Below are 42,856 nucleotides of genomic sequence, written 5' to 3' on the forward strand. Positions count from 1 at the left end.
CGAGGCGCACGTGAAGGCACTGCTGGGGCTTCCCTTCGGCGACTGAGGGGCGTTCAGTCCGGCAAGGAAGCGTATTGTCGCAATCCGATGCGCGGATGTCGTCATGGCAACGCGCTTCGCGCCATTTGTGGTACGCTTCAGGGAAATTTGTTTCCTATAGTGAACCTGCCAATGCCCGCCCCCACCGATCAGCAGACCGCGCTGCGCATCGCATCCGGCCGCAAGCCCTTCGTGGAACCGCTGCGACTCGGCGAACGTCTCAAGGAGCTTCGCCTGGCCAACCAGTGGACGCTGGAGGATGTCAGCCAGCGCACCGGGCTGGCCCGTTCGACCCTGTCCAAGATCGAAAACAATCAGATATCACCGACCTTCACCGCCGTACAGAAGCTGATCAACGGCCTAGGCATCGATCTGCCACAGCTGCTCACCCCGCCTCGCGCCCAGCCTCGCACCATGGGGCGTCGTGACCTGACACGTCAGGGTAAAGGCGAGCACCATCCCACACCTACCTACGAGCATGAACTGCTCAGCTGCGAGATGGCCCAGAAACGCATGATCCCATTCAAGACCATCGTCCGGGCACGCAGCTTCGACGAGTTCAGCGAGTGGGTCCGTCATGACGGTGAAGAATTCCTGATGGTGCTGGAAGGCAATATCTGTCTCTACACCGAGTTCTACGAACCGCTGCAGCTCTCCCAGGGCGACAGCATCTACTTCGATAGCGATATGGGGCATGCGCTGGTGTCACTTAGCGAGGCGGATGCCGCGGTGTTGTCGGTCTGTACCCCCGGAGATGCCACCTGAGCTCAGCTGCGCTGGCGGTCGCCCGGGCGCCTCGTGGGCATGGCATCAAGTTCGAGTCTAGACCCGGCATTGATCGCCTGGAAGTGGCGCCCTTTGGCGCGGGCGATCAGCATCACGCCGAAGCGCTCGGCCAGTTCCAGCCCCTTCTGGGTGACGCCGGAGCGTGATACCAGAACACTGATCCCCATCTGGGCGACCTTGAGCACCATCTCTGAGGTCAGTCTTCCAGTGGTATAGAAAATATCGCCGCCCAAGGTTTCGCTGGTTTCCAGCCATTGGCGCCCGGCCAGCGTATCCACCGCGTTATGCCGTCCGACGTCCTCGACGAAGTCCAGCACGTCGGCCTGCCGGCAGAGTGCACAGCCATGGACCGCCCCCGCGCTGCGATAGGTCTCGTTGTAGTCGCCCAACCGTTCGAGCAGCGTATAGAGTACCGATTGCGACAATTGCGTATCGGGCAACTTCTTAAGCGAGGTCGAATCCAGCAGCCGGCCGAACACCGTGCCCTGGCCACAGCCGGTGGTCACGGTGCGCTGCCCCAGCCGGGCCTCCATGTCGTCCGGCAACCGCCGGGTCACCACGGCGGCTGCCTCCACCTCCCAATCGACCTGTACCACCTCGAGATCCTCGGCGCTCTGGAGTAGCCCCTGGTTGCGCAGATACCCCACCACCAACGCCTCCGGGTCGGCACCCAGCGTCATCAGGGTGACGATTTCACGCTTGTTGAGATAAAGGGTCAGGGAGCGCTCGGCCGCAATGGCTTGCCGTTTGTACTCGCCGAACTCATTGAGCACATCGACTTCCAACGTAGTGGGCAGGCGTGCCTGGCTAAGATTGGTGAGGGTCATCTCTTTTCAACCTTGTTCCACTTCTCTGTGTATTACGCGGGAAATGGCATGATCGCATCCCTGGCAGGGACTGTCTGTAGCAGCGAACCGATACCCGGGCAGTCATGTCAGTCCGCCCATGCCGCCCACTTTTGTTATCCTTGACTGCATTCATGATCACTCCAGCTCAGTCCGCTTGCAGGGAGATACACCATGCAGCACCTCGATGAGGCCACTCGTACCGAACTTGAAGCCACTGCCTTTCGACGCTTGCTCAAGCACCTCGTCGAGCACAAGGAAGTGCAGAACATCGACCTGATGATTCTGGCCGATTTCTGCCGCAACTGCCTCTCCAAGTGGCTGGTGTCGGCGGCCGAGGAGCGGGGCGCCGAACTCGACTACGAAACGGCCCGGAAGTATGTCTACGGTATGCCTTACGATGAATGGAAAGCCAACTACCAGCAGAAGGCTTCGCCGGGACAGATGGCAACGTTCGAGGCCCAACAAACCCGTAAACGGGAGCAACAAGGTTCATGAGCGAATCAATGATACCTCTGACGATAGCGGTGCTGACCATTTCCGATACCCGGGACCTGAATAGTGACCGAAGCGGAGCCCTGCTGGCCGAGCGCCTGAAACTTGCCGGACACCGTCTTGCCGATCGTCGGATCGTGATCGATGACATCTACCGTATCCGTGCCGTCGTCTCCGAGTGGATTGCCGACCCGGACATTCAGGTCATCCTGACCACCGGTGGCACCGGATTCACAGGGCGCGACTCGACGCCTGAAGCCGTATCGGTGCTGCTGGACAAGCGCATTGAAGGGTTTGGCGAACAATTCCGCCAGCTTTCCTCCCTGGAAATCGGTAGCTCCACGATCCAGAGTCGCTGCCTGGGTGGTCTGGCCAATGCCACTGTGGTCTTCTGCCTGCCCGGCTCCAGCGGCGCTTGTCGCACCGCGTGGGATGGCCTGCTGGCAGAGCAGCTCGACAGCCGACACAAGCCTTGCAACTTCGCGAACCTGGTCATACCCGGCCGAGGCCAGCATGGCTGAGCTGCAGCCCGCTGCTCGACGATGTCTTTCCACTACCGCAAGAGGGAGTGAGCTGAGCACATGCCGCGGGGCGGCTGCCAGGTCAAAGCGGCCGGGTGGCTCAGGGGCGATTGAACGACCGCCTCTAGCAGGTATCGGCTATCTCGAGCTCGGCGTTCACGGCGGGCCAGAGGTGCTGAAAGTCCTTCTCCAGGGCGGCATAATCCGCCGCCAGCCACGGCACCAGCTCCGCCAAACGGTTCGGCCCCGATAGCCGCTGGCCGATACCGCGCACCGCCCGGCAGGTAAATTCGAAGTCGGCATAGCGATGCAGCCAGTCCTGCTCCACCAGCACCGGCATCATTAGCGCCAGGCGCGCGGGGGCAGGACGCTGCTGCAGCAAGCGATAACAGCGCAGTACCAGCCGGGACTCGATCACGTCGAGTTGCAGTTGGCGCGCTACAAAGTGATCCCAGATCAGGTCGAGTGCGATACCTGTATAGCGTCGAAGCGTCTGCGGCGCCCGGCCCCGTGCCAAATGAATGACAGGGTGGCCATCGACGAAAGCATCGACCCGGCGATGGTGCCGGATGCCGCTGGCGACCTCGTGGTGCCACACCGCCAGGTCGCTGCCCTTGACCCCATCGGCAATCAGGTTGCCGTAGAGAAATTCGTCACTGCCACCCCGAGCCAGCCAGGCATGGGCCAGAAAGTTCATGCAGCCTCCTTCATCGAGCGCAGCCTTTCATTAGAGGCAATTCGCAGGCTTCGGTAGTCCTGCCAGTCGTGCTGCCACCTTGGCAGGGCTTTCCGGGAAGAGGCGCATAAGATGAAGCGAACGCCCCTTCTCGCTGCCCAGCGACTGCCCTACGGCCTTGACCAGGGGGCGCATGGCCGGCGAGGCCTCGTAGCGGGCATAGAAGTCGCGCAATACCATGAGGACCTCCCAGTGCTCGTCGGTCAGCTCACGCCCCTCCTCTACTGCCATGGCGCTGGCAACGGCCGGTGTCCAGTCATCGAGCTCGACCAGATAGCCCTCCGGATCGAGGGCAATGCGATGCCCGCCCACCCACAGATAGCGATCGACTCCCGTAGAGGGCATCAGAACCAACTCACTGTCTTGTCGGCTTCTTCGGTAAGTGCCACGAAGCCATCGACATCCACTACCTGTACACTGGCATCGCAGTGGCCATCCAGCCCATGGGCAACCAGGTCCTCACGCAAGGCAAACAGCCGGCCGCTGATGACTTCAAAATGACGTGCCTGAGACACAAGCGCACCCTGGACGCCATCCTCGACCAGGAGCAGCCGATCTTCCGGCCCCATACTGGCCAGTGCCTCACGGTAGACCAGACTCGAGCTGGGGGAGCGATTGAGAATGTGCAGGATCATGATCGACCTCGCGATTATCGTCGTGTCACCGATGGCGTCAAAATGTCAGTACCAGCCGGTGCCCGGCTATCAGCGCCGCTATCGATGGCGGCTCGAGGGGGATTGCCGGCAGCTGGAGCGAATCGGTAGACAAGCCCAGGCGGGCGAGTGACGTCGCGTCCAGGAACAGCGACTCGATATCGTACATGGCCAGCATGTCCAGCGTGGCGGAAGTGCCCTTCTGCCCCAGTGGCCCCTGTCCCTGCCCCTTCAGCAGGGCAAGCACCCCATCGCCCTGGAACAGCAGGCTGACCGCCTGGCCGAAGGCCGCCGCCACCAAGGCGGCATCGAGTCCTTCACGCAGCCAGCTGCTGCCGTGAGGCGGGTGTCGCAGGATGACCAGCACGTCTCCATCCGGGACGTTCGCTGCTTGCATCGATTCCTCCTCAGGGGGCAAAGGTTACCAGGCGGTCGACGCCCAATCCCAGGTCGATCAGTTGGCCCAGACCCGTCAGTTCGAAAGGGGGCTCGACGCTATGGCCCGACTTGCCGTGACGGGTGGCTTCGCGCTCATCGAGCAACCCCCGCCGCAGGGCAGCGGCGATGCAGACTTGAAGCTGAGTACCGTGCTCCTCGTTCAGACTCACCCAGGCATCCACCAGATGGGGCTCATCCTGAGGCGGCGCCGCAAGCCTTGCGGCGTTATAGACACCATCATGATAGAAGAATACGCACTCCAGGCGATGCCCGCGAGCCAGTAGGGCCCCGGCAAAGCGCAATGCGGAATGTGACGCCTGGCTGCTGTAGGGTGCGCCCTGAACGAGTAATGCGTAGCGCATTTTGGACGGCTCCTGCCCTATCTAACGAGCAGGCCCCGCCTGAGCGGGGCCTGCGGATTACCCTGTCAAAGCTGAAGTCAGTCGTTGCTCATGATACCAAGCAGCATAAGCAGGCTGACGAAGAGGTTGTAGATCGAGACGTAGAGCGTGATGGTGGCGAGGATATAGTTGGTTTCCCCGGCACGGTGCACGATCTCGCTGGTCTGGTAGAGGATCGCCGCCGAGGCGAACAGCACGAAACCGGCCGATACCATCAGCATCAGGGTCGGGATCTGGAAGATCAGACCCGCCACCATGGCCAGGATCAGTACGATTGCACCCGCCATCAGGAAATTGGCGAGGAAACTGAAATCCTTCTTGGTGATCAGCGCAACGGCCGACAGACCAATGAAGGTCAGACCCGTCATGGCCAGTGCATTCATGATCAGCGCGGCGCCATTGGGCAGTGCCAGGTAGGCGCTGAGGATCGGACCAAGTGTGAAGCCCATGAAGCCGGTGAAGGCGAAGGTGGCCAATAGGCCGGCGGCTGAGTTCGCCGTCTTGTGCACCAGAAACATCAGGCCGTAGGCGCCGATGAAGAAAACCAGGATGTTCATCCGCTCGACGCCCATGGCCATGGCGGCTCCGGCAGTCACAGCGGAGAACAGCAGAGTCATGGCCAGCAGGCCGTAGGTGTTGCGCAGCACCTTGTTGGTACTGACTACCTGTGACGAATGCTGTGCCACATGCGTTTCGTTATAGGCCATTGATCCAGAGCTCCCTGTAGTTGATCTGAGTGATCTTGGCAGTTGACAAAGAATGCCGTCGGTTGGTTCCCGACGCAACCCCTTAGTTCTGAAAGCCTCAACGCACCATCATCGCAGAATTTTAGCCGACAAGCAGCTGATTCGCGATCTTTCGGGTACTGGTGCAGATCGTTGCATCATCGCTCACCTCACCTGCATCCAACCAGTGGATTTCACTGGCATCGTTGCCGGCCACTCCCGTTCCACCAAGCCAGCGGCATCGTACCACCACGATAACGTAATGGCTCAGCAGCCTGCCATCGGCGTCATGCTGCCAATCTTCAACTGCGGTTAATACATGGAGCGGTTCGGCCTCAATAGCGGTTTCCTCCCACAATTCTCGAGTCGCGGCAGCCATCAGTGATTCACCGGGTTTGATGCGGCCACCTGGCAGGGCAAGCATGCCGGCATTAGGTGAATACCTGCGCCGTACCAAAAGCACCCTTCCCACATGCAGCAACGCCGCGGATACCGCCACGCGCGGCGTAATGACTGCTCTTCTCCGTGGCATCGTCATGCCCGCCTCCTGAAGTCGATTCAATGGAACCCCTTGACCTCATGAGGATAACTGGTAATATTCGCCCCCGTGAGCCGGAGGGATGGCAGAGCGGTTGAATGCACCGGTCTTGAAAACCGGCGTAGGGTCAAACCTACCCAGGGTTCGAATCCCTGTCCCTCCGCCACTTTACCTTTCAAATCAGCGCGTTATACACGTCGCTTCTTTCCCAGCAAGTCCTCCAAAACACTATCCGGTTTATCGGCGTGACGTAAACGTGAGTCGAGCCACAGCCTCGCGAGCGTGACCTCTCTGCCCAGGCGGCGGGTGTTGCCCCAAAGGTAGGAGCATACGATGGACGTAACTCTAGAGAATATCACCCGTGAGAACTTCGAGGCCGTTATTGCGCTGGAGGTGGCTTCATCACAGCGTGACTATGTCGCTGACAACCTGTACTCCATTGCCGAATCGAGTTTCCATCCGACCTATCAGCCTCGTGCCATCTTTTACGACGGTAAAGTGGTCGGCTTTCTCATGTACGAATCTTTCCACCCCCACGACCGGCCGCCTGCCTACAATATCTTCCGTCTCATGGTCGACCGACGCCAGCAGGGAAGAGGCATCGGGCACAGGGCCATGCAGTGTGTGCTGGACGAGATCAGGGCACAAGGCCCTTTCGAGAGGATCGCGATCTGCTATGTGCCCACCAACCAGGTCGCCCGGAACTTCTACGCCAGCCTTGGCTTTCAAGAGACGGGCCTGAGCGAGGAGACCGGCGAAGTCATCGCCGAGATACGGGGGTAACAGAAACGCTTCTTCGGCAGCCCTTACCAAAGGTTGCGCAATGCGGCCGAACTATGGCGGGCAAGGGATAGCGACACCGCTTGCCTGCCGGGAATCCGCCCTAGAAAATCAGCATCAAAAGACCGATAACGACTACCAGTCCAATAAGAAAGATGATTCCGGCAGTGCTGGCCAGGAATTTCAACATAACAACCTCCGTGTTTGCCTGCAGCATAATAGGTGGTCTCGCATGGATTCAATGCGGCTGACAATATGTATGTAATAGTCAAGCCACTACATGATTATACAAAGAATCACACTATTATTACGTTAATGGCATTTCATTTACATTATTACACTTTTAGCGAGTCGGTAAACGAGGACTCAGTAAGGAGAACCGTAGTCGCTATTGCATCGGAATTGCAAGCCGGAATTGCAAGCCGGAAATGCAAGCCGGCCAGAATCATTTTTCCGTCATTCGCGCTACGCTGACGTCAAAACGTGCGCAACTATGGCATCATAGAATTATATTCTTGAGCAGGGTATCGCAAGCAAATGGCACCTAAGGCGACGATTCACAAGACTCAGTTGCAGATCGCTGACATGGACCGGCAGTATTATGCAGACCATTCCTTCACCGTGGCCCGCCATCCGTCGGAAACCGATGAACGAATGATGGTTCGAATACTGGCATTCGCGCGTCATGCAGACGAGTCGCTGGCATTTGGCCGAGGCCTCAGTACCGATGATGAGCCCGACCTCTGGGTGAAGGATCTGACCGGTGCCATCGAACACTGGATTCAACTGGGCCAGCTTGATGAGAAGGATATTCGCAAGGCATGCGGCCGGGCTCGCCAGGTCACGCTCTATACCTATAGTGGCCATGGGGCATCGCTCTGGTGGGAGCAGAACGCCAGCAAACTTGCCACCCTGAGCAACCTATCGGTATTCGATGTCGACGTCGCATCGGTTCAATCATTGGCTGCGCTTGCGGCTAAAAACATGTCGCTGAATTGTACCATTCAGGATGGCATGCTCTGGCTGGCCAGTCCGGATCAGTCGGTGGAAGTGACGCTGAGTGAACGCCAGCGAGCGACATGAATGAAGCCTGCTCCGCTTTTTAGGACAGTCGTTAATAGAGCCTCAGGCCGACTCGCGTCACCTTGTTGCCTTCCATTTCGCTGACCACCCAGTGAATGCCGTGCCAGTCCACGTCATCACCAACGACCGGGTGCCCACCCACCCTCAAGGAGACGAATTCCGCCAGTGTCATGTCGCTCTCGCCGGGACTCAGGGTCAAGCCATAGACGCTGGCGATATCACGCATCAACGCGTCACCGTCGAAGGTGAAGGTACCGAAGAAGGCACGCTCCTGCTTGAGCTTGGCATCGCCACTGAACAGCCTGTTCAACGCCGGGAGATCGTCGCTACGCCCGATAACGCAGATCACATCTCCTAGTTTGAGCCGGGTACTGCCCTTGGGGTGGAGCATCGCGTGCTGGCGAAACAGAGCCGAGATGACAGCACCAGAAGGAAAGCGCAACAGCCGTATCGGAACGTCGTCAAGCTCCTGGTTATCGACCTTGTAGACGAACATCTCGTAGTCGTTCTCGGGCAGGATACCCAGCGGGCCACGATGGTTCGGTGTCACACCCAGCGGGATCTCGACTCGCATCCAGCGTGCCATCAACGGTAGCGTTCCCCCCTGGATGAGCAGTGACATCAAGACCACGGCAAAGGCGACATTGAAGTAGAGTGCCGCGTTCTCGACCCCACCAATCACCGGAAAGATCGCCAGCACTATAGGCACGGCCCCTCGCAATCCCACCCAGGAGATGAAACCGATCTCTCGCCAGCGAAACTTGAAGAATGGCTTGACGGTAATCAGCACCGCCAGGGGGCGAGCCACGAAGATCAATGCCAGGGCCACCAGTGACGCCGGCAGCGCATACTCCAGCAGGCCACTGGGGCTGACGAGCAAACCAAGAATGAGGAAGAGCCCGATTTGACTCAACCAGGCAAGCCCATCATGAACGGGAAGAATGAAATTTAGATGGCGGCCTGGCTGATTGCCTATCATTAGGCCGGTCAGGTAAATCGCCAGAAAGCCACTTCCACCGAGGAGGCTGGTCAGGCCGAAGATAAAAAGGCCCAGCGCCAGGGCCAGCAAGGCGTAAAGCCCCGGCGCCAGGTCCAGCCATCTCAACAGCTTCCCGCTCAGCCAGCCGGCACCCAAGCCTATTACCATCGCCAAGCCAAACTGAGTAACCAGGAACAGCAGGGTGGACGACAGGCCCCTGATATCGCCCACCAACACCTCGACCAGCAGCAGGGTGAGGAAGATCGCCATGGGGTCGTTGGTGCCAGACTCGATCTCCAGGGTGGCACTGACACGCTCATTGAGGTGAACGCCACGCCCGCTGAGCATGGAGAAAACAGCAGCCGCATCGGTGGAACCCACGATCGCTCCTACCAGCAGGCCCTGAACCAGGGTGAGGTCGAATACCCACATGGCGATGATGCCAACCAGGGCGCTGGTAACGAACACGCCGAGCGTCGCCAGCGACAAGGCTGGCTTGAAGCCTACCCGGAAGGTCTTGAGACGCGTGCGAAGTCCACCATCCAGCAAGATCATGGCCAAGGCCAGATGACCGATAAGAAAGGCCAGGGAGTAATCGTCGAACTGGATGCCAAGCACACCTTCCTCGCCCGCCAACATCCCCAGCCCCAGGAAGATCAACAGCAGGGGCAGCCCCACCATGGAGGAGAGACGGCTGGCCAGCACGCTGAGAGCAATCAGAAAACCGCTCAACAGAAAAAGGGTATTGATGGTATCCATAGCAGCCTCGAGACGCGGAGCCCGTCATTATGACACGCCGGGGAGGGATGGGCAGAGCACGCTACCGCTGGCCTTCGGTCGTGCAGCAAGGCTAAACTGGCTCTCCACCGATTGATTGCCATCGCTGCTGGAGACGTATCCCTCCCATGGCTAGACCCTATCGATGGCCAGCAGCATGCGTTCTGGTCACAATGGTCGTGTTGCTTGTCTTCACACCAAAATTACTATTCGCCGACTCCCCTTTGGTTCCATCCGAAGCACTGGTCGCCCCTCCATTGACGCTGGCAACCGAGGTCATCCCCCCTCCTCCAGCATTCTATCGGGCCGAAACCCAGGCTCAGGATGAGCTGATTCCGCTTGTCCAGCTTCCGCCGCAGGTTGAAGGGCCCTCGTTCATCGAGTTGCTGCTGCCGGCGCACACCGCGCCTGTCGCCGAAGCGCAAGGCGCCGACATCCCCTCCGTCGCCAGCACGCCTGCGGAACCCATCGTTCCGCCCCCCATGATCCCCCTCGAGATAACTCTCGACTGGTATCTGAATCCCCAGCATGCCGCCCTGCTGGTGGCAAGGGAGAAGGGGATGTTCGTTCGCCGAGGACTGGATGTCACCCTGGTCAGCCCGGCAGACCCTACTGTACCGACCAAGCTGCTGGCCGCCGGTAGAACCGACCTGGCACTGGGCCGGCAACCGCAACTGCATCTGCTGGCAGGAAAGGGGCTACCTCTAATTCGTGTCGCCACGCTCATCGGCACCCCGATGGCAGGGCTGTTGATGCGCAACCCCCTGGCCAACCCAAACGGCGAGATTAACCTGGACGATGTGCACTTTGGTTATACCGACCTAGACGGTCGCGATATCTTGCTCTCCCGACTGCTGGCAAATGTGCTCACGCTTGAGAAGGGGCTGGAACTGGTCGACGCACGTAACGTCCACTATTCGGCGCTGGATATTTTGCGAGAGGGAGTCGTCGATGGCGTGATGATCAATCACCGCTTCCTGTTGCCACGCCAATTGGCGGATGAGGGCGTCGCCTCACACTTTCTAAGCGTCGAAGAGCATGGCATCCCCATCCATGATGGCCTGATCCTGATGGCCAACCGGGACAAGCTGAACGGCAAGCGCGAGGCCATTCGTTCTCTCGTGGCTGCCATAGAGGAGGCAACCCTCTGGATATTCAACCATCCGGAGCAGGCCTGGGAGTTGCTCGCGGCGGCGGAACCGGCACTGGACGACCCGGCAACACAGGATGCCTGGGGTCACGTATTCCCACGCCTCTCGCTACAGCCCGCCGCCGTAGACCACGGGCGCTATCGCGGTTTCGAGCAATACCTGCTTGACGCCGGCGTGCTCGATTCGATCACCCCTCTGGAACGCCTCGCCATCGACCTTGGCGCGCTCACGCCCTGATTCGCTGACTCTCGATGAGTCAGGCCTCAAGCGCCTCGAGAAAATCGTTCACCGACGCCTGGAAGGCGTCAGGCTGTTCAGCATGCAACCAATGTCCTGCCCCTTCCAGGGTCTTGATTTCAGCCAGAGGCAACACCTCTCGAAGCGCCGGCAACATATCGTCGGTGACGTAGTGGGAGTTTCCTCCACGCAACACCAGCGCTGGCCCATCAAAGGCACCCTGGCCTGCCGGTGTCTGCATGATGTCCTCATATCCAGCCTCGATCTGATCGAGGCCAATACGCAGCTCGAGCTCGCCAGCCTCGCCACGCTTAAGGTTGGTCGCCAGGAACAGGCGCGTGGCGCGATCCTCGACGTGCTCTGCCAACAGTGCATCGGCTTCACGGCGGTTGGCTGGCCGTCCCGCCTTCAGCTGGCGAAGTCCGGCGAAGACGGCATCGTGGCCATGGCCATAGGCCTGGGGCGCGATATCGGCGACGATCAGTGAAGCGACGCGTTCGGGGACCATCCTAGCGAGCGTGACGACCACCTTGCCACCCATGGAGTGACCCAGCAGATGGGCTCGCTCTATTCCGAGCCGGTCCATCAGGGCCAGGAGATCATGGGCCATCTCGCCGTAGCTCATGCCATGGACATGGGGCGAGCGGCCGTGATTGCGCAGATCCACTGCCACCACCCGGCGGCGCTCCTGCCACTGCTTGACGTGGGAGCGCCAGTTGTCGGCGCTGCCCAGCAGGCCATGCACAACGAACAGCGGCGGACCTTCACCACCGGTATCCACATAGGTGAGTTTGACAGACATCGTGCCTCCATTATCATTTACAAGTCACGAGCGCTGCGGTGCCAGATCCTGTTAGCCGGTTAAGGTGACCAGCCGGCGGTTTAGCCAGGCAAGCAGAACGCCGTAAAGCGGAAGGAAGAAAGCAGGCTGATTCCGAGCTTGATCACATAGTCGACAGTGGCAATCTCGACCCAGTTGGCTGCCATGCAAGGATCGGTGCTGCGGTGAAGTGCCATGGCAAAAAAAGAGGGCCGCGGTATCGACCAGGAACCCGAACATTGGTTGGTCCTTTTTGACGACCCCGGCGCACGGTGTCGTTTCATAGCAGAGCGAGGGGTGATGGAACCCACGTAAGGCATGGATTATACGTAGGATGACGCGCAGAGGCCAATTTGCCGACACCAATGACGACGCCACCCGGTGGGTGGCGTCGTCACACTACAGCGGCTTGGCCCAGATTGGATAATCCGACTGGAGGCTTCAGACTTGGCGCGCCTCATGAGCAGCACCTACCGAGCGGTCCTTCATCGCATCGTGGACATCTTGCAGGCTCGCCGGGTCGTCGATGGTCGAGGGAACCCCGTACTCCTTGCCATCGGCAATATTACGCAGCAACTTACGCAATATCTTGCCGGAGCGCGTCTTGGGCAACCGGTTGACAACCAATACCTGCTTGAAGCAAGCAATGGGACCGATCTTCTCGCGCACCAGGGCAATCAGCTCTTTTTCCAACGCCAGTTCATCGCCTTCGAAGCCATCCTTGGGAATCACCAGCCCCACCGGCACCTGCCCCTTTAGTGCGTCATGGATACCAATAACTGCGCATTCGGCGACGGCCTTGTGGGCACCCACGACCTCTTCCATCTCTCCGGTGGAAAGGCGATGCCCGGCGATATTGATGACATCATCGGTGCGCCCCATGATGAAGAGATAGCCGTCCTCGTCGAAATAGCCTCCATCACCGGTCAGGTAGTAGCCGGGGAACGCGGCCATATAGGCACTATGGAAGCGCTGCGGGTCTCCCCAGACGCCGACCAGGCACCCTGGCGGCATGGGCTGCTTGATCACCACGCTCCCCTGCTCCATAGGTTTGGCCTGCTCGCCCTCACGGTCGAGAACCTGAACGTCAAATCCGGGGACCGGCACCGTGGCACTTCCGGCCTTGGTGGGCATCGGATCCAGGCCGTGCAGGTTGGCGGCGATGGGCCAGCCGGTCTCCGTCTGCCACCAGTGGTCGATCACGGGGACTTCCAGGAGGTCGTCGAGCCAGTGGAATGTGGGGGGGTCCAGCCGCTCGCCGGCCAGGAACAATGCCTTGAGACAGGAAATATCGTACTGCTCGAGCAGCTTACCGTCCGGGTCTTCCTTTTTGATGGCACGAAACGCCGTAGGAGCGGTAAAGAAGCTCTTCACGCCATATTCGCTGATCAATCGCCAGAAAGCACCGGCATCCGGGGTGTTGACCGGCTTGCCTTCGTAGACCACGGTCGTACAGCCTCGCAACAGTGGGGCATAGACAATGTAGGAGTGCCCCACCACCCATCCCACATCCGATGCCGAAAAGAACACCTCCCCGGGGGCCACGTCGTATATCGCCTCCATGGAGTAGTGGAGTGCGACCGCATAGCCGCCGGTGTCACGCACGACTCCCTTGGGCTTGCCAGTGGTACCGGAGGTATAAAGCACGTAAAGCGGATCACTACCCTTAACCGGCACACACGCCGCAGGCTCTGCTGTTGCAACCAGTTCGGCCCAGTCGTGGTCGCCTTTGCCAAGCACGGCAAGCTGCTGTTCACGCTGAAACACCACGCAGGCGTCCGGCTTGTGCTCGCTCTGTTCAATGGCGGCATCAATGATCGGCTTGTAGGAAATGACTCGGCCCACCTCGATCCCGCAAGAAGCCGCCACGACGACCTTTGGCCGGGCATCGTCGATGCGCACCGCCAGTTCGTGAGGCGCGAAGCCGCCGAACACAACGGAGTGCACCGCACCCAGCCGCGCGCAGGCATACATCGCCATAAGTGCCTCGGGCACCATGGGCATATAGATAACCACCCGGTCGCCCTTCTCGACCCCCAGGTTCTTGAGCGCCCCGGCGAATAGCGCAACTTGATCGCGCATCTCACGGTAGCTCAGGGTTCGCTTGCTATTGGTTACTGGCGAATCCCACAGGATAGCTGGCTGTTCACCCCGTCCCTGCTCGACGTGATGGTCCAGAGCCGCATGACAGATATTCAACTCACCATCGGCGAACCAGCGGGCATGCTGCTGGTCATCATAGGTGAGAATGGCGGTGGGCGGCGTAAACCAGGGTATGCGTCGAGCCTGCTCGGTCCAGAAGGCTTCGGGCTGTTCGATGGAGCGGCTGAATTCGGTTTTGTAGCTTGTCATGAGCGTCCTGTTCGACACGAGGTTGGCTGCGATTGTTGACACTTTAGAGAGTTCTCCGGGAATTTCCTTCATACCATCGGCTAATCAGGCGAAGAAAAGTGGCAAACCTGAACCCATTGTTGACAATAACAAGACCTTTACCGCTTCGAGATCAAGCTTCGTTGATTCGACGTTTGACGGCTAATGGGCCACTATCAATGATAACTAAATGAGCGATACCATAACCACGAAGGGCAGTGTCACACCCCTGCCTGCTGCCGCAGCCCGCTGTCAAGCTGTTGCCGCAGGCTGAGGTAGCCGCCCGAAGCATCCGGACCTGGCCTTCATCGCAGCCGGCAAGCCAATACGGGGAGATCGACATGAGCATCTCGAACAGCAACGCATCCCGCCTGCTCGAAGCCGGAGATGTCGCCATCGACCAGGCCACCGCTCTTCTGAAGGCGCTGGCCAATGACAACCGATTGCGCATTCTATGCCTGCTCGATGACTCGGAACTGTCGGTGACCGAGCTCAATCAGCGCCTATCGCTGAGCCAGTCGGCCCTTTCGCAACACCTCGCCATTCTGCGCCGGGAAGGTCTGGTGACGACCCGGCGAGCCTCCCAGACCATCTATTACTCCCTTGAGGGTGAACAGGCGCGAGAACTGATCGAGACACTGATCAAGCTACAGAAACGATAACCGGTTCTGCCGGCTCAACGCTTCTCCCAGCGGCCGGCATCGAGCCGTTCCATTAGTCGCTCGATGCCACCCTCGATCCCTTTCGATATGCCCATTCCCAGCCGCTCACCCATGGGATGGCGTGTTTCCAGACACATCTTGATCACACGCGCCTCCTCCATGCGAGATACCAGGTATGCCTCGCTGGTACCCAGGGCATCGATCAACCCCTTGTCGAGAGCATCCCGGCCATACCAGGTTTCGCCGGTAGCAACGGCCTCGATATCCAGCCGCGGGCGACGCTCGGCGACATGGGACTTGAATAACTGATGGATGTTTTCCAGATCAGCCTTGAACTTCTTCCTGCCCTCTTCGGTATTTTCGCCGAAGACCGTCAGGGTTCTCTTGTACTCGCCGGCAGTCAGCAGTTCGATATCGATATCATGCCGTTTGAGCAACCTATGCAGGTTGGGCAGCTGTGCCACTACGCCGATAGACCCCAGGACCGCAAAGGGCGCCGCACGAAGCTGGTCAGCAGCGCATGCCATCAGATAGCCACCGCTGGCAGCCACCTTATCGACACAAACCGTGGTCGACAGGCCGGCATCCTTTAGCCGATCCATCTGGGCGGCGGCAAGACCATAGGCATGCACCAGGCCGCCGGGCGATTCCAGCCGCACCACTACCTCGTCCCCTTCCGTTGCAGCGGCAATAACAGCCGATATCTCTTCAGCTAGCTGCCCCACCCCCGATGCCTTGATGTCGCCGTGGAAATCCAGCACCCAGACCGTCTTTCGCAGCGCGTCCGGCTCCTTGCGCCCCTGGCGTCCCTGCACCTTGTCATCACGCCTGAAAGCCTTTAGCAGGCGCTTGCGAGCACCCGGTTCGCTTGCGGCAATGGCCAGCCGTCGACGCCGGGACTCCTGGCACTGATTCAGCTCCTCAATACGCAAACGCCGGCGATTGTCGCCATCCCGTCTTACCCGCGCGAAGATGACCACCACAAGCCCCACAAGGAATATCAATACCGCCAGTTGGGCTGTGAAGCGCCCGATATCCATCAGCCACTCGTTCACGTTGCTTTCTCCGCTTCCTGTAGATCAACTCATCCTGACGCCGGCTGACGTCCGGTACAATGCCCTTGATTAAAACGCATGTTTGAAATACTCTCGATGCGTAGCCTTGCAACCTCTCGACCCGATCACAAAGGAAATCATCGCATGTCCAGTAACACACTCGACAAGCTGCAAGACCGTTTCGACCCTCAGGCCGCCAAGGGCATGGATGACGTCTTCCAATTTCATTTCAGTGACAACGGCAGCCACTACCTGGTCATCAAGGATGGCAACCTGGCCATTGAAGAGGGCGAACACGACGATCCCTCGGTCAGCCTGAGCATGAGTTCTGACACCCTGAAGGGCGTGATGAACGGTGAGATCAATGGCATGACCGCCTTCATGACCGGCAAGCTCAAGGCGACCGGCAACGTCATGCTGGCGACGAAGCTGACAAGCCTGTTCCCGGCTCGCTGACCCGATGCACCACGGCAAGGCGATGTGGGTCGCCGCTTTGCGCCCCACGCTGCATTCAGTGAGGGCTATCCTTCACCTCGGCGAGATGCGTCTCGATCAGGGCGCGTGAAATGGAGTAAGGAGGCGGCAGTTGCGGCAAGCGCTGTGGCATGAACCAGGCAGCATCGGCTATTTCGACACCGTCGATGCGGATTCGGCGGCTCGCGGCCTCGGCGAAGAAACCCAGCATAAGGGCATGGGGAAACGGCCAGGCCTGACTGCGGTAGTAGCGTATCCGTCCAACCGTCAGGCCTACCTCCTCGAAGATTTCCCGATGCACGGCCTCCTCGGCAGATTCACCCGGCTCGATGAAACCGGCAAGCGTGGAGAAGCGGCCGGGCGTGTAGCGCGGGCTCCTGGCCAACAGCATGGCATTGCCATGCGTCACCAGAGTGATGATGCAGGGGGATATCCTGGGGTAGTTACGCAACCCACAGGCGTCACAATGCATGGCAAATTCACCATCCAACCGTACCGAGCCGGCCCCGCAGCGGCCGCAGTAGCGATGGTCACGAAGCCAGGCTGATACCTGCAGGGCCGTGGAAATCAGCGGAAACCAGGACTCGGTCAGCCTGGCCAGCCAACTCCTTCCATCCGGCCAGTCGTCACAGCCTTGTGTTTCCACAGCCAGCGCCACCGGCTCGTCGTGCCAGTAGCACAGCGGTTGCATCGCCGACGTCCAAGCTTGTTCGGGCTGCAGGGGTGTCGCATCCGGTCCGGGTGCGATACGTCCAGCGGCAATCCGAATCACTCGGCCACTGGTCGCTTCGAGGGGAAGCTCGCGACGCAGCATCAGCTCGGCTCTACTGCCGGCCCACTCGCTTCGGCGAGTGTGTCCCAGTGACAGCAGCCCGCTGCCTGGCGGATCTGCTCGAGTTTTCCCTGGTGGGCACTCAATTCATCCGCAGTGGGGTGCAAGACGCTCAGGCTGCCCGGCGCCAACGACAGTCGACGAATCGACAATTCGCCGGCCATGGCGTCATCGCTGCGTCGCTCCTCGGCATCCAGAGTCAGTGCTGTCTGGCCGCCGGTCATGGCCAGATACACTTCCGCCAGAATCTCGGCATCGAGCAGGGCACCATGGAGAACTCGGCGACCGTTGTCGATCTCGTAGCGTTTGCATAGCGCATCGAGGTTGTTGCGCTGCCCCGGATGACGGTCGCGGGCCAACCGCAAGGTGTCCAGGATGGAGCAATGCTCCGCTACCGGGCCCAGGCGTGGCTCACGACGCTGGGCGTGAAGCAGCATGAATTCGTGGTCGATGAATCCCACGTCGAAGGCCGCGTTATGGATCACCAGTTCGGCTCCGCAAACGAAGTCCCAGAACGCGCCGGCAATCTCGGCGAAGACCGGCTTGTCGTTGAGATCGTCATTGGTAATACCGTGCACAGCGATGGCTTCGGCCTCGATCTCGCGCTGCGGGTTGATGTATTGATGGTAGGTCTGGCCGGTAAGGCGGCGGTTGACCAGTTCTACGGCACCGATCTCTATCAGCCGATGGCCTTCCTTGGGATCGATACCGGTTGTTTCCGTATCCAGAACAATCTGACGCATGACACTTGACTCACGATTATTTGATGACGATGCCTGGCTTCGAGCGATGGGCATCGATGGCGGCATTGGCCAACGCGTCGGCACGCTCGTTACCGGGGTGGCCGCTATGGCCCTTAACCCAGTGCCACTGCATCTGGTGGCGGTTAGCCTCCGCCAGCAATTCTCGCCACAGCTCGGCATTCTTGACCGGCTGACGATTGGCGGTCTTCCAACCGCGCTTAATCCAGCCGTGGATCCACTCGGTAATGCCCTTGCGCAGGTATTCGGAGTCGGTCCAGAGGTCTACTCTGCATGGCTGCTTGAGCTCTCGCAGCGACATGATGGCTGCCATCAGCTCCATGCGATTGTTAGTGGTATTCGGTTCGAAGCCATTGAGGGTCTTTTCGTGCCGACCGCTGCTTAGCAGCGCCCCCCACCCTCCCGGCCCCGGGTTTCCCCGGCATGCCCCATCGGTGTATATGGTGACGCTGGGTAACGAATTGCCCTGTTCGGTATCACTCAACCTCGGCGGTCCTCTTGCTGGAATCTTCTACTGCGGGACGCCCGACCCGGGAAGCATGACCCAGCGAATTACCGCCCAATGCCCCACCGAGGCGAAGGAGGGGTCGCTGAACCTGAGCCAGTTTTGATCTGCGTCGCGCGCGAATGATGTAACTGTCCCCCAGAGGCACGTTATGCCGTCGCCCCAGGGTCTCCAGTGTGGCATTGCCCGGCATACTTCCTGGGAGATGAAAGCCGCAGTAGTCTACCCGTTCGATTCGAAAATCCACAAATGCCAGCCAGTCGCGCAATTTTGCCGGTGTCCGCCATTGCCCGCGCCATGGTAGTCGGCGCCGACGACTTGGGGAGATGCGTGACATCCCAGCCAAACCAAGCGGGGCCCAGCCGAAAATGATCAGGCAGCCATCGTCACCTGTGAGCCGCGCGGCCTCATGCAACAGCCGGTGGGGATTCGGCACGACTTCCAGCAGATGGTGAATGATTACCAGTTGCAGACTTTCATCGGGCAGTGCCATTGCATCGGGTGGGCAGACCAGGGTGGACGGCTGCTCGGCCAGATCTGCGGTCGGCGCCCAACGCATACTGTGACGAATGGGCGACATGTCGGCCAGGGTGGGACCCATGCCGAGCTCCAGACTGTGCAGACCATGTAGACGCTCACAGACAGGCCCCAGGCAGGCGCGTTCGGCACGCCAGTGAGCGACGCCATCGGGACTCGACCAGTAGCGGCGCCCTTCGTGGAACAGTTGAGCTAGAGCCAGCAGGTCCTGTGGGTTTGACATCGACTACAACACCCTCCATTATCACCGGTTTTGCAGGCGATTTATAGAAAAATGGCAGCGATTGGCCGCCATGGCAATGGCTCTCGGCTCCACTACTAGCATCGATATGCAGTGCAACGAAACGATGTGTATCGATGGTGCGGCTCGCGAAGGAACAGCTCTGCACCCTGAAAACACCGGTTGACGACGCGACGAGGACGTTAAGCCTATGCTGAGCGTGACACCGATTCCCGCATTTGGCGACAACTATATATGGCTAATGCGCCAAGACACGAGCCCCGATGTCTGCATAGTGGACCCCGGCGATGCTGCCCCGGTCATTCAGATATTGGAGCGGGATAATTTGAATCTCGCCTGTGTTCTCATTACCCATCATCATCATGATCACGTCGGCGGCCTTGCCGAACTGATCGAACGTTACTCGCCTCACGTCATCGGCCCCCGCAATCCACAGATAGCAGGGATCGATGAGCGCGTCGGCGAAAATGACACCTGCCGTGTCATGGGGCGCCTATTCGACGTCGTGGAGGTGCCGGGGCACACTCTGGACCATATCGCCTTCTTCACCCCTGGCATCCCTCCCATGCTGTTCTGTGGCGACACCCTGTTTTCGGCCGGTTGTGGCCGGCTGTTTGAAGGCACGCCGGAACAGATGCTTCACGCCCTGCAGGCTCTCTGCAAGTTGCCCGACGACACCCTGATCTTCGCCGCCCACGAATATACCCAAGCCAATCTGGCGTTTGCCAGTGCCGCCGACCCGAACAATCCCGACGTGGCGGCGGCACTCAAGGAGACCCAGCGCGCCAGGGAACTCGATCGGCCGACCCTGCCCAGCAACCTGGGCCGCGAGAAGCGGATCAACCCCTTTCTGCGCTTTGCCGACCCCGAGGTGCGCGCTACCGCCTCGCGGCATGGCGATACCGATAGCGACCAGGCCACCTTTGCCACTCTGCGGGCCTGGAAAGACAATTTCTGATTTTCGACACATCCCATGGAAGCCTGGCGGCACCCCGTCACGCCGCCACAGCGACCTGAAGGAGAACGCATGACTTACCTTACAGCTCGACGAAGGACCTTAGGCCTCGTCAGCAGCCTTGCCCTGTTCGGAGCCCTGGCTGCCGGCGCACAAAGTCAGGCTGCCCCCCATCCTGGTGTCAGTAACACGCTTTCGACGACCCATTTCTGGAATGATCTCCAACTGGATTTTCTTCCTGGCAACACCTGGGAGCGGTTGCGAGACAATCTGCAATGGCAGGATCGAAGCCATGATGCGCGCGTCCAGCACTGGATCGATCACTATCGCGCCAATCCGCACAACGTGATCGCGATCATCGAGCGCGCTCGCCCTTGGATGGCCTGGATCAACGAAAAAGTGGAAATCCGTGGCCTGCCGGGTGAAATAGCCTTGATCCCCTTCGTGGAGAGTTCGTTTGACCCCACGGCGCGCAGCCATCGCGGCGCTGCCGGACTCTGGCAGTTCATGCCCGGCACGGGTGATGCCCTGGGCCTGAGCCGTCGCAATGGCTACGACGGTCGTCTCGATGTCGTTGCCTCGACCGAAGCCGCCCTTGACTATATCGAGCTACAGGCCGATCAGTGGTATGAGGGTGACCTCGAGCTCTCCCTTGCTGCCTACAACGCCGGAGCCGGCACCGTGAACCGTGCGCGGCATGCTGCCAACGCCCGTGGGGAGCCCACGGACTACTGGCATCTCCAATTGCCCAATGAAACTATGCACTATCTGCCAAAACTCAATGCCATCGCTGCCATCGTCGCCGACCCCGACGCACACGGCATCGACTTGCCAGACATCGATGACGCACCGGCCTTCGCCAAGGTAGCGGTCGAGGCACCGATCAACCTTGGTCAGCTCGCCACCATGACAGGCGTGGACCGGGCTGAACTGTCGGCCCTCAACCCCGGGCTGACCAATGGCAGCGCCAACCCCGCCACTGGTGAAGTGGTACTGGTACCGATCGAGTATGAAGAAGTTGTCCTGGCCCACTTGACGACCCCGGCATCCGCGTACCCCGACACCGGAGTGGAGCAGCATGTCGTTGCCCGGGGAGACAGCCTCTCGTCCATTGCCGCCCTGCATGGCAGCAGCGTGGAAGAGATCCGCCGACATAACGGGCTCAACGGGGATTTGATTCATGAAGGGCAGCGCCTGGAGATTCCCCGGCGGAGCCTGGCCTCACGCTGATACCTATATCATGAAATACGACTGTAGAGGTTTACAAGAACCGGAAGGCCTGAGACCTTAAGGCGGCACCCTGCCTGTCGGGGCATGTTTCAGCAAGGATGTCATCGATGCGGTTCGTCTATCGTTACCTCTTCTTAACTGCCATCGCCATGGGCTGGGTTCCGTCGACACTCGCCAACGAGCACGACGCGATTCGCACGGTTCATGGCCTTGCTCTCTACGACGAACCGGCCTTGGGTAAGGACTTTACCCATTTCCCCTACGTCAATCCCCATGCGCCCAAGGGGGGAAGCTTGACCAGGGCTGCCGTAGGCAGCAGCTTCGATTCGACCAATCCGTTCATCATCCGCGGCACGCCCGCCATCGGCATCGGCGAAATCTACGACACACTACTGGTGGAAAACGTCGATGAGCCATTCAGCGTCTACGGCCTGCTGGCCCGAGGCATGCGCCTCGACCCAGACCGTTTCTGGATCGAATTCGACCTGCGCCCCGAGGCGCGCTTCCACGATGGCAAGCCCATCACTGCAGAGGACGTGGTCTTCAGCTTCAAACTGCTGGTAGAGGAAGGCAACCCATTCTACCGAGGCTATTACGCCGATGTGGAGAGCGTCGAAGCGTTGGACCACGATACTGTGCGCTTCGAGTTCGCCACCAACCACTCCCGCGAGCTGCCCCTGATCGTCGGCCAGTTGCCGATCCTGCCAAAGCACTATTGGGAGGAGCACGACTTCAGCGCTCCGACCCTGGCACGCCATCCGGGTTCCGGCCCCTACCGTCTCGCTGACGTCGAACCCGGCCGCCGCATCGTCTACGAGCGAGTAGCGGACTATTGGGGCGCCCAACTACCCGTCAATCGCGGACGGCACAATATCGATCGACTGATCTACGATTACTACCGAGATCGGGATATCGCCTGGGAGGCCTTCAAGGCAGGCATCATGGACTATCGTACCGATGCCCGGGCCGCCACCTGGGCCATCGGCTACGACTTTCCCGCCTACAATGACGGCTTGGTGAAACGGATCAGTGTGCCGGACGGCCAGCCTTCACGTATGCAGGCCTTCGTCTTCAACCTGCGACAGGAAAAGTTTCAGGACGCTCGAGTACGTGAAGCCCTCAACCTCACCTTCGATTTCCCTTGGCTCAACGCTAACATCTTCTACGACTCGTACCGTCGAACAGAGAGCTACTTCCAGAACTCCGAGATGGCGGCCGAAGGGCTGCCGAGTGAGGCGGAACTCGCCCTGCTCGACCCGCATCGTGACGCCTTGCCCGAGCGAGTCTTCGATAGTGAGCTGCCCATCGATCACCCGACAGAGCTGCGCGAGCGCCTGCGACAGGCCTACGAACTGCTGCTGGAGGCGGGCTATGAGGTTCGGGATGGCGTCCTGGTGGACGGCGAAAGCGGTCGCCCGTTGTCCGTCGAGGTCATGCTGTTCGACAGCGGTTTGGAGCGGGTCGTACAACCTATGCTGCGCAACATGTCACGCCTCGGCATTCAGGGCGGCCTACGTATCGTCGACATCAACCAGTACCTCAACCGCCTGAGAAGCTTCGACTTCGAGATCATCACCGGCCAGTTCCCTCAATCAAACAACCCCGGCAACGAACAGCGCGAATTCTGGACCAGCGACTTCGCCGAGAGTCCCCAAAGCCGTAACCTGATGGGGTTGCAAAGCCCGGTGGTCGATGACCTGGTCGGGCGCCTGATTCGAACTGACAGTCGGCACGAGCTCAATACGGCTGCTCGCGCACTGGACCGAGTCCTGCGATGGAACTTCATTACCATTCCACATTACCATTCCGGCGAGACGCGAATTGCCATCTGGGACAAGTTCGGCTACCCCGAACCTTTCCCCAAGTACGGATTCGACCTGTCTGCCTGGTGGGTTGAAAGTGAGCGAGAAGAAGAGATCAATCGTCGTCTTCGCCGCCGATAGGCCGTGCGGGTACCTCAGTTAATGCTGCTTTCACAAGGATGAACCCATCGTGAGCCGCTACATCCTGCGCCGACTGCTGCTGATGATCCCTACCATGATTGGGATCATGCTGCTCAACTTCATCATCGTCCAGGCCGCACCTGGCGGCCCTATCGATCAGATGATGGCGCGTTTCGAAGGCATGGACGCCATGTCCAGTACCCGCCTGGATACTGGAGGCGGCGACGTTGTGGTCCGCGACGAATCCCGCGGCGCACGCGGTGTGGACCCACGTTTTATCGAGCAACTCGAGCAACAATTCGGTTTCGACAAGCCGGCCCATATCCGCTTTCTAGGCATGATGCGCGACTACGCCACCTTTGATTTTGGCAATAGCTTCTTCCGTGACCGGCCTGTCGTCGAACTGATGATCGAGCGGCTGCCAGTATCGATATCGCTTGGCCTCTGGACCACTCTTCTCGTGTATCTGATATCGATTCCCCTCGGCATACGCAAAGCACTGCATCACGGTTCACGCTTCGATGTCTGGACCTCGGGGCTGGTAATCGTGGGCTACGCCATCCCTGGATTCCTGTTTGCCATCCTGCTCATCGTGCTGTTTGCCGGAGGTAGCTACTGGGACTGGTTCCCACTGCGCGGCCTCACTTCGCCAGACTTCCACGAACTCTCGACATGGGGCAAGATCAAGGATTACTTCTGGCACATTACCCTGCCGGTGGTGGCCATGACCATCGGCAGCTTTGCCACCCTGACCATGCTGACCAAGAACAGTTTCCTCGACGAGATCCACAAGCAGTACGTACTTACCGCCCGCGCCAAGGGTGCCAGCGACCGCCGCACCCTCTATGGACATGTGTTTCGCAATGCCATGCTGATCATCATTGCCGGCCTGCCCGGGGCCCTCATTACGATCTTTTTCACCGGTTCGCTGCTGATCGAGGTGATTTTTTCGCTGGAGGGCCTGGGGCTGCTGGGGTTCGAGGCGGTGATGCAGCGTGACTACCCGGTGATCTTCGGCACGCTTTTCCTCTATACCCTGATCGGGCTGATCCTCAAGCTGATTTCCGACCTCACCTATGTCTGGGTGGATCCACGCATCGATTTCGAGACTCGGGAGTCCTGAACCAATGGCCTTTGCGTTCACCTCAAAGCTCTCCCCTATCGCTCGTCGACGCATCAGCGTTTTCCGCCACAACCGCCGGGCGCGGGTGTCGCTGTGGATCTTTCTGATCCTGTTTGGCCTCAGCCTCATCGCCGAGTTGATTGCCAACGACAAGCCCATCGTGATGAAGTTCGATGGGCAGTGGTATGCGCCTTTGATGGTTGATTATCCGGAGACCGAGTTCGGCGGTTTTCTGCCGACACGGACCGACTACCACGACCCGTTCATACAGGCGCAGATCGAGGACCATGGCTGGGTGCTCTGGCCACCGATCCCCTTCTCCTACCAGACCCTGGACATGCAAATGATGCGCCCCTCGCCTTCTCCGCCCGACAGGCGCCACTGGCTGGGCACCGATGACCAAGGGCGCGATGTTCTGGCCCGGGTCATCTATGGCTTCCGTTTATCGGTTTTCTTCGCCCTGGTACTGACCGTTGGCTCTTTGGTGATGGGCGTACTCATTGGTGGCATACAGGGCTACTTCGGTGGCAAGACCGACCTTGTCGGCCAACGTCTGACAGAGATTTGGTCGGGATTGCCGGTGCTGTTTCTCCTGATCATCCTGGCCAGCCTGGTACAACCTGGCTTCTGGTGGTTGCTGGGCATCATGCTACTTTTTTCCTGGCTTGGGCTGGTGGATGTGGTGCGCGCCGAATTCCTGCGGGCTCGAAACCTGGAGTACGTGCGCGCAGCCAAGGCCATGGGACTCCCATCGCGCCTGATCATGTGGCGCCACGTCCTGCCCAATGCCATGGTCGCGACACTGACCTTCATTCCCTTCCTGTTCACCGGTGCCATCACCACACTGACCGCTCTGGATTTCCTCGGCTTCGGTCTGCCGCCGGGCTCCCCCTCACTGGGAGAATTGGTCGCCCAGGGCAAGAACAACCTGCATGCCCCATGGCTTGGCATCACTGCCTTCGTCAGCCTGTCGCTGATGCTGTCTCTACTCGTGTTCATCGGCGAAGGATTACGTGATGCCTTCGACCCACGCCATATTCAACACGCCCCGAGTGCAACTCACTTGACCAGGACCCAGCCCGATGCCTGAATCGCATTCTCGATACTTGCTGCGCTTGGACAAGCTGACCATCGCATTCGACGGCGTAACGGTACTGCAGGAGCTGACCCTCGAGGTACGTCGCGGCGAGACCCTTGCCCTGGTGGGTGAATCCGGCTCCGGCAAATCGGTGTCGGCGCTGGGCACCATGAACCTGCTCCCCGACAATGCTCGCGTGGAAGGCGGACGTTGGCTGGGCGAGACTGACCTGACCAGCCTCAAGAGACGCGACTGGCAGGGGCTGCGTGGTGGACGTGTCGGGTTCATCTTCCAGGAGCCAATGACCTCGCTCAATCCACTGCACACTGTGGCCAAGCAGATCGGTGAGACACTGCGGTTACACCAGGGACTTTCCGGTCGCGAAGCACGCGAGCGGACGCGTACACTGCTGGAGCAGGTAAGGCTGCCACGCCCCGATGAGCTGCTGGATTCCTGGCCGCACCAACTTTCCGGCGGTCAGCGACAGCGCGTGATGATCGCCATGGCGATTGCCAATGATCCCGAACTGCTGATCGCCGATGAGCCCACCACCGCCCTCGATGTCACCGTTCAGCAGGACATTCTCGCCCTGCTCGCCGAGCTACGAGACAAGCACGGCATGGGCATGCTCTTCATCACCCACGACCTCAATCTGGTACGCCGGCATGCCGACCGGGTCTGTGTGCTCTTCAATGGCCGCGAGCAGGAGACTGGCCCGGTTTCCGATGTCTTCAACTCACCCCGCAGCGCCTATACCCGGACCTTGCTGGAGGCTGAGCCCACCGGGCACCCCGCACCGGTATCTGCCGACCAACCTCTGCTACGGGCCCGAGGCGTGTCTGTCAGCTTCCAGCGACCAAAGCGGCTTTTCGCCAAGCGTCCGCCAGCCTTCGAGGCCGTCAAACCGGTAAATCTTCAGATCGCACCCGGCGAAACGCTGGGTATCGTCGGCGAATCAGGTTCCGGCAAGACGACCCTGGCCATGGCGCTACTGAGGCTAACGCCCTGTGACGGCGAGATCGATTTTGGCGGCGAACGTCTCGACCGCTTGAGCGGTAATGCTCTGCGCAAGCGTCGGCGTCGTTTTCAGGTCGTCTTTCAGGATCCCTACGGTTCACTATCCCCGCGCCTGCCAGTCTCGGAAATCGTCAGTGAAGGACTACGTTTTCACTATCCCAAGCTGGCGGAGAGCGAGGTCTTGCAGCGGGTACAGGCATCGCTGCATGAAGTCGGCCTGCCGGCCGACTGTGCTGCACGTTACCCCCATGAGTTCTCGGGAGGGCAGCGTCAGCGCATAGCCGTAGCCCGCGTCCTCATTCTCGAACCCGAGCTGGTGATCCTCGACGAGCCGACCTCGGCCCTTGATCGCACTGTACAGAAACAGCTCGTGGAACTGCTTCGCGACCTGCAGGTTCGCCGAGGACTGAGCTACTTATTCATTAGCCATGACCTTGCTGTGGTGCGTGCCATGGCACATCGGGTTATGGTTCTGAAAGACGGAGAGCTGATAGAAGAAGGTAATTGCCAGAACGTTCTCGAGAACCCGACCAGCAACTACACGCGTGCGCTGGTAAAAGCGGCGGGGCTTCGCATCGACCGCTGACGGATCTGTTCGACTGTTCGTCCGAGCATGATGGGTTGACAGTGAGATAACGGTATAAATAGCGGTCGGTATAGGCCGTGCATCGCCTCTCGGGCAGGTACCCGTGACGTCAGCCGTCAGCTAAAGGCGGCTACCTCCGCATCGGTTAGTTCCCGCCACTCGCCTGGCGCCAGCTCGTCAAGGCTCAACGGCCCGATTGAAACTCTGTGCAGTGCTTCCACGCGGTTACCGATAGCGCCGAACATTCGCTTTACCTGATGGTATTTTCCCTCGTAGAGCGTCAACTCGGCATCAACAGGTGTGAGCATGGTCAATCCGGCGGGGCGGATTGGTTTTTCTTCGCCGTCGAGAAGGACCCCTTCCGCAAAGTAGGCCACAGCGTTTTCCAGCGCCTCACCCTCTAGCGGTTCGGCAAGGCTGACACGGTAGACCTTGCCGCAACGCTTGCGGGGTGACGTAACACGATGAGACCACTGCCCGTCATCGGTCAACAGGACCATACCGGTAGTATCGACATCGAGCCGCCCTACCGTCTGCAGCCGCTCGACCTTGGGCAGCTCAATCAGTTCGATTGCCCTGGGGTATAGCCCCCGCCGGGCGCTACACTCTACACCGGCCGGCTTATTCAGCATGATATAGCGCAGTCCGACAAGCACCAGGAGCTCCTCCTCCAAGTGCACCCTGTCCTGCTCACCGACGTGCTGCGCCGGCTGCTTGACTACCTCACCATTTACGGTGACCTCGCCCCGGTGCAGCGCTTTCTTGGCTAGACCGCGTGTCAGGTCGGTGGTCTCGGATAGAAATCGGTCCAATCGCATCAGAAACCGACTCCATCAGCAACATTGAAATGATCGGCATCCCGCCATGCCGGGAATTTGTCGCGGAAAGCATCGAGTTCGGCCCGGGACAGCACCCCTGTCTTGATGAATGGCTGGTCACGGGGCTCATCGATCACTGCCTCGCCCTTGAAGTCCACCAGCATGGAGTCACCAGCGTAGGCCATGCCGTTGGCGTCTTCACCGACGCGATTGACGCCAATCACCGGACAGAGATTCTCGATCGCCCGCGCCTGCAACAGAATGCGCCAAGGATGTCGTCGTGGGGCAGGCCAGTTGGCCACGCAGAGCAGGGCATCGTATTCGAAATGCTCATCGGCGGCCGGTTGTTGGCGCAGCCAGACGGGGAAGCGAAGGTCATAGCAGACGCTCAGCAGGATACGAAAGCCCTTTAGCGTGACGATAACTCGCTCGTGACCCATGGAATAGCGCTCGTGCTCACCGGCCATCCGAAACAGGTGACGCTTGTCATAATGAACACAGCTACCATCCGGACGCGCCCAGATAAGGCGATTGAAATAGTGCTCGCCTTCCACCACGGCCACGCTACCGGTCACCACGCAGCCACGACCGATGGCCTGTTGCTGAACCCAAGCCACAGCGCGGCTCTCCTCCATGGGTTCGGCCATTTCACGCGAATTCATGGTAAAACCGGTCGAGAACATCTCCGGCAGAACGATCAGATCGGTTTGCGCACCATCGATTCCGTCGAGTTCAGCTTCCAGCATGCGACAGTTGGCTTCTGGGTCTTCCCAGCGCAGGTCGCACTGCACCAGTGTCGTACGTAAGTCGCTCATTCCGGCTTCCCTTGGGTGAATCGCCATACCCCATAGCCTAACTCAGCAGGGCGCCTCCGTCAGCCAGCAGCCACACTCAACCGCTCCCATGGAAAAGCGACAAATAGCCTGCTAAGTTGATGCTTTCGCCAAGAGATGATGGAATGTCCCCCAAGCCCCTTCCTGATGCCGAAGCCACCAAGGGTGTTGCCTTCGGCCTGACCGCCTATGTGATGTGGGGCTGCTTTCCGCTGTTCTTCGCCCTGTTCCAAGGCGTTCCCGCTTTCGAGATCCTGATTCACCGCGTCATCTGGTCCTGTCTCTTCCTGGTGGGGCTTGTTACGGTGATGAATCGCTGGCACCCGATCCGCCAAGCGCTGGCCGAACCCAGGCGGCTCGGCCGTGTACTCGGCTGCGCCGTGCTGATTGCCATCAATTGGGGGCTCTATATCTATGCCGTGGAAACCCGCCAGGTCTTCCAGGCGAGCCTGGGGTATTTTCTCACGCCGCTGATCAATGTCGCGTTGGGAATGCTGGTACTGCGCGAACGCATGGCCGGGCTGCAGAGTCTGGCCGTGCTGCTTGCCGCAACGGCCATCATTATACAACTGGTACTGCTGGGTGAGCTGCCATGGATCAGCCTGACTCTGGCGCTCTCCTTCGGCACCTATGGCTTGCTGCGCAAGCAGGTTCCCCTCGACGGCCTTTCAGGCCTCTTCGTTGAAACCCTGCTACTGCTGCCCCTGGGACTGATGGCGCTCTCCTGGCTGTCGATGAACGATCTCTCGCACTTTCTCGACATGCCTCGCACCACCCTGCTGTTGATGGCCAGTGGCGTGATCACCGCTCTGCCGCTGCTGGCTTTCGCTGGCGCTGCTCGGCGGCTACGCCTGGCGACACTTGGGTTTCTGATGTACCTCAACCCGACCATTCAGTTTTTCATCGCACTGCTGGTATTTCGCGAGCCGCTCTCACCGATCCAACTGGCCACCTTTGTGCTGATCTGGGTCAGCCTGACGCTATACTCCTGGTCGGCATGGCATACCCGAGGCCAACAACCTCTGACTCCGGCCGAGAGCCAGTCGAAATGAGTGGATAACCTCAGCAACGATCAGGCTGCCTCGGGCTTGTAGCCGACACGGAATCCTCCCCAGTGCTTGCTACCCACATAGATCGGCACCGATAGATCATGAATGACCTCCCCGGTATCACGCTTGTAGGTCTGCAGCAGCAACGTCTCCTCGTGTGTGCCCGAACGCTGACCGGTAGGATCTTCGTAGATGCGACGGTTACGGCAGAACTTCAGATCGTGATCATACTCGCCATTAGGTGGCTGGCTGACGCTTTGGTTGTGCGTCGGTATGTAGCCTCGCCGGTCGATAGCGATAGCGTAGGCGACCCCCAGGCGATCCAATAGCGGCTCCTGGATGGCCGGGAAGTGCTGGTCCGTATAGCTGACGACACCGGTCGTGTACTGCTGGGGGTTGGTGCCGGGTATCGGCGTATAGGTGGCATGGAAAAGAGTCTGCTCGTCGAGCTCACCACGCTTGATTGCCGAGTCGAGCAGAGAACCGAGCTCAATCGCAGCCTGGCGTGCTGCCTCGAAGACCTGCTGGTGTCGCCCTTCCAACCGCTGTTGCGCCAGCGCTCCATCGACGGCTTCTGCCCCTTCCATGAGCGAATGAGCCTGGCTCGCAAGACCATGCATATCGCGGGTGCCCTGTTCGGCCTCAGCCGCCAGTATCGTCAGTGTTCCCGCCACTCGCTGGGAGTGCTGGTTGGTATCTTCCATCGCCACGGCAATGGAACGAATCTCGCTTTCGACCTGGTCGAAGTTGCCTGTCATCTCGGTAAGCTGTTCACCGACCTTTCTCATCTCCTTGGCACGATCACCGACGCGCTGCATCAGATGACCGATGGTATCGACCACGCGATGGCTGCTGTCACCGATATCGCCAACCAGTGCTTCGACATTGCGTGTGGCATCCGCTGTCCGTCCCGCCAACTGGCGCACTTCACCTGCCACCACGGCAAAGCCGCGACCATGCTCGCCGGCACGAGCCGCCTCGATTGAGGCATTCAGCGACAGCAGGTTTGTCTGCTCAGCGATCTCCTCGATCAATGAAGTGACGTGGCGTACGCTATCGGCTTTCTGGCTCAGCATGTTAAGCAGCCCCAGCGCCTCTTCCGAGCGCTCGGCGAGCATCTGCATCTCCTCGATCACCTGGCCAAGTGCTTCGCGGCTGACATGACTGGCATCCCGTGAGCGGCTGGCGAGATTGGCCACGTTGGCCGCGCTCGCTGCCACCTGTTCGATGGCAGAGGTGATCGAGCCCATGCTGGCGGAGGCCTCACGCACCGTGTGTCCCTGGCGCTCCAGGCGCTGATCCATGCGGTCAGCATGATGCGACACTTCGGCCGAGGCAATGGCGGTATTACTGGCCTGGCGAATCAAGCCATGGGCCATGCGCCGCAATGACAGATAATCCCGGGTAGCCGGGAGCAAGGTCCTGATGCCCTGCGTTTCCAGGGTGGCGGCATTGGCGCGGTAAATACTGGCCAGCCCAGTGAGTGATAGAAGGCAGCCCGCCAGGGCAGCGAGGCTCAGGCCGAGGTAGGCTTGCCACCCCAACCCGAGACCGTTCATTACGAAAACGCCCGCGGCGAGGGAGGTCGCGGCTAACAGAAACATCAGTATCCGCATGACGCCTTATCTCTTTGTTATTGGGAGTAGCCGAGATTAGCGTCATATAAGTAGTATTCGCATTACCACTTTGGCCTGAGAGACGAAAGCACAACTCAAGTATGTGACTTATCAGCCGATATCATGAGGTTACCTGATTACTCACCTTGATCAGCCATCGGGCCTATCTTGAGCCACACTGAAAGAGCTCGGAGGGCCAAGACGTTATAAATCGTCCTCCCTTAGCGATTGCCTCCACCAACGCTGCCACGCCGCTGCAGGAGTAGTTTCAGCTCACGACGGGAGGCCGCAGGCCTCCTGTCAGTATTGCCAACGCCAACGATCACCGCCAACGTGGCGGCCTCCACCAGGCGCCTGCTGAGGCTTATGCGTAATCAGGTGAGGTTATGCTTCGGGATGTACCGACTGTGGATGTACCGTCTGTGTGGGGGGGGGGCCGCCCCATGCAGGGGGCGGCCACGCCAGTCAGGCCTGGCTGGCGGCAAGCGCCTGTTGCAGATCGGCGATGATATCATCGACATGCTCGATGCCGATGGAGAGGCGCACCATGTCGGGTGTCACGCCGGCTGCGAGCATTTCCTCGTCATTCAACTGGCGGTGGGTGGTGGATGCGGGTATCGAGGAGCAGGTCTTGGCATCGCCGATATTGACGAGTCGCAGGACCATGCCCAGCGCATCGTAGAAGCGCGCTCCCGCTTCGCGTCCACCTTGGATGCCGAAGCTGAGAATACCCGAGGCATGGCCGTTCATGTAACGCTGAGCAAGTTCGTGATCCTTGTGGCCAGGCAGACCGGCATACTGGACCCAGTTGACCAGATTGTGGTTTTCCAGATATTCCGCCACATTACGCGCATTGGCGCAGACACGCTCAATGCGCAGGGATAGCGTCTCCAGTCCCTGCAGCAGATTCCAGGCCGCCTGTGCCGACAGCGCAGCGCCCATGTTGCGTAGCGGTACAACGCGCGCGCGCGCGATGAAGGCGGCTTCACCGACGTCGCGGGTATAGCTAACCCCATGATAGGAGACATCCGGCTCGTTGAGCAGCGGGAAACGTTGCGGATGATCGGCCCAGGGAAACTTGCCGGAGTCGACTATGACGCCACCTACCGTGGTGCCATGCCCACCGATGTACTTGGTCGCGGAGTGGATGACTATGTCCGCACCGTGTTCGATGGGCCGCCACAGGAAGGGCGTGGGCACGGTATTGTCGACGATGACGGGAACGCCGTGGCGATGGGCGGCCTCGGCCAGCCTGGTCATGTCGACCACGCTGCCAGAGGGATTGCCGACGCTTTCGCAGAATACCGCCTTGGTGCGAGCGTCGATCAATGACTCGATACCCGCGATGTCGTCCTTGTCGGCAAAGCGCACCTCGATACCCTGACGCGGCAAGGTATGCGCGAATAGATTATAGGTTCCGCCGTAGAGCTCGCTGATGGAAACGATATTGTCACCAGCTTCGGCGATGGTCTGGATCGCATAGGTGATCGCGGCCATGCCCGATGCAACCGCCAGACCCGCGATACCGCCCTCCAGCGCGGCAATTCGCTGCTCCAGCACCGCACACGTTGGATTCATGATGCGTGAATAGATATTACCCTCGACCTTGAGGTCGAACAGATCGGCCGCATGCTGGGCGCTGTCGAAGGAAAATGAGGTAGTCTGGTGAATCGGCACCGCCACGGCGTGCTGATCGTCAGGTGTGTAGCCGTGGTGCAAGGCGATTGTTTCGGGCTTCATGTCGTATCCTGATGTGTTGAAGAATCGGTAGAGTCTATTTCACCTGATGCTAACCAAGTCCCAACCCTATCACCAATATCGTTTAGTCTTGTGCCCCAGGTTCTCCTGCCGGTCACCACACCCAACTTTGAAGTGAACGGATGCTCAAGCGTTACCTACCGATACTGACATGGCTGCCTCACTATAACCGCCGACTGTGCGGTGCCGACCTGCTGGCCGGAGCCATCGTCACCATGATGGTGATACCGCAGTCATTGGCCTATGCCATTCTTGCCGGACTTCCGCCGGTAGTAGGGCTCTATGCCAGTCTGCTCCCGCTGCTGGCCTATACCCTGCTTGGGACCAGCCGCACGCTTGCCGTGGGCCCGGTGGCGATTATCGCGCTGATGACCGGTGCTGCCCTTAGCGATGTCGCCTCGCCAGATAGCGCGGCATATCTCCAGGCGGCCCTGGTGCTGTCACTGCTCTCCGGATTGATGTTGGTTATCATGGGCATGCTTCGCATGGGATTTCTGGCCAACTTTCTGAGTCACCCGGTAATAGCCGGTTTCCTGTCCGCTTCCGGCATCTTGATTGCAGCCAGCCAGGCCGGTCACCTGCTAGGTATCGACGCCACTTCCACCGCACTGTTGCCACGTATCTCGGAGTTGGTCTCCGGATTACCGGGAGTCCACCTGCCCACACTGGCCCTGGGTGGTGGCTGCCTGCTGTTTCTGATTCTGCTACGACTGCGCGGCAAGCGGGCTTTACGGGGACTCGGCCTACCCGGCAACCTAGCCGATCTGCTTACCCGAGCCGGCCCCGTTCTCGCCGTGGTGGTCACCACCTGGATTACCTGGTATTTCGACCTTGCGGCACAGGGTGTGGCCGTCATCGGCGACATACCCCAGGGACTGCCACCCTTGACACTCCCCGGCTTCGACGCCTCGCTGTGGCGGGCACTGTTGATACCCGCTTTCTTGATCAGTGTGGTGGGCTTTGTCGAGTCCGTCTCCATGGGGCAGATGCTTGCTGCCCGACGACGCGAGCGCATCTCACCCAACCAAGAGTTGGTCGGGCTCGGTGGGGCCAACCTGGCAGCGGCCTTTTCTGCCGGCATGCCGGTCACGGGGGGGCTATCGCGTACGGTAATCAACTATGATGCGGGCGCACGCACACCGCTTGCCGGTTTTTTTGCCGCCATCGGTATCGGCGTGATCACGCTGTACTTCACTCCGGTCCTCTACCATCTGCCCATTGCCACTCTGGCCGCCACCATCACCGTGGCAATTCTGACCCTCGTGGACCTCCCCATGATCCGCCAGACCTGGCGCTACTCACGCAGCGACTTCTCAGCCATGGCGTTGACCATCCTGCTGACACTGGTCGAAGGCGTGGAAGCCGGAATCATCAGCGGTGTCGCACTTTCCATTGGCCTGTTCCTCTACCGTACCAGCCGCCCCCACAGTGCATTGGTGGGCCGCATACCCGACACCGAGCACTTTCGCAACGTCGAACGTCATGACACCGAGACCATCAGCCACCTGGCCCTGTTGCGAATCGACGAAAGCCTCTATTTTGCCAATGCCCGCTACCTTGAGGATACCGTCTACGATCTGGTCGCCACTCGCCCCGAACTCGAGCACGTGGTATTGATCTGCTCGGCGGTCAATCTGATCGATGCCTCGGCCCTGGAAAGCCTGGACGCCATCAATGCGCGACTCTCCGACTCTAGAGTGACGCTGCACCTGGCTGAAGTGAAGGGTCCGGTCATGGACCAACTCAAGCGCAGCGATTTTCTTGACGACATGACCGGACGGGTGTTCCTGAGCACCTATGCGGCCTGGCGCGAGCTGTCCCGTCCGTTCTCCACGGATTAACCAGTGGTCGCCGCTGCTCCTCGCGCCAAAAGCGGCTATACCTTGGTTGTATTTTGCGCTTTTTTTCTCTAACCAAGCACCTTGCTTCCCAATCTTTTCCAAAGACTTATCAAATAGTTGACGCGCACATTCCGCCAAGCGGACGAGCAATTCTCGCGACAATGGCAAGCATGCGTTGACACCGCGTCACCGGCTTCCTAGTATCGAGTGCAGTTTCGGAATCAAATACCGCACAGCAAAACAACAATCGCATTTACAGGAGTCGCTCTATGCGCCAGCTCTCTCGCTCACTCATTGTCGCCACCCTGCCACTCTCGCTGCTATCCGCTAGCGTGGCCCAGGCAGCCGAGGTCGAACTTCCGGGCACCATGGCCTGGACCGCCTACGGCACCAATTCAAGTGGCTATGCCCAGGCCGTGGCCATCGGCAACATGCTGCAGAATAAATACGGTACCTCAGTGCGTATCCTGCCCGGCGACAATGACGTCTCGCGCATGACACCGCTCAAGCAGGGCCGCGTCGATCTGTGCGCCTGCGGCATTGCCAGCTACTACGGCGCTGAAGGCGTCATGATGTTTGCCCACCGCGACTGGGGCCCCCAGCCCATCCGCGTGATTACCACCTCTACCGCTTCGTTCGGCCTCTCGCTGGCGGTGGCCGGCGATCTCGACATCGAGACGCCAGCTGACCTGGCCGGCAAGCGTATCGCCTATATCCGCGGCGATGACGCCCTGAACAAGGGCACAGAAGCCTACCTTGCCTTCGGTGGATTGACCTGGGACGACGTGGAGCGCGTCGACTTTCCCGGCTATGCCCGCTCCTTCGACGGCATCATTGCCGGCAACGTCGATGCCTCCTTCACCACCACCGTGACCCCGCCTGCGCAGCAACTCGCAAGCAGTCCTCGCGGAATCAGCTGGCCGGTATTGGACCCCGACAATGCCGAGGGCTGGGAGCGCATGATGGCAGTAGCGCCGTACTTTCGCCCCCATGAGGTGACAGCCGGTGCTGGTGACGTCAGCGCCGACAACCCTGTGCCCAGCGCCAGCTACCCCTATCCGATCGTGGTCGGCAACCAGGATCTCGATGACAAGGTGGCCTACGGCCTGATCAAGGCGCTGCAGGAAAACTACGACGACTACAAGGACGCCGCACCCGGTGCCGTGGGTTACGCCTTCGAATACCAGGATCTGAAATGGGTCATTCCATTCCACGATTCGGTTGTCGAGTACTACGAGGAGATCGGCGTCTGGACAGACGAAATGCAGGCGCATCAGGCGTCGCTGGTGGGACGTCAGGAACTGCTCGTCGCCACCTGGAACAACTTCCTAACTGATGCTCCTACAGACGAGGATGAGTTCCGCGATGCCTGGATGCAGGCGCGTGCCGAGGCGCTAAGCGGCGCTGGTCTCGATCCTGTTTTCCAGTAAGTCAAGTCCTCTCAGCCAGACCCTGGGGCGGCCTTGCCGCCCCTTCCCCGATTCACGGACGCCGCCATGACCAACCCCACTCCCCCTGCAGATTCGACGCGCGAGCTCAAGGAAAAGGTCACCCACGTTCGTCCGCTTCCCCCTGCACTGCGCTGGATTCCCGGCGCAGTGACGGTCGTGCTGCTGCTGATGACCCTGGATTACCTGTTCAACCTTGGCTGGTTGCGCTTCGTCACCGGGTTGGAGACCCAGTTCTACTACGCTGTGGTGGCCCTGCTGCTGCCGCTTGTCTATCTGTTGTGGCCGCTCAAGGCCTCGCTGCAGTATCGACCGATACCCTGGTATGACTACGCCCTGAGCATCGCGACGCTGATCGTTGGTGGCTACTTCGTCTATCACGCCGAATCTATTCTCGAGCGCGGTTGGGCCTTCGCCGCCCCCGATATTGCCATCATGGCAAGCTATGCCTGGTGGCTGCTTATCATAGAGGCGGCCCGTCGCGCCGGCGGCTGGCCCATTGCCATCATCGTTTCGCTGTTCTCGCTGTACCCGCTGGTCGCAGATATCGTGCCAGGGCCGATCCAGGCGTTCCCCTCCACGCTGGAGGAGACCGCCATGTACCACACCATGAGCACCGAGAGCATCATGGGCGTGCCGCTTCAGGCATTTGCCGGCCTGGTAATCGGTTTCCTGGTGTTCGGCGTAGTGTTGCAGAAGAGCGGAGGTGGCAAGTTCTTCATCAACCTGGCCTTCGCGCTGCTCGGTCACGTCCGCGGCGGCCCGGCCAAGGTGTCGATTTTCTCCAGCGGTCTCATGGGCTCGATGAGCGGCAGCGTGATCAGCAACGTGCTGACCACAGGTGTGCTTTCAATCCCCGCCATGCGCCGTATCGGCATGGGCCGCTCTTTTTCCGGCGGCGTTGAGGCCTGCGCTTCCACCGGTGGGGTGCTGATGCCACCGGTGATGGGGGCAACTGCCTTCGTCATGGCGATGTTCCTCGACGTTCCCTATGCGGCCATTGCGCTGGCCGCGGTCATTCCCTCGATTCTCTATTTCCTCGGGCTATTCATCCAGATCGATGCCTACGCTGCGCGCCACGATATCAAGGGGCTTCCCGCCGCTGAATTACCCTCACTGTTACAGACGCTGAAGGAGGGCTGGTACTTCATCTTCGTCTTCGCGCTGCTGGTATGGATGCTGTTGGTAATGCAGCGTGAGGCAGTGGCACCGTTCTACGCCACCGCTTTGCTGCTGGTACTTAACCAGTTCTCGCGCCACAACCGCTGGGGCCTACGCGAGTTGGGCGAGTCGCTCTCCTCGGCGGCCAAGCTGTTCGCCGAGCTGATTGCCATTCTGGCCGGCGTCGGCATGCTGGTCGGTGCACTATCTATGACCGGTCTCTCAGGCACCATTGCCAACGACTTCATCCATATCGCCGGTGGCAGCGTGCCGCTGCTGCTGATCATGGGCGCCCTGACCAGCTTTGTGCTCGGCATCGGCATGACCGTTACCGCCGCCTACATCTTCCTCGCGGTGGCGCTGGCCCCTGCGCTGATCCAGGGTGGAGGGCTCGATCCCATGGCGGTCCATATGTTCATTCTCTACTGGGGCATGCTGAGTTTCATCACCCCACCCGTGGCACTGGGGGCATTTGCCGCCGCCACCGTAGCCGGCGCACGCCCCATGGCCACTGGCCTGCAGGCCATGCGTCTGGGCAGCGTGATATACTTCATTCCCTTCCTTTTCGTGCTCAACCCGGCGCTGATCATGCAGGGCGAGCCGCTGCAGATCGGCCTGGTCTTCATTCAGGCACTGTTCGGCATCGTACTGTTCGCATCCGCCATGCAGGGCTATCTGATCGGCGTCGGCCGACTCGGCATAGGCGCCCTTTCCGAGACCCTCGTCCGAGGCCTGGTGCTAATGGCCGGCCTGCTTATCGCCTTGCCCGGTGGCGGTATGGTGCCACTCAGCCAGCTCGAACTGATCGCCTACGCTCTCGCCGCCCTGGTCCCTGCTGTGCTGCTGGCTCGCTGGAGCCAGCGCCGGGCACGGCCACATGCGGCGGCGCTGACGCCGCCCACGGACTCATGAGCTACCGTTTGCACGACTCGTTCTCCTCCACTCCAGATACTGGGAGATCCACCCCATGACGACTCCGGTCACATACCAGCGCCATGACGATATCGGTGTGATCGTCATCGACAACCCGCCGGTTAACGCCCTGGGCCAGGCCGTACGCCAAGGCCTGGTGGAGGCCATTGCACAGGGCAACGAAGACCCCGAAGCTCGCGTCCTGGTGCTGGTCACTCGCGGCAGGACCTTCATCGCCGGTGCCGATATTCGCGAGTTCGGCAAGCCGCCCCAGGCGCCGATCCTGCCGGACGTGATCAGGCACCTGGAGGCCAGCGCCAAGCCTATCGTGGCCGTCCTGCACGGCACGGCCCTCGGTGGCGGGCTCGAAGTCGCTCTGGGCTGCCAGCTTCGGGTCGCCCTGCCCGGCACCCGGGTGGGTCTGCCCGAGGTCAAGCTGGGGCTGCTGCCGGGCGCCGGTGGCACCCAGCGGCTGCCACGCCTGGCCGGCATCGCGGCGGCGCTCGACCTGATCACCAGCGGACGTTTCGCAGCCGCGGACGAGGCGCTAGAACTCGGTATCGTCGATGCCTTGGCGGACACCAACGACCCTCTCGAAGCCGGCCTGGCAGCGGCGCGAGACGTGCTGGCCGGCAAGCACTCGCCGCGGGTAACCGGCGAGCTGCCCCCCCCCGCGGCCGATCCAGTGGCCATCGAGCGCTACCGCGCCAGGCTCGAACGGGAGGTACCCGAGCTCTATTCACCGTTCCGTTGCATCGAGGCGATCGCCGCCAGCAGCGAAGGCAGCCTGGCCGAGGGCCTGCGCCGCGAGCGTGAGTTGTTCGCCTCCTGCATGGACTCGCCCCAGCGCGCCGGGCTGATCCATGCTTTCTTTGCGGCCCGCGCCCCTCACAAGGTCCCTCATGCCGGCGAGATTCCCGCTCTGACCCATCTAGCCCTGATCGGAGAGCATCTTCTTTTCGAGCGCCTGAGTGGCAAGGCCGAGGGCGCCGGCATTCAACTCAGCGACGCCATCATCGAGAACTCCCAGGCCTGCCTGGTAGCCCCTGAAGCCAACGTGGAGTGCTCTGCGCACTGCCTGCGCATCGCCATGTTGTCGCCTACCGACGCCGGAGAGCTCGACTCCATCGATGCCGATCTGGCGTTGGTTGTTGCTGAACAAGGCGGTATGGCGGAACTGGTTACCCTGCGTGCAGACGCTGGGCAGCAGCAGGCCGCGGCCAATGCCCTCAAGGCATTGCGCCAGGCAGTCGTGGTGAGCCGCCAGGGAAGCGTGCTGGCCACGCTGACCAAAGCAGCCCAGAACGATGTCGCCAATCCCCACGCAGCCATGGAGGCGGCCAGCCTGATGCTTGCCGAAAGCGGCTGGGCTTACCGCAACAGCGATATCGACCTGCTCGCCATCGAGTCACTCGACTACCCGCGCCACCTCGGCGGCCCCCATCGCCAGGCCGGCCAGAGCCCCGGAGGAGAAGCCTGATGAACCTCGATTTCAGCGCCGAGGAGCAAGCGTTTCGTGGGGAAGTCCGTGACTTCCTGGGCGCCGCGCTTCCTGGTGACATCCGCGAACGCGTACGCCTCGGCCGGCAACTCTCAGCCGACGACCATCTGTGCTGGCAGAATATCCTCAGCGAACGCGGCTGGCTCGGTGCCAACTGGCCGCAGGAACATGGCGGCCCCGGCTGGGGCCCGGTTGAGCGACACATCTTCGACGAGGAGTGTGCCGCAGCCCATGCCCCGACCATCGTGCCCTTCGGGGTCAGCATGGTCGCACCGGTGATCATGAAGTTCGGCAGCGAGCCGCAGAAACGCCATTACCTGCCGCGCATCCTCGCCAACCAGGACTGGTGGTGCCAAGGCTACTCCGAACCCGGTGCTGGCTCGGACCTGGCCAGCCTGCGCACCCGCGCTGTACGCGAGGGCGATGAGTATGTCGTCACTGGCCAGAAGACCTGGACCACTCTGGGACAGCACGCCAACATGATGTTCTGTCTGGTGCGCACCGATCCCGAGGCAAAGAAGCAAGCCGGCATCAGCTTCCTGCTGATCGATATGCAAAGTCCAGGTATCAGCGTCAGGCCCATCGTCACCCTCGATGGCGCCCAGGAGGTCAACGAGGTATTCCTCGATGAGGTACGCGTCCCGGTAGCCAACCGTATCGGGGCAGAGGGCCAGGGCTGGACCTGCGCCAAGTTCCTGCTTACCCATGAGCGCACCGGTATCGCCGGACTTGGCCACGCAAAGCAGGCGCTGCGCCATCTCAAGTCGCTGGCGGGTCGGCTCCAGCACCGCGGCCGCCCGCTGCTCGAACTGCCGAGCTTCCGTCAGCGAGTGGTCAAAGCGGAAATCGAACTGATGGCGCTGGAGGTTACCCACCTGCGCGTGCTCGCCGCCGCCCGTGACGGTGGGGCCCCGGGTGCCGAGAGCTCACTGCTCAAGGTACGCGGTTCGGAGCTTCGCCAGGAGCTCAGCGAGCTGACCCGCCGCGCTCTGGGTCCCGCGGCGCTGCCCTTCTTCCCCGACTACCTGTACGGCGAGCAGAAACTGGAGCCCGAGCGAGCCGAAAATGCCGCGGTGAGCGCTCAGTACTTCAACCGCCGCAAGCTCTCGATTTATGGCGGCAGCAACGAGATCCAGAAGAGCATCGTCGCCAAGACGCTGCTCGGTATGTAACCGGTCGGCATGTTAAGGAGCCCCCATGGATTTTTCCTACAGCGACGAGCAGCGCATGCTCGCCGATACCCTGGAGCGCCTGGTCGCCGATCAGGCGCCAACCGAGAATGACGCCCTGCCCGGGGAGCCCTCTACCCTGTGGGGCACCTTCGCCGAACTGGGCCTGCTGCAGTTACCCTTTACCGAGGAGGTTGGTGGCCTGGGCGGTGACGGCATCGACGTGATGATCGTGATGCAGGCGCTTGGCCGTGGCCTGGTGCGAGAGCCCTACCTGGCCGGCCTGCTGCTACCCGGCACCCTGCTGGCCAGCCTGGCAGACGCCCCACAGCAAGAGCGTTGGCTGACCCCTCTGCTGGCAGGCGAACTTCGGCTAGCGCTGGCCTGGCAGGAAGCCGCCGCCCGCCATGATGCCCACGCCATCACCACTCGCGCACATCGACAGTCGAACGGCTGGTTGATCAACGGTGCCAAGCAGGTAGTGCTGGCGGCCGATTCAGCCACGGCACTGCTGGTTACCGCCCGGATCGATGACGGCACGCTCGCCGTCTTCCTGGTACCTGCCGACACCCCGGGGCTTGAGCGCAGCGACTACCCCACTCTCGACAACCAGGCAGCAAGCGATGTGCAGCTGAAGGATGTCGTACTATCCCACGACGCTCGTCTCGGTGAAGACGCCGCAGAAGCCCTGGATAAGGTATTGGCATTGGGTCGCGCCGCGCTCTGCGCCGAGGCGGTGGGCGCCATGGAGGTCGCCTGCGAACAGACACTGGCCTTCCTCAAGGAACGGCGTCAGTTCGGTGCCCCGCTGGCAAGCTTCCAGGTACTGCAACACCGCATGGTCGACATGCATTTGCACCTGGAGCAGTCTCGCTCGATGGCGATTCTCGCCGCCGCCAGCCTCGAGCGCCCCGCCGACGAACGCGACTACCGAGTTGCCGCGGCCAAGGCTTACTGCGGAGAAGCCGCCCGCTTCGTCGCCGAACAGGCCATTCAGCTCCACGGCGCCATGGGCATGACCGAGGAGTGTCGAATCTCCCACTACGCCAGGCACCTTGTGATGTTCGACCACCACCTGGGTGACGTGGATCATCACCTGGAGTTCGTCGGCGAGCGGCTTTCGGCTGCCTGAACCATCGTCTAACCAGCAACTTACAACGATAAGCAAACGGCCCCTTGCGGGGCCGTTTGTGTTTACATTTTGCTTTCAACTTCCAGCAGGAGTTCGAACCGACCGACCACCAGAGCGATCTTCCTTACAGCTTGCTTTCCAGCTCCGGCAGGATTTCGAACAGGTCGCCGACGAGGCCGTAATCCGCGACCTGGAAGATCGGCGCTTCCTCGTCCTTGTTGATCGCGACGATCACCTTGGAGTCC

42 protein-coding genes, 1 tRNA gene and 1 pseudogene (1 of these 44 running past the window's edge) are annotated in these 42,856 nt (G+C 60.4%); 23 read left to right on the forward strand and 21 right to left on the reverse strand.

Annotated features, from left to right (window positions below):
- Positions 1 to 46: the 3' portion of a histone deacetylase family protein gene (locus tag DU490_RS08340; protein WP_114573853.1), read on the forward strand. The gene continues 890 nt to the left of window position 1, outside the view; only the last 46 of its 936 coding nucleotides appear in the window; its start codon lies off the left edge, out of view; it ends in the stop codon at positions 44 to 46.
- Between the two features lie 125 nt (positions 47 to 171).
- Positions 172 to 804 (forward strand): helix-turn-helix domain-containing protein, encoded by a 633-nt coding sequence (locus DU490_RS08345; RefSeq protein WP_114573854.1) that lies wholly within the window; start codon positions 172 to 174, stop codon positions 802 to 804.
- Positions 805 to 806: 2 nt separating this feature from the next.
- Here DU490_RS08345 and DU490_RS08350 read toward each other — a convergent pair whose 3' ends face one another.
- Positions 807 to 1,652 carry a formate dehydrogenase accessory sulfurtransferase FdhD gene (locus DU490_RS08350; protein WP_114573855.1) on the reverse strand — a complete coding sequence of 282 codons (846 nt, stop codon included), beginning with the start codon at positions 1,650 to 1,652 and terminating at the stop codon, positions 807 to 809.
- Positions 1,653 to 1,844: 192 nt separating this feature from the next.
- Between DU490_RS08350 and DU490_RS08355 the strand changes: the two genes are divergently transcribed.
- Both DU490_RS08355 and moaB read left to right on the forward strand, forming a co-directional pair.
- Positions 1,845 to 2,168, forward strand: a complete 324-nt coding sequence (locus DU490_RS08355; RefSeq protein ID WP_114573856.1) for a DUF1244 domain-containing protein — start codon at positions 1,845 to 1,847, stop codon at positions 2,166 to 2,168.
- Positions 2,165 to 2,686 (forward strand): molybdenum cofactor biosynthesis protein B, encoded by a 522-nt coding sequence (gene moaB / locus DU490_RS08360; protein ID WP_114573857.1) that lies wholly within the window; start codon positions 2,165 to 2,167, stop codon positions 2,684 to 2,686. The genes DU490_RS08355 and moaB overlap by 4 nt, the downstream gene beginning before the upstream one ends.
- 124 nt (positions 2,687 to 2,810) lie before the next feature.
- On the opposite strand, the gene DU490_RS08365 is transcribed toward moaB, so the two are convergent.
- The 7 genes from DU490_RS08365 to DU490_RS08395 form a co-directional block, all read right to left on the reverse strand.
- Positions 2,811 to 3,383, reverse strand: coding sequence for an ACP phosphodiesterase (locus DU490_RS08365; protein WP_114573858.1), 573 nt, complete (start codon positions 3,381 to 3,383; stop codon positions 2,811 to 2,813).
- A 30-nt stretch (positions 3,384 to 3,413) separates the two neighbouring features.
- Positions 3,414 to 3,767, reverse strand: coding sequence for a TusE/DsrC/DsvC family sulfur relay protein (locus DU490_RS08370; protein ID WP_114573859.1), 354 nt, complete (start codon positions 3,765 to 3,767; stop codon positions 3,414 to 3,416).
- Positions 3,767 to 4,057, reverse strand: coding sequence for a sulfurtransferase complex subunit TusB (tusB, locus tag DU490_RS08375; protein WP_114573860.1), 291 nt, complete (start codon positions 4,055 to 4,057; stop codon positions 3,767 to 3,769). The genes DU490_RS08370 and tusB overlap by 1 nt, the downstream gene beginning before the upstream one ends.
- A gap of 37 nt (positions 4,058 to 4,094) precedes the next feature.
- Positions 4,095 to 4,472, reverse strand: coding sequence for a sulfurtransferase complex subunit TusC (gene tusC / locus DU490_RS08380; RefSeq protein ID WP_114573861.1), 378 nt, complete (start codon positions 4,470 to 4,472; stop codon positions 4,095 to 4,097).
- A gap of 10 nt (positions 4,473 to 4,482) precedes the next feature.
- Positions 4,483 to 4,875, reverse strand: coding sequence for a sulfurtransferase complex subunit TusD (tusD, locus tag DU490_RS08385; protein ID WP_114573862.1), 393 nt, complete (start codon positions 4,873 to 4,875; stop codon positions 4,483 to 4,485).
- Between the two features lie 77 nt (positions 4,876 to 4,952).
- Complete coding sequence (locus DU490_RS08390) at positions 4,953 to 5,621, reverse strand: Bax inhibitor-1/YccA family protein (protein ID WP_114573863.1); 669 nt, start codon at positions 5,619 to 5,621, stop codon at positions 4,953 to 4,955.
- A 121-nt stretch (positions 5,622 to 5,742) separates the two neighbouring features.
- Positions 5,743 to 6,177, reverse strand: a complete 435-nt coding sequence (locus DU490_RS08395; protein WP_114573864.1) for an NUDIX hydrolase — start codon at positions 6,175 to 6,177, stop codon at positions 5,743 to 5,745.
- 76 nt (positions 6,178 to 6,253) lie between these two features.
- Here DU490_RS08395 and DU490_RS08400 point away from each other — a divergent pair.
- The 3 genes from DU490_RS08400 (at position 6,254) to DU490_RS08410 (ending at position 8,040) form a co-directional block, all read left to right on the forward strand.
- A tRNA-Ser gene (locus DU490_RS08400) sits at positions 6,254 to 6,343 on the forward strand.
- 167 nt (positions 6,344 to 6,510) lie between these two features.
- Entirely contained in the window at positions 6,511 to 6,960 is a 450-nt protein-coding gene (locus tag DU490_RS08405; RefSeq protein ID WP_114573865.1) for a GNAT family N-acetyltransferase, read from the forward strand.
- Positions 6,961 to 7,494: 534 nt separating this feature from the next.
- Positions 7,495 to 8,040: a YaeQ family protein gene (locus DU490_RS08410; RefSeq protein ID WP_114573866.1), complete on the forward strand. Its 546-nt coding sequence runs from the start codon at positions 7,495 to 7,497 to the stop codon at positions 8,038 to 8,040.
- A gap of 31 nt (positions 8,041 to 8,071) precedes the next feature.
- Here DU490_RS08410 and DU490_RS08415 read toward each other — a convergent pair whose 3' ends face one another.
- Positions 8,072 to 9,778 (reverse strand): potassium/proton antiporter, encoded by a 1,707-nt coding sequence (locus DU490_RS08415; RefSeq protein WP_114573867.1) that lies wholly within the window; start codon positions 9,776 to 9,778, stop codon positions 8,072 to 8,074.
- Positions 9,779 to 10,053: 275 nt separating this feature from the next.
- Between DU490_RS08415 and DU490_RS08420 the strand changes: the two genes are divergently transcribed.
- Entirely contained in the window at positions 10,054 to 11,184 is a 1,131-nt protein-coding gene (locus DU490_RS08420) for an ABC transporter substrate-binding protein (protein WP_181869999.1), read from the forward strand.
- A gap of 19 nt (positions 11,185 to 11,203) precedes the next feature.
- Here the strand turns inward: DU490_RS08420 and DU490_RS08425 are convergent, their stop codons facing one another.
- Both DU490_RS08425 and DU490_RS08430 read right to left on the reverse strand, forming a co-directional pair.
- Positions 11,204 to 11,986 carry an alpha/beta fold hydrolase gene (locus tag DU490_RS08425; protein WP_114573869.1) on the reverse strand — a complete coding sequence of 261 codons (783 nt, stop codon included), beginning with the start codon at positions 11,984 to 11,986 and terminating at the stop codon, positions 11,204 to 11,206.
- 459 nt (positions 11,987 to 12,445) lie between these two features.
- Entirely contained in the window at positions 12,446 to 14,398 is a 1,953-nt protein-coding gene (locus DU490_RS08430) for a propionyl-CoA synthetase (RefSeq protein WP_404872840.1), read from the reverse strand.
- A 317-nt stretch (positions 14,399 to 14,715) separates the two neighbouring features.
- On the opposite strand from DU490_RS08430, the gene DU490_RS08435 reads away from it, so the two are divergent.
- Positions 14,716 to 15,036, forward strand: coding sequence for a helix-turn-helix transcriptional regulator (locus DU490_RS08435; protein ID WP_114573871.1), 321 nt, complete (start codon positions 14,716 to 14,718; stop codon positions 15,034 to 15,036).
- 14 nt (positions 15,037 to 15,050) lie between these two features.
- Here the strand turns inward: DU490_RS08435 and sohB are convergent, their stop codons facing one another.
- Positions 15,051 to 16,091: a protease SohB gene (gene sohB / locus DU490_RS08440; RefSeq protein ID WP_114573872.1), complete on the reverse strand. Its 1,041-nt coding sequence runs from the start codon at positions 16,089 to 16,091 to the stop codon at positions 15,051 to 15,053.
- A 144-nt stretch (positions 16,092 to 16,235) separates the two neighbouring features.
- On the opposite strand from sohB, the gene DU490_RS08445 reads away from it, so the two are divergent.
- The gene (locus DU490_RS08445) at positions 16,236 to 16,547 is read left to right on the forward strand and encodes an SCP2 sterol-binding domain-containing protein (protein ID WP_114573873.1); all 312 of its coding nucleotides are present in this window, start codon (positions 16,236 to 16,238) and stop codon (positions 16,545 to 16,547) included.
- A 55-nt stretch (positions 16,548 to 16,602) separates the two neighbouring features.
- On the opposite strand, the gene nudC is transcribed toward DU490_RS08445, so the two are convergent.
- The 4 genes from nudC to DU490_RS08465 are packed head-to-tail and all read right to left on the reverse strand — an operon-like array spanning position 16,603 to position 19,423.
- Positions 16,603 to 17,379, reverse strand: a complete 777-nt coding sequence (gene nudC / locus DU490_RS08450) for an NAD(+) diphosphatase (RefSeq protein WP_114573874.1) — start codon at positions 17,377 to 17,379, stop codon at positions 16,603 to 16,605.
- A complete protein-coding gene (gene dnaQ / locus DU490_RS08455; protein ID WP_114573875.1) occupies positions 17,379 to 18,140 on the reverse strand; it encodes a DNA polymerase III subunit epsilon in 762 nt (253 codons plus the stop codon). The genes nudC and dnaQ overlap by 1 nt, the downstream gene beginning before the upstream one ends.
- A gap of 16 nt (positions 18,141 to 18,156) precedes the next feature.
- Positions 18,157 to 18,642, reverse strand: coding sequence for a ribonuclease HI (gene rnhA, locus DU490_RS08460; RefSeq protein ID WP_114573876.1), 486 nt, complete (start codon positions 18,640 to 18,642; stop codon positions 18,157 to 18,159).
- Entirely contained in the window at positions 18,635 to 19,423 is a 789-nt protein-coding gene (locus DU490_RS08465) for a methyltransferase domain-containing protein (protein WP_114573877.1), read from the reverse strand. The genes rnhA and DU490_RS08465 overlap by 8 nt, the downstream gene beginning before the upstream one ends.
- Before the next feature lie 208 nt (positions 19,424 to 19,631).
- Here DU490_RS08465 and gloB point away from each other — a divergent pair, with 208 nt between their 5' ends.
- The 6 genes from gloB to DU490_RS08495 all read left to right on the forward strand — a co-directional run bounded on the left by gloB (position 19,632) and on the right by DU490_RS08495 (position 27,373).
- Positions 19,632 to 20,399, forward strand: a complete 768-nt coding sequence (gloB, locus tag DU490_RS08470; RefSeq protein WP_114573878.1) for a hydroxyacylglutathione hydrolase — start codon at positions 19,632 to 19,634, stop codon at positions 20,397 to 20,399.
- 69 nt (positions 20,400 to 20,468) lie between these two features.
- Positions 20,469 to 21,626 carry a transglycosylase SLT domain-containing protein gene (locus tag DU490_RS08475; protein ID WP_114573879.1) on the forward strand — a complete coding sequence of 386 codons (1,158 nt, stop codon included), beginning with the start codon at positions 20,469 to 20,471 and terminating at the stop codon, positions 21,624 to 21,626.
- A 107-nt stretch (positions 21,627 to 21,733) separates the two neighbouring features.
- Positions 21,734 to 23,569 carry an extracellular solute-binding protein gene (locus DU490_RS08480; protein ID WP_114573880.1) on the forward strand — a complete coding sequence of 612 codons (1,836 nt, stop codon included), beginning with the start codon at positions 21,734 to 21,736 and terminating at the stop codon, positions 23,567 to 23,569.
- A gap of 49 nt (positions 23,570 to 23,618) precedes the next feature.
- A complete protein-coding gene (locus DU490_RS08485; protein ID WP_114573881.1) occupies positions 23,619 to 24,692 on the forward strand; it encodes a microcin C ABC transporter permease YejB in 1,074 nt (357 codons plus the stop codon).
- Between the two features lie 4 nt (positions 24,693 to 24,696).
- Positions 24,697 to 25,782, forward strand: coding sequence for an ABC transporter permease (locus tag DU490_RS08490; RefSeq protein WP_114573882.1), 1,086 nt, complete (start codon positions 24,697 to 24,699; stop codon positions 25,780 to 25,782).
- Positions 25,775 to 27,373, forward strand: coding sequence for an ABC transporter ATP-binding protein (locus tag DU490_RS08495; RefSeq protein WP_114573883.1), 1,599 nt, complete (start codon positions 25,775 to 25,777; stop codon positions 27,371 to 27,373). The genes DU490_RS08490 and DU490_RS08495 overlap by 8 nt, the downstream gene beginning before the upstream one ends.
- Positions 27,374 to 27,489: 116 nt before the next feature.
- Here the strand turns inward: DU490_RS08495 and DU490_RS08500 are convergent, their stop codons facing one another.
- Positions 27,490 to 28,191: a pseudouridine synthase gene (locus tag DU490_RS08500; RefSeq protein WP_114573884.1), complete on the reverse strand. Its 702-nt coding sequence runs from the start codon at positions 28,189 to 28,191 to the stop codon at positions 27,490 to 27,492.
- Positions 28,191 to 29,006 (reverse strand): amidohydrolase, encoded by an 816-nt coding sequence (locus DU490_RS08505; protein WP_114573885.1) that lies wholly within the window; start codon positions 29,004 to 29,006, stop codon positions 28,191 to 28,193. Before DU490_RS08505 ends, DU490_RS08500 begins: the two co-directional genes overlap by 1 nt.
- A gap of 143 nt (positions 29,007 to 29,149) precedes the next feature.
- Here DU490_RS08505 and rarD point away from each other — a divergent pair, with 143 nt between their 5' ends.
- Entirely contained in the window at positions 29,150 to 30,076 is a 927-nt protein-coding gene (gene rarD, locus DU490_RS08510; protein ID WP_114573886.1) for an EamA family transporter RarD, read from the forward strand.
- A gap of 20 nt (positions 30,077 to 30,096) precedes the next feature.
- On the opposite strand, the gene DU490_RS08515 is transcribed toward rarD, so the two are convergent.
- Both DU490_RS08515 and DU490_RS08520 read right to left on the reverse strand, forming a co-directional pair.
- Positions 30,097 to 31,689, reverse strand: a complete 1,593-nt coding sequence (locus DU490_RS08515; protein WP_258801516.1) for a methyl-accepting chemotaxis protein — start codon at positions 31,687 to 31,689, stop codon at positions 30,097 to 30,099.
- 465 nt (positions 31,690 to 32,154) lie between these two features.
- Complete coding sequence (locus DU490_RS08520; protein ID WP_114573887.1) at positions 32,155 to 33,429, reverse strand: O-acetylhomoserine aminocarboxypropyltransferase/cysteine synthase family protein; 1,275 nt, start codon at positions 33,427 to 33,429, stop codon at positions 32,155 to 32,157.
- A gap of 140 nt (positions 33,430 to 33,569) precedes the next feature.
- Between DU490_RS08520 and DU490_RS08525 the strand changes: the two genes are divergently transcribed.
- From DU490_RS08525 to DU490_RS08550, 6 genes are all read left to right on the forward strand, one after another.
- The gene (locus DU490_RS08525; RefSeq protein WP_114573888.1) at positions 33,570 to 35,288 is read left to right on the forward strand and encodes a SulP family inorganic anion transporter; all 1,719 of its coding nucleotides are present in this window, start codon (positions 33,570 to 33,572) and stop codon (positions 35,286 to 35,288) included.
- Between the two features lie 269 nt (positions 35,289 to 35,557).
- Positions 35,558 to 36,718 carry a TAXI family TRAP transporter solute-binding subunit gene (locus tag DU490_RS08530; protein WP_114573889.1) on the forward strand — a complete coding sequence of 387 codons (1,161 nt, stop codon included), beginning with the start codon at positions 35,558 to 35,560 and terminating at the stop codon, positions 36,716 to 36,718.
- A 66-nt stretch (positions 36,719 to 36,784) separates the two neighbouring features.
- Positions 36,785 to 38,809, forward strand: coding sequence for a TRAP transporter fused permease subunit (locus tag DU490_RS08535; RefSeq protein WP_114573890.1), 2,025 nt, complete (start codon positions 36,785 to 36,787; stop codon positions 38,807 to 38,809).
- A 55-nt stretch (positions 38,810 to 38,864) separates the two neighbouring features.
- Positions 38,865 to 40,289, forward strand: coding sequence for an enoyl-CoA hydratase/isomerase family protein (locus DU490_RS08540; protein WP_114573891.1), 1,425 nt, complete (start codon positions 38,865 to 38,867; stop codon positions 40,287 to 40,289).
- Positions 40,289 to 41,482: an acyl-CoA dehydrogenase family protein gene (locus DU490_RS08545; protein WP_114573892.1), complete on the forward strand. Its 1,194-nt coding sequence runs from the start codon at positions 40,289 to 40,291 to the stop codon at positions 41,480 to 41,482. Before DU490_RS08540 ends, DU490_RS08545 begins: the two co-directional genes overlap by 1 nt.
- A 25-nt stretch (positions 41,483 to 41,507) precedes the next feature.
- Positions 41,508 to 42,611, forward strand: a complete 1,104-nt coding sequence (locus DU490_RS08550) for an acyl-CoA dehydrogenase family protein (protein WP_114573893.1) — start codon at positions 41,508 to 41,510, stop codon at positions 42,609 to 42,611.
- Between the two features lie 124 nt (positions 42,612 to 42,735).
- On the opposite strand, the pseudogene DU490_RS08555 reads toward DU490_RS08550, so the two are convergent.
- Positions 42,736 to 42,856: pseudogene (locus tag DU490_RS08555) on the reverse strand (electron transfer flavoprotein subunit alpha/FixB family protein); the annotation flags it as partial.

Origin of the sequence: Halomonas sp. DQ26W (assembly GCF_003339685.1) — a bacterium.
GTDB lineage: Bacteria > Pseudomonadota > Gammaproteobacteria > Pseudomonadales > Halomonadaceae > Halomonas.

Bases quoted from the DNA above. Each gene is read 5' to 3' on its own strand.
- DU490_RS08350 (WP_114573855.1), bottom strand. From the start codon at position 1,652: ATGACCCTCACCAATCTTAGCCAGGCACGCCTGCCCACTACGTTGGAA.
- DU490_RS08415 (WP_114573867.1), bottom strand. From the start codon at position 9,778: ATGGATACCATCAATACCCTTTTTCTGTTGAGCGGTTTTCTGATTGCT.
- DU490_RS08405 (WP_114573865.1), top strand. From the start codon at position 6,511: ATGGACGTAACTCTAGAGAATATCACCCGTGAGAACTTCGAGGCCGTT.
- DU490_RS08410 (WP_114573866.1), top strand. From the start codon at position 7,495: ATGGCACCTAAGGCGACGATTCACAAGACTCAGTTGCAGATCGCTGAC.
- DU490_RS08490 (WP_114573882.1), top strand. From the start codon at position 24,697: ATGGCCTTTGCGTTCACCTCAAAGCTCTCCCCTATCGCTCGTCGACGC.
- DU490_RS08390 (WP_114573863.1), bottom strand. From the start codon at position 5,621: ATGGCCTATAACGAAACGCATGTGGCACAGCATTCGTCACAGGTAGTC.
- nudC (WP_114573874.1), bottom strand. From the start codon at position 17,379: ATGCTGCGTCGCGAGCTTCCCCTCGAAGCGACCAGTGGCCGAGTGATT.
- DU490_RS08530 (WP_114573889.1), top strand. From the start codon at position 35,558: ATGCGCCAGCTCTCTCGCTCACTCATTGTCGCCACCCTGCCACTCTCG.
- DU490_RS08370 (WP_114573859.1), bottom strand. From the start codon at position 3,767: ATGCCCTCTACGGGAGTCGATCGCTATCTGTGGGTGGGCGGGCATCGC.
- DU490_RS08475 (WP_114573879.1), top strand. From the start codon at position 20,469: ATGACTTACCTTACAGCTCGACGAAGGACCTTAGGCCTCGTCAGCAGC.
- moaB (WP_114573857.1), top strand. From the start codon at position 2,165: ATGAGCGAATCAATGATACCTCTGACGATAGCGGTGCTGACCATTTCC.
- DU490_RS08425 (WP_114573869.1), bottom strand. From the start codon at position 11,986: ATGTCTGTCAAACTCACCTATGTGGATACCGGTGGTGAAGGTCCGCCG.
- DU490_RS08535 (WP_114573890.1), top strand. From the start codon at position 36,785: ATGACCAACCCCACTCCCCCTGCAGATTCGACGCGCGAGCTCAAGGAA.
- rarD (WP_114573886.1), top strand. From the start codon at position 29,150: ATGTCCCCCAAGCCCCTTCCTGATGCCGAAGCCACCAAGGGTGTTGCC.
- DU490_RS08435 (WP_114573871.1), top strand. From the start codon at position 14,716: ATGAGCATCTCGAACAGCAACGCATCCCGCCTGCTCGAAGCCGGAGAT.
- DU490_RS08545 (WP_114573892.1), top strand. From the start codon at position 40,289: ATGAACCTCGATTTCAGCGCCGAGGAGCAAGCGTTTCGTGGGGAAGTC.
- DU490_RS08550 (WP_114573893.1), top strand. From the start codon at position 41,508: ATGGATTTTTCCTACAGCGACGAGCAGCGCATGCTCGCCGATACCCTG.
- DU490_RS08465 (WP_114573877.1), bottom strand. From the start codon at position 19,423: ATGTCAAACCCACAGGACCTGCTGGCTCTAGCTCAACTGTTCCACGAA.
- gloB (WP_114573878.1), top strand. From the start codon at position 19,632: ATGCTGAGCGTGACACCGATTCCCGCATTTGGCGACAACTATATATGG.
- DU490_RS08520 (WP_114573887.1), bottom strand. From the start codon at position 33,429: ATGAAGCCCGAAACAATCGCCTTGCACCACGGCTACACACCTGACGAT.
- DU490_RS08540 (WP_114573891.1), top strand. From the start codon at position 38,865: ATGACGACTCCGGTCACATACCAGCGCCATGACGATATCGGTGTGATC.
- DU490_RS08500 (WP_114573884.1), bottom strand. From the start codon at position 28,191: ATGCGATTGGACCGATTTCTATCCGAGACCACCGACCTGACACGCGGT.
- DU490_RS08525 (WP_114573888.1), top strand. From the start codon at position 33,570: ATGCTCAAGCGTTACCTACCGATACTGACATGGCTGCCTCACTATAAC.
- DU490_RS08395 (WP_114573864.1), bottom strand. From the start codon at position 6,177: ATGACGATGCCACGGAGAAGAGCAGTCATTACGCCGCGCGTGGCGGTA.
- tusC (WP_114573861.1), bottom strand. From the start codon at position 4,472: ATGCAAGCAGCGAACGTCCCGGATGGAGACGTGCTGGTCATCCTGCGA.
- DU490_RS08495 (WP_114573883.1), top strand. From the start codon at position 25,775: ATGCCTGAATCGCATTCTCGATACTTGCTGCGCTTGGACAAGCTGACC.
- DU490_RS08355 (WP_114573856.1), top strand. From the start codon at position 1,845: ATGCAGCACCTCGATGAGGCCACTCGTACCGAACTTGAAGCCACTGCC.
- tusD (WP_114573862.1), bottom strand. From the start codon at position 4,875: ATGCGCTACGCATTACTCGTTCAGGGCGCACCCTACAGCAGCCAGGCG.
- DU490_RS08445 (WP_114573873.1), top strand. From the start codon at position 16,236: ATGTCCAGTAACACACTCGACAAGCTGCAAGACCGTTTCGACCCTCAG.
- DU490_RS08480 (WP_114573880.1), top strand. From the start codon at position 21,734: ATGCGGTTCGTCTATCGTTACCTCTTCTTAACTGCCATCGCCATGGGC.
- DU490_RS08345 (WP_114573854.1), top strand. From the start codon at position 172: ATGCCCGCCCCCACCGATCAGCAGACCGCGCTGCGCATCGCATCCGGC.
- dnaQ (WP_114573875.1), bottom strand. From the start codon at position 18,140: ATGCGTCAGATTGTTCTGGATACGGAAACAACCGGTATCGATCCCAAG.
- DU490_RS08515 (WP_258801516.1), bottom strand. From the start codon at position 31,689: ATGCGGATACTGATGTTTCTGTTAGCCGCGACCTCCCTCGCCGCGGGC.
- tusB (WP_114573860.1), bottom strand. From the start codon at position 4,057: ATGATCCTGCACATTCTCAATCGCTCCCCCAGCTCGAGTCTGGTCTAC.
- DU490_RS08365 (WP_114573858.1), bottom strand. From the start codon at position 3,383: ATGAACTTTCTGGCCCATGCCTGGCTGGCTCGGGGTGGCAGTGACGAA.
- DU490_RS08505 (WP_114573885.1), bottom strand. From the start codon at position 29,006: ATGAGCGACTTACGTACGACACTGGTGCAGTGCGACCTGCGCTGGGAA.